The following is a 54315-nucleotide window of genomic DNA, read 5'->3' on the forward strand; positions in this document are numbered from 1 at the left end:
CCGGCTGAAAGATTTCGTGGCCTTCCACATCGCCTTCCACCTCGAACGCCCGCAGGCGGTGTTCATCTCCTACATGGAATTGCGCAACCTCACGCCCGAGAATTTCGCGGTGATCGAGGAATTGCGGCGCGGCTACGAACACCGGCTCGAAACGATCCTGTCCGAGGGCCGCGCCAGCGGCGTGTTCGACGTGCCCGACACCAAGATCGCCACCCTCGCGGTTATCGCCATGCTGACAGGCGTCACCACGTGGTACCGCCCAAAGGGCCGACTGAGCGTCGCCGAACTGCAAGAGGTCTACTGGCAGATGGTGCGCAAATCGGTCTCGGCCTGACCCGCGCATACACCACGTACACAAGATGCAGGCAGAACACATCCTGTGTACGTTTCTAAGATTCGCATACCGCTGGCATGCAACATGTCGACAAAGGTCAGCGCGTGGCCTGAATCGACCCGAGATATTCGAGGATTGCCACCAGCCTGCGCGGGGTCGGCGTCTGCTTGCCGTCGCCGCTGTCGAAGGGAATCAGGTCGCCTTCGAGCAGCGCGCCGAATTCCGGCATGCCCGGCCCGGTCATGTCCGAGCGCGCATAGCCGTCGATCAGCGACATCACTCGCGCGCGGGGGAATTCGCCCCGGTTGCGCACCTGTATCAGGGTCAAGTCCTTGGGGGGTTTGGCCATTTCCCGCGCCATCGGCCCGTTGCCCTTGGCGTTTTCGCCATGGCAGACGGCGCAATTCTCCATGAACAGCGCCTTGCCGTCCTGCGGCCCCGGCATGTCGGTGGTTGCCATGCAGGCCGTCAACAGGCCCAAGCCCGTCAGCCCGATCCAAATCGCGCGCATCGCGCCTCTCCTTCTATTGCCCGTTCGCGGTCAGACTTGCAGGCTCTCGACGTAAACCACAAGGTCCAGCAAGGCCTTGGGCGTCAGCGTCGTCTCGCCCGAGGGCGTCGTCCATTCGACCACCGGCCCGTCCAGCATTGGCCCGAATTCCGGCATCAAACCGCGATGATACTTGCCCGGATAACCAAAAATCTGGGTCATCGCGCGCTCGGCCGGGAACACGCCGCCGTTTCCTAGGCTGAGCGCCGCGAGATCCGCCGGAACAACCGGAAGCTCGGCGGCCAGCGGTCCATCGCCCCGACCCTCGGAGCCGTGACAGACGGCGCAATAGCTTTGATAGATCACCGCCCCTGCTGCTGCATCGCCCGCGCCCAGATCGCTGGGCGTCGCCTGCCTTGGCGCTTTGCCCGGTCCAACAAACAGACCGCAGCCCGCAAGGCCGACCAGCGCCGCGCCCAGAATGATCGAATTCGCCCGCATCGTCCCGCTCCTTTTGCCGTCATCCTCTCTCGTCCCGTCGGGCGCCGCCTTGACCTGCGTCATCTGGACAGTCGCCCGCCACCCCGCCATTGTGGCGACGCAAAACGGAGAGGTTTCATGCTTGATCCTGCCACCGCGCAACGCCTGCTGGAAGAGAATTTCGCCCCATGGGTGCTGGATTTGCGCCCGACTGTGACATCCATCGACGCCGCAGGCGCGGTGCTGGAAATTCCCGTCACCCCGCATATCGCCCGGGTCGGCGGCATCGTTTGCGGGCAGGCCCTTGCGACCTTGTCGGATACCACGATGGTCTTTGCCTGCGCAGGTTTCCTGAAGGAATTCAAGCCGGTGGCCACGACCAACCTCGAAACCCGCTTCCTGTCGGCGGCGCGCGGCGAGACCATCCGCTGCACCGCGCGCATCATCAAAGGCGGGCGGGCCCTGCTGTTCGCCGAGGCCACGCTGGTGTCGCTGCCGGAGGCAAAGCCGGTTGCCAGCGCCTCGGCCACCTTCTTTCAACCTTAAGGCGCGCCCATGTCCCATCATACCGTGATCATGCTGCTGGCCGGGATCGGCATCCCGATCCTTGCGGCGCTCAATGCCGCGCTGGGTCAACGGCTTGGCTCGCCCACGGCAGCGGCGGTCATCCTGTTCGCGGTGGCCATGCTGGCCAGCCTCGCCTTTTGGGCGATCCGCGGCAGCGGCGGTTTCACGAATGTCCCCGACGCGCCAAAGCACCTCTTTGCCGGGGGGCTCTTCGTGGCATTCTACGTGCTCTCCGTGACCTTCATCGCACCCAAGATCGGCGTCGGCAATGCGGTGTTCTTCGTGCTGATCGGGCAATTGATCAGCTCGGCCGCGATCGACCATTTCGGCCTGTTCGGCGCGCGTATTTCCCCGTTGGAGACAAAACGCGCCCTCGGCATCGCGGTCATGGCGCTGGGGGTCTGGATCACCCAGCGGGCGTAGCCAGCCCCTGCACCATGTCCCACAGCGCTTGCGGCACCTCGACCTCGGTCCGGATCACCTTGCCCTGCCCCGGCATACGGCAGCCTTCGTCCTGCGAGACCGCCTCGGCCAGAAGGCGGAGCCGGTCGTAGAACCCGGTCTCGGACGGGTGGATCAGGACAAAGGAACAGGCCAGGTCATGCGGCGCGCCTTCGGGCGTTTTCAGGGGCTTGACGTCCTTGGACAGCGTCCCGCCGCACAGGCAGGCGGCGAGGATTTCCGCCATCAGACCAAAGCCCCAGCCCTTGTAGCCGCCCGCGCTGGTCATCGACCCTTGCAGCGCCGCCTCCGGGTCGGTCGTGGGTTGGCCGTCTGCGTCCAGCGCCCAGCCTTCGGGGATCGGCTCGCCCGCGGCCTTGGCCATGGTGATCCGACCCAGCGCCACGGTGGTCGAGGACTGGTCGAACAGCATAGCAATGCCGCCCTGACCGTCGGGCACGGCAAAGCTGATCGGGTTGGTGCCGATCACCCGCGTCTTGCCACCCGGCGCAGCGACGATGGGCGTGGCATTGGTCAGCCCCAGCCCCAGCGCACCGCCCTGCGCAATCTGTTCGGTGAACCAGCCCAGCGCGGTGCAGGTATGCGCGTTGTAGACACCGAGACGCGCGATGCCATGGGTGCGCGCCGCCTCCAGCGCGCGGTCGAGCGCGGCGGTGAAGGCCGGTTGCGCAAAGCCATGGCCCGCATCGACGGTGATCTCTGCCGAGCGCGGGGTCTGGACATCGGGCGTCACGGTGCCGTCGACGCGGCCCGTGCGCAGCTGCAGGCAATAGCTTTCGAGATAGTAAAGCCCGCAAATCCGGTTGTCGCGCGCCTCGGCCCAAGCGATGGCGCGGGCCATGACGCTCGCCACGCCATCGCTGGCGCCATGCGCCAGAAGCGCCTGTTTGGACATGTGCTGGATGTCGAGAACGGGGATCATGGGCATCGGCAGGCTCCGGTAAGGTGGACCGACCCTAGGGTCAGGGTGCCCCACCGCGCAAGCCATTCGTCCGATATGGTGAAAGGACCCGGTCGCGCTGCGGCGCCGGGTCCCGGTTCACGTGGCAAGCGGGCCGGTCAGGTCGGGGACGCGCTGTTGTCGAGGAACACGATCGCGTCGTCCGCCAGCACTTCGGTCAGGCCGTCCAGCGTGATCTGGTCGCCGGTCGACAGGGTGATGGACAGGCCCGTCGCGGTGACGTTCTGCAAGGTGACCGAGGGCTCCGGGCCGCCATCGTATGGCACGACGAGCAGGTCCTCGGTCGGGTTGAAATCCGTTACCGTCATGGAACCCAGCGTATAGAAGGTATCCGCGCCTGTCCCGCCGGTCCCGGTGTCGTTGTCGTCGAGGAAGATGGCATCGTCGCCATCGCCACCGTCGAGGCTGTCAGGGGCCGTGCCGGGCGCTTCCGGGGCGGACCCGTACAGCGTGTCATTGCCCGCGCCACCGGTCACGGTGTCGGCCCCGTCACCACCCAGAAGCGTGTCATTGCCCGCACCGCCATCGATCAGGTCGTCGCCCAGACCGCCGGACAGGGCGTCATCGCCCAAGCCACCATCCAGCGTGTCATTGCCGCTGCCGCCGATCAGCGTATCCGCGTCATCGCCGCCATCGAGCGAGTCGTTGCCAAGCCCGCCATCGATCACGTCCAGCCCGGCCAATCCGAGCAAGATGTCATTGGCGTCGGTCCCGGTCAGGCTGTCATCCCCATCCGTCCCGCTGGTGGTATCGGTGCCTTCACCGCCGGTGGTGGTGTCAGTGCCTTCGCCACCCGTGGTGGTGTCGGTGCCCTCGCCGCCGGTCGTGGTGTCGGTGCCCTCGCCGCCGGTCGTGGTGTCAGTGCCCTCGCCGCCGGTCGTGGTGTCGGTGCCCTCGCCACCTGTGGTGGTATCGGTGCCCTCACCGCCGGTCGTGGTGTCGGTGCCTTCGCCCCCTGTGGTGGTGTCAGTGCCCTCGCCGCCCGTGGTGGTGTCAGTGCCCTCGCCGCCCGTGGTGGTGTCGGTGCCCTCACCGCCCGTGGTGGTGTCGGTGCCCTCGACGCCGGTGATCGTGTCGGCCTCGTCATCCGGGGCACCCGACCCGTTTGAGCCGCCCAGATCGGCGAAAAAGTCGTCGAGGTCACTTCCCTGCGTCGTGTCCTCGCCCGGGGTATCGTCGAGGTCCTCGTCGCTCTCACCGCCGCTCATGCCGGCCGCCGCCATCGGCACCAATGCAAAAGCCAAAATCCACAATTCCAACATGCCACACCTCGAAAGTCTGCTTTCGTAACGAATACACGCCAAAATTGTCGAGAATCGGGCGTGGACGTGGCCCGGAACGGGCAATCAAGGTTAATGCGGCCTTAAATGCCCTGCATCGAGGCGGAACCTGCGATCCATGCGCGAGGCCAGTTCGAGGTTGTGCGTCGCGATCAGCGCCGCCAGCCCGGTTTCGCGGACCAGCTTCATCAGCGCGTCGAACACCAGATCCGAGGTTTCCGGGTCGAGATTGCCGGTGGGTTCATCGGCCAGTAGCAGCTTGGGCGCGTTGGCCATGGCCCGGCAAAAGGCGACGCGCTGCTGTTCGCCGCCCGACAGGGCCGCCGGGCGGTGGCTGGCGCGGGGCGCGATGCCCACGCTGTCGAGCAGCATCTGCGCGCGGGCCTCGGCCTCGGCCCGCGGGGTGCCGTTGGCCAGCTGCGGCAGGACGATGTTTTCCAGCGCCGAGAATTCCGGCAGCAGGTGGTGGAACTGGTAGACGAAGCCCAGACTGTCGCGCCGCACCGCCGTGCGCCGCCTGTCGGAGCGGCCATGCATGGTCTCGCCGCCGATCCAGACCTCGCCCGCATCCGGCGTGTCGAGCAGCCCGGCAATGTGCAACAGCGTCGACTTGCCCGCGCCCGAGGGCGCGACCAGCGCCACCACCTCGCCGCGCTTCAGGGTCAGGTCGACACCGCGCAGCACGTGGACCTCGCCGGGCTTGCCCCGGTTATAGGCCTTTTCGATGCCGGTCAGTTGCAGGACTTCATCATACATCACGGGCGCTCCACGACCGGGGATCACTCATATCTCAGGGCTTCGACCGGGTTCATCCGCGCCGCGCGCCGCGCCGGGAAGATCGTCACGACAAAGGCCAGCCCCAGCGACAGCGACACAGCCGAGATCACGTCGCCCAATTGCAGTTTCGCCGGCAGCGCGTAGATGTTGCGGATTTCCGGGTCCCAGACACCGCCCCCCGCGAACCAGTTCACCACCTGAAAGATCGTGTCGATATAGATCGCACCAAGACAGCCAAGCGTGACGCCCACGATCGTGCCGATCACCCCGGTGATCGATCCGCAAATGAAGAAAACGCGCATCACCGAGCCCTCGGTCAGGCCCATGGTGCGCAGGATGCCAATATCGCGGCCCTTGTTCTTGACCAGCATGATCAGGCCAGAGACGATGTTCATCGTCGCGATCAGCACCAGCACCGACAGGATGACGAACATCACGTTGTCTTCCATCTGGAGCGCCCGCAGAAAGCCGCCCGCGCTGTCCTGCCATGTCCAGACCAGCGCCCCCGGCCCCGCCGCCTGCGCGATCGGCATGGTAAAGCGTTCGACCTCTTCGGGATCGCTGACCAGCACTTCGAGCTCGTCTGCCACGCCTTCGCGGTTGAAATACAGCTGCGCCTCGGCGAAGGGCATGTAGATGCGGGTCTTGTCGATGTCATAGCGCCCGGCGGAAAAGATCCACGTGACCTCGTAGCTTTTCACCCGTGGCGAGACGCCGAAGGCGGTCTTGACCCCGTTGGGCGAGATCAGCTTGACCTTGTCTCCAAGGCCCACGCCCAAAGTCTGCGCGACACCGGTTCCGATGGCGATGCCCTCGTCGAAACGGTCCAGATCGCCGCGCCCGGTCTCTGCATCGACGATGCGCGGCAGGCCCGACAGGTCCTCGCGCGTGATGCCGAACACCTCGACCCCGGAATTGTAGTTCCCGGCGGTGGCCATGACCTGCCCTTTGACCAGCGGCGCGACGCGGGTCACGCCCTCGATCTCGCGGACGCGCTCTGCCATGGACTGGTATTCCGGCAGGGTCCGCACCATCTGCCCGGCCTCGTTTTCATGCGCGACATGGTAGACGGTGACATGCGCGTTGGCGCCAAGGATCGTATCCACGAATTCCACCCGGAAGCCGGTGCGCACCGCCAGCGTCAGGATCAGCGCGGCCACGGCCAGCGTGATGCCGATCAGGCTGATCCATGTCATGACGGACACGCCGCCCTCGGCCCGCTTGGCGCGCAAATAGCGCCATGCGATCATCCACTCGAACGGGGCAAAAGGAGGGGTCGACTTGGCCATTGCTGCTCTGGTCCGGGTTATTGTCGCGCGAAACTGGCCTTTTGGGGGGGCGGGGTCAAGCGCTGGCCCCCGTGACAGCGGCAATAATGAGCCAAACGTGACGAGACGTGTTTGCGCGCGCCTGCGTCAGTGCCATGATGGGGCATGGCAAATTGGACCCGACTCACAGAGGCACAGATCCGCAAGGCCGAGCGCGAAGGCCAGTTGCGCAACCTTGCCGGTGAAGGCAAGCCGCTGCCGGATCGCCCCGGCGATGCGCTGGTCGATCCCGGTGACGCGGTCGGGTTCCGCATGATGGCCGAGGCAGGGGCGCTGCCGCAGGAAATCGCGCTCAAGGCGCAGCTGGACGAGGCGCGCGCCGCGTGGCAGGCGGCGACCAGGGAGGACGACCGCAAACGCCTGATGGCACGACTGGCGGACCTGCAAATGCGCTATGAAATCGCCCGCGACGCACGGCGAAAATTCCTGCGCTGACCCTTGCGTCGCGGCGCGGTCTGGCCATAGTGCGAGCCATGACCGGACCACGTTACCCCTCGCTGATCGCCTCGCTGCCCGAAACCGTGCCCTTCGTCGGGCCCGAATTGCAGGAACGCGCCATGGGCCGCCCCTTCGAGGCGCGGCTGGGGGCGAACGAGAATGTCTTTGGCCCGTCGCCCTATGCCGTGGCGGCGATGCAGGACGAGGCCGCCGAGATCTGGAAATACGGCGATCCCTCGCATCGCGATCTCAAGAACGCGGTCGCCGCACAAATGGGCGTGACGCCCGACAACGTGCTGATCGGCGAGGGCATCGACGGGCTCTTGGGCTACGCGGTGCGGCTGATGGTCGAACAGGGTGACGCGGTCGTGACCTCGGACGGGGCCTATCCGACCTTCAACTATCATGTGACGGGTTTTGGTGGCGCCCTGCACAAGGTCCCCTATCGGGAAGATGCAGAGGACCTGCCCGCGCTGATCGCCAAGGCGGCAGAGGTCGACGCCAAGATCGTCTACTTTGCCAATCCCGACAATCCGATGGGCAGCTGGACCTCCGGCGCCGATATCGCAAAGGCGCTCGACACCCTGCCCGAGGGCTGCGTGCTGTTGCTGGACGAGGCCTATATCGAGTTCGCCCCACAGGGCACCGCCCCAGAGATCGACCCCGAGGACCCGCGCGTCCTGCGGTTTCGCACCTTTTCCAAGGCTTATGGCATGGCGGGGGCGCGGGTTGGCTACGTCACCGGCTGCAAGGCGACGATCAAGGCCTTTGACAAGATCCGCAACCATTTCGGTATGAACCGCATCGGCATGGCTGGCGCGCTGGCGGCGCTGACCGATACCGGGTGGCTCGAAGAGGTGATCCGGCTGGTCGACGCCTCGCGCCGCGAGATTGGCCGCATCGCCGAGGCGAACGGGCTGAAGGCCCTGCCCTCGGCCACCAATTTCGTCGCGGTCGATTGTGGGCGGGATGGCGATTTCGCGCGCAAGGTGCTGGCCGCGCTGATCGAAGAGGGTGTCTTTGTCCGGATGCCCTTTGTCGCGCCGCAGGATCGCTGCATCCGCATCAGCGCCGGTCGGCCCGAGGACATGGCCGTGCTGGCCCGCGCCCTGCCCCGGGCACTGGCGAAGGCGCGCGGATAAACAGGCGAAATTAACCTCGAATTCAGCGATTTGCCTCACGCTCTCGTGACGCAAGCCGTTGTGGTGCTATGGTTAACATACCCACAGACGGACGGAGTTGCTGATGAAGTCGCATCCGAAAGCGGTCAAGAATTACGTGACGGCCAATCTGGTGATGGCCCTCGCCAACCTGTCTTGGATTTTCGTCGCCCTGTGGATGGCATGGGGCATCGGGGCCGTGCTTGTGCTGGCCGCCGCGCTGAACCATGCGATCAACCGTCTGGCCGTGATCCGAAGGCAGCGCGCGATCGCCTCGACCGCGCGCGGCAAACCACCTAGCCGGCCATCACCTCGGCAGCACGGGTGACACCACCGGGCTTGTGCGCGATGTTCAGCGCCTTGAGGCCCGCCTCGACGCTGCCCAGAAGGCCCAGCATCATGTGACCGTTCACATGGCCCATATGGCCAAAGCGGAACCGCCCCGACGCGGTCGGGTCCTCGGGCGTCTCGGCCCCCAGACCGATGCCCAGCGTCACACCGGCAGCGTCCTGCAACCACGCGCGCAGGCGGTCGCCATCGGGCGGGTTGAGCCCCGCCGCCGTGACCGCGTGGCTGCGATGCGCGGGGTCGGCCACGTTCAGGCGGAACGCGCCGTGTTCGCCCCAATGCTCGACCGCGCCCCACAACATCTGGGCAAGCCGGGCGTGACGCGCCCAGATCGCCTCGATGCCTTCCTTGCGGATCATGTCGAGGGCTGCGCGCAAGCCATACAGGTGATGCGTCGGCGCGGTGCCGCCGAAATACTGGTAGAACATGCCCGGCTCGGCGCGCGGCGTCCAATCCCAGTAGAAGGACACTTGCGAAACCTCGGCCCGCCGCGCCTTGGCCCGGTCGTTGAAAAAGACGAAGGCCATGCCCGGCGGCACCATCAGCCCCTTTTGGCTGGCGGCGATCATCACGTCCGCGCCCCATGCATCCATCTCGAACCGGTCAACGCCAAGCGAGGCGATGCAGTCGACCATCAACAGCGCTGGGTGCCCTTCTTCGTCGATGACCCGACGCAGGGCCGCGATGTCCGAGCGCACCGAGGACGAGGTATCGACATGCACCGCCAGCACCGCCTTGATCCGCCCGCCCGTGTCGGCCCGGAGCGCCGCGCGCACCCGGTCCGGATCGATCGGCGTCTGGCGGCCATGCTCGACGATCTCGGTCTCCAGCCCGATCGAGCGGGCGGTTTCCGCCCAGCCATGGCCAAAGCGCCCGGTGGTCGGCACCAACACAGTGTCGCCGATATCGGTGACGTTCTGCAAGGACGCCTCCCACACCGCATGACCATTGGCGATATACATCGCCACATAGCCCTCGGTCTGCGCCACGTATTTCAGGTCGGGCACGAGCGTCGCGACCATGCCGTGCAACTCGCCATCATAGATGTCGGGCGCGGGGCGGTGCATCGCCTGCAACACGCGGTCCGGCATGATCGACGGGCCAGGGATGGCGATGTGCTGGCGACCGGTGGCAAGGGTCATGCTGGGCTCCTACATATGTGACGGCGCGACATTAGCCCCTTTGACCGCATGGTCAATTCCCCCTGCGCTGGACAGCGCACGCCGGGGCGCGTAAACCCCGCCCCTGACGCTTTTGGATACGGATATGCTGGCGAAACTCTGGGCAAAGATCGACAATGCGGAGCGCCGCCTGCGCCATTCCTTTGGCAAGGACATCACCGACCCGCGCGCGCGCCGTTGGGCGCGGCTGCACTACCATCTGTTCGACCATGCCTTTTTGCGCGTGTTCTGGACCAATTTCTGGCCCGTGGCGCCCGGCGTCTGGCGGTCGAACCAACCGACCCATGCGCGGTTTGTCAAATACAAGGCGATGGGCATCAAGACCGTCGTCAACCTGCGCGGCGAGGACAAGCACGCCCACTACCTCTTTGAAAAGGAAAGCTGCGCCGCGCTGGGGATGACCCTGATCGACGCCAAGATCCATGCCCGCGAGGCCGCCGGACGCGGCCGGATCGTCAAGGTGATCGACGCGCTGCGCGAGGCCGAGCGCCCGATGATGTTCCATTGTAAATCCGGTGCCGACCGCGCGGGCTTTACCGCCGCGATGTACCTGATGATCTTCGACGACGCCCCGGTCGAGGTCGCGATGCGGCAATTGGGCCTGAAATACATCCATCTCGATTTCACGGCGACCGGCGTGCAGGATTACATCCTGCGGGTCTACAAGGCCCGGCTGGCCTTGGGCGAAATCGGTTTCGAGGACTGGATTCGCGGCGAATACCATGCCGCCACCCTGCAAGAGGGCTGGGATAATCGCCGCCCCGAGGCCGAGACCGCGCAGATGCTGATCGACAAGGCCCCGAAATGAGCGACGCCGCCGACCGTCGCGCCCGGGCCGACAAGCCGGGCAAGCCCCCGGCGGTGCCGAAATCGCGCGCCGAATTGCGGCTGCTCTTCGGCTGGCTCTGGCGCAACTACCTGTCCCGCTACAAGGGGCTGATGGCCATCGCGATGCTGTTCATGGCGATCGAAGGCTCGATGTTCGGGCTGCTCGCCTACATGATGAAACCGATGTTCGATCAGGTGTTGATCGGCGGCGATGGCAGCGCGCTGGTCTGGGTCGGGCTGGTGGTCATGGCGTCCTTTGTCGTGCGTGCGGTGGCCGGGCTTGTGCAGAAGACCCTGCTGACCCGCGTCAGCCAGATGACCGTGGGCGACCTGCGTCTGGCGCTGCTGGAACACATCATGCGGCTCGACCCCGGCTTTCACCAGAAACATGGGCCCGGCTACCTGATCCAGCGCGTCGAAGGCGATGTCGGCGCCATCACCAAGGTCTGGACCACGCTGATCACCGGCGCGGGTCGCGATTTCGTGTCGTTGATCTCGCTCTTCGGCGTGGCGCTGGCGCTGGATTGGAAATGGACGTTGATCGCGCTGGTCGGCGCGCCGCTGCTGGTGCTGCCCTCGATCGTCGTACAGCGCTTCATCCGCGGGCAGGCGCGCGAGGTGCGCGATATCGCGGCCTCCCTCTCGACCCGGCTGAACGAAGCCTTTCACGGCATCAGCGCGGTCAAGCTGAACCGGCTCGAACGCTATCAGGCGAAACGCTACAAAGCGCTGACCAAGCGCCGGATCAAGGCCGAGACGCGCTCTGCCTTCGGACAGGCCATGCTTCCGGGCATGATCGACCTGATGTCGGGCTTGGGCTTTGTCGGGGTGCTGTGGTTCGGCGGTCAGGAGATCCTGAACGGCAACAAGCAGGTCGGGGACTTCATGGCCTTCTTCACCGCCATCGGGCTGGCTTTCGAGCCGTTGCGGCGGCTGGGGGCGATCTCGGGCGTGTGGCAGGTGGCCGCCGCCTCGATCGAACGGCTCAAGGAGATGCTGGACACGGTGCCCGCGCTTCGCGACCCCGAAGACCCGCTGCCCGCCCCGAACGGCGTGCCCGCCATCCGGCTGCACGACGTGCAGCTCGCCTATGGCGAGACGCAGGTCCTGCACGGGCTGACGCTGGAGGCGGAGGCGGGCAAGACCACGGCGCTGGTCGGCGCGTCGGGCGCGGGCAAGACGACTGTGTTCAACCTGCTGACCCGGCTTGTCGACCCGACCTCGGGCACGGTCGAGATCGACGGGATTCCGGTGTCGATGATGCGCCTGTCCGACCTGCGCGGGTTGATTTCCATCGTCAGTCAGGACGCGCTGCTGTTCGACGAATCCCTGCGCGACAATATCGTGCTCGATGGTGAGGTCAGCGACGTGGCGCTGACACAGGCGCTGGATGCGGCACATGTGTCGGATTTCCTGCCGCAACTGGATCAAGGCCTCGATACGCCGGTGGGCGTGCGCGGCTCTGCCCTGTCGGGCGGCCAGCGCCAGCGCGTGGCGATTGCGCGGGCCTTGCTGCGCGATACGCCGGTGCTGCTGCTGGACGAGGCCACCTCGGCGCTGGATGCCCAGAGCGAGGCGGTGGTCCAAGAGGCGCTGGAACGGCTATCGGTGGGGCGCACGACGCTGGTGATCGCGCACCGTCTGTCGACCGTGCGCAATGCCGACCGGATCGTGGTGATGGATCGCGGGCGGGTCGTCGACCAGGGCACGCATGATGAGTTGATCGCGCGGGCTGGCCCATATCGCGATCTATATGCGTTGCAATTCGACACCTGACGGCTTTGGGGGCTCTGCCCCCGCCCGTTCCGGGCTCCCCCGCGGTATTTCGGGCCAGAAGAAGCAGGGCGTCGAGCCAGCCGCGAACGGTCGTCAGACCCGGTTGGCCTTTCGGTCCATGACGATCACCGTTGCCTCGAGCGGTTTCAGGCGCGGCCCGAGCGCGCGGGCCAGCCCGTGGGTTTCATCTGCCGACATGTCGGGATAGCCGCCCGCCGCGTCATAGACCCGGCGATGGATCAGCAAGGCGTGATCGCCGCGCGACGGGCGCCCGCGGCGGGCGCGCCAGTTGGCCAGACCGCCTGCGATGCGCGCCGCAAGGCCCGGCCTGTCATAGGCGAGCCGGAAATGATAGGCGCCCGGTGTGACGAGGGCGCCAAGTGCCGCCGCCGTCCAGCCCGCGTCCAGCCGCGTGTCCGGGCGCAGGAACAACAGCCATTCACCTTCGGCCCGCGCAGCGGCGCGGCGCAGGCGTTCGGCACGCGAGACCGGACCGTCCACCACGATAGCGCCGGCGCTTTCGGCGATGCGCAGCGTCGCGTCGGTCGAGCCGCCATCCGCAAGGATCAACTCGCGCAAGAGGCCTTCGGACAGGCCCTCCCCCAAGGCGCCAAGGCAGGCGGGCAGGGTTGCCTCGGCGTTCAGGGTGGGAATGATCACGGAGATCGGAGCGCGCATGGCCTGTCCTTTGGCGGTTGCCACTCCTATATGGCACCACAGAGCGAAAGGGGAAGCGAATGAGCGAACAGGCACGCAAGGTCCTTCGGGTAAGCGGCGCGGATGCGGCGCATTTCCTGCAAGGGCTGGTCACCAACGATGTTTCGAAACTGGCTCAGGGGGCCGTCTATGCCGCGATCCTGACCCCACAGGGCAAGCTGCGGGCGGATTTCTTTCTGGTGCCCGATGGCGATGACATCCTGATGGATATCGACGCCGGGCTGGCGGCGCAGATGCTGCCGGTGCTGACCATGTACAAGCTGCGCTCGGATGTGACGCTGGCCGAGACCGACCTGACCGTGACGCGCGGCAGTGGCGATGCGCCCGAGGGCGCTTTCGCCGACCCGCGTCCCGGCATGGGCTGGCGCGGCTATGCCGGGCAGCTGGGCGATGCCACCGATTGGGACGCGGTGCGCGTGGCGCATTGCGTGCCCGAATGGGGGGTGGAGCTGAGCGGCGACACCTTCATCCTTGAGGCCGGTTTCGAGCGGCTGAACGGGGTGGATTTCAAGAAGGGCTGCTATGTCGGGCAGGAAGTCACCGCGCGGATGAAGCACAAGACCGAGTTGCGCAAGGGCTTCGTCACTGTCGCCGTCGATGGCGAGGCCCCCGTCGGCACCGAGATCATGGCAGGCGAAAAGGTAGCGGGCACGCTGTTCACGCAGAGCGGCGGGCGTGCCATCGCCTATCTGCGGTTTGACCGCGCCGGGGCCGACATGACGGCGGGCGCGGCCAAGGTGCATTACACCGCCTGACGTTCGAACAGGTCGACCGTGACCTCGGCCCCGTGCCTGCGCATCAGCGCCGCCGAGGCATGGTTGAACGTGTGGACTTGGCTGCGCCACCCGGTCAGCCCCTCGGCCTTTAGATCGGTCTCGAACCGGGCGATCAGCCGAGAGGCCAGCCCGCGCCGCCGCCAGACCGGCTCGACATGGATATGGTCCAGCACCGCCTGACCGCGCGCATGTTCCAGCGCGGTGGGGTCCGCGCGGGCGTCCTTCCACATCAGGTAGCCCCGTGGCACGCCCTCGGTGACGTAAAGCAGGATGCGGGCCCCCTGCCCCATCTGATCGCGCAGGAAGGCGCACAGGGCGTCCTGTGGCCCGTGGTCGTGGAACCTGTCTGGGCGGTGATGGGCGTGCAGCGCGTTCAGGTCATGCAGCATCCGGGCAATCGCGGGAATGTCGGCATCGCAAGCTTGGGTGATCATGAAAAAGGCCTCCTTGGCGTTGCGCCGGAGGCCTTTCATCTGATGTATCGCACCCCCGGCAGGTTCCGGGGGATATGTGCGCGCGAGCCCCTGGGATCAGGCGCGCTCCGAATACTCCATGGTCTCGGTGTTCACGACGATCTTCTCGCCCTGACCCACGAAGGGCGGCACCGAGACGCGCACGCCGTTGTCCAGCACGGCGGGCTTGAAGCTGTTGGCGGCGGTCTGGCCTTTGACGACCGGCTCGGTCTCGGCGATCTCGCAGATCACCTTTTGCGGCAGGGTCGCGTTCAGCGCCTCGGCCTCGTGGAATTCCACGACGATGGTCATGCCGTCCTGCAGGAAGGGGCGGCGCTCGCCAAGGATCTCGGCATCGAGCTGGACCTGATCATAGGTTTCGGTATCCATGAAGATCAGCTGGCCCGCATCCTCGTACAGGAACTGCATGTCCTTCTGTTCGAGGCGGACGCGCTCGACCTTGTCGGCGGACCGGAAACGTTCGTTCAGTTTGGAGCCGTTGCGCAGGTTCTTCATCTCGACCTGTGCAAAGGCACCGCCCTTGCCGGGCTTCACATGGTCGACCTTCACGGCCACCCAAAGGTGCCCGTCGTGCTCCAGTACGTTGCCAGGGCGGATTTCGTTTCCGTTGATCTTGGGCATGTGGCGATTCCGTGGCGAAAGGTTGATGAACGTTTGAAGGCCCCTATATATGGGCGATTGCTCCCATGCAAGCTTACCAAATATCGTTTGCATTTGCAGAAAGATATGCAGGTTGTGCAAGGGTGCTATGCGTTTGTGGGGTATCCGAATCGAACTGATTAGGTCATAACCCCCCTCACGCCGAAAAAGACAAGAGCAATAATCGAAGGTCTCGATATGAAGGATTTCGTTGACAGCACCGCTTTCAACGCCGAACAAGGCAACCGTGCGCGCAAGCTGTTTGCCGCGGTGGTGCTGGCTGCCCTGGACGACGCAATCGCGGACGACAAGAAGTATGGTAATGGACCGGAGCAGATCGCCCGTTGGGCGCGTTCTCGCGATGGCCGTGAAGTGCTGTCCTGCGCCGGGATCGATCCCAACGAACGGGTTGTGTCCGGTCTGATGGAATTCGTGTCCAAGGGTGTGCGGACCTCCGTCGCCCTGTCGCGCGAGGAAAGCGAGCGGCGCAATGCCGCACAACAGGCCGAAGCGGCCTGACCTAGTTGGTGCATCCAGAGAAAAACGCGCCCCTCGGGGCGCGTTTTTCTTTTGCAGGGTCACGTTTTCGGGAACGGGGTTCGGGACGTGCGCACCTTGATGGTGCAGCGCGGCAAGGGGGCCGCGCGGCCTAGTCGAATTCCTGGCTCATGATGACACGATGGATTTCGCGGCGGACCAGCTTGCGCACGTTGCGGGTGATCCGCTCTCCCAGAACGCCCTGAAGCTCCTGCCGGATCATGCGCGTCACCATGTCTCGCAGAGCGTCCTCATCCACGCTCAACCCTGTCGCGACCGGGCGTGCGCCCAGATCCTCGCCCAGCGGGAAGTGATCCACCATCTCGTCGCGCGGCTCCGGGTCGTGATCTTCCCAAGTCAGCGATTGCGGCGGGCGGTGAACGAAGGTCGGGGCCGCGTCGAACATCTCTTCGGGTTCGGGGTCGGCTTCGAAGCCGGTATCCCCTGCCTCGGCCTGATCGCGACGGCCCACCAGCGCCTCAAGCGCGGCGATCTTGTCGGCCAGCGAGGTGTCGGCCCGTGCGGCCTCCTCTGCCTGCGCGGGCTCCTCAACCTGCTCCGGGGCGTCGGGCACCGGCGTGGCTGCCTCCTCGGGCGCGTCTCCGTGGCCGGTGTCCATCACGTCCTCGACCACCGAGTCGACCAGCGCCTCGACAAAGCGGTCCTCGTCTTCGGGCGCGCCGTCGTCTTCGGGCTCGGCCTCGGGTTCCGGCGCGCGCGCGCGTGCCAATTCGTCCTTCACTAGGCGGGTCAGCATGCCCTGCGCAAAGCTGTCGCGGGCCTGTGTGGTCGCGACGGGTTCCTCGTTCGGTTCGGCATCCACCGCATCGGGAACATCGGCCGAGGCCAATTCCTCGGACATTTCTTCGGCCAGTGTGTCGAGATCGGGCGCGGCGTCCTTGGCCTCTGCCATCTCTTCCAGCAGTTGCTCCAGCGGGGCCGGGTCGGCGTCCTCTTCGGGGGGCTGGGTGTCGGCCGCAGGCGCCGGGTTGGTCAAGAGCATCGGCTCAGGCGCCGGGGCGGGCGCGGCAGCAGGCCTGTCGGGCGCGTCGTCCTGAACGCGCAATGCCGGGGTCAGAACCAGCCGGTCGGCGCGCGCCTTCGTCACGGGTTTCGCAGACCGCGTGTCCTCGGACACGAGTCGACGAATCGAGGACAACACATCCTCTATTTCCACATTGGTCACAGGATCCGACATTCTTATACCACTCTGCCTCGATCGGAATAATAACCCGCAACCGGGATTCTCACAACAGACGTGGAAAAAGTTAATCTTTCCCGAGGGCCTTCAGAACACGGTCCAGTTCGCGACCCTGACGGCTGACCGAGGACGGCGCGCTCTTGACCATGTTGTAATAGGCTTCCGGGTCAAAGCTGGGCACGTCCAGTTGCAGCGACTCGGCGGTCAGCAGCCCCATGGAGGCCAGCACGGCATAGGCGGCAATCGCCTCGTCGACCTGCGACGAAATCAGGCTGGCGCGCGCATCGAGCAATTCCTGCTCGGCATCGAGCACGTCCAGCGTCGTGCGAGCCCCCAGCTTGGCCTCTTCGCGGACCCCGCGAAAGGCGACCGTGGCGGCGCGCACCTGCGCTTCGAACGACGTCCTGCTGGCGCGGGCGAAGCGAAGTTGCACATAGGCGTTGCCCACCGATTGCACGACGCCGTCCCTGACCACGTGCAGGCTGCTGCGCGTTGCATCGCGCTGCGCCTTGGCTTTGCGCACGGCGGCGTTGAGCGCGCCGCCACTGTAGATCGGGCCGCCGGCATTCAGGCTCAGCGTGGTCCCGCGCGAGAAATCGCGCGCCCCGATATCGCCATTGTAATTGGCCGTGCCCCGCAGGCTGACGGTCGGCAGCTTGGCCCCTTCGGCGATCTGCACGTTCAGTTCGGCAGCGGTGACCTGATGCTGGACCCTGTGCATTTCCGGATGGCGCCGCACCGCCTCGGCCTTGGCCGCATCGACGCTGCCCGGCAGGTTCGGCAAAGCGCGCGGCGAGACGAGCGCACCGGGCGCGTGGCCGATGGCGACCGCGTATTCCTCTTGCGCCAGAACGAGGTTGCCCTGCGCTGCCGCCAGCGAGGACGTCGCCGCCGCCAGCCGGGCCTCGGCCAGCGCCACATCCGTCCGGGTCACCTCGCCCACGTCAAAGCGATCCCGGGCGGCGCGGACCTCTTGGCGGATGACGCGCACGTTGTTTTCCCGCAGGGCGACATTCTCATAGGCCCGCCGCATTTCCATGAAAGCGCTGACCGCACGGAACAGAACCTCTTGTTCGATGGCCACGAGGCCGGCGCGGGTGGCAAGGACCGATTCCTTGGCGACCTCGATGCCCAGCTTGTTGCGGTTGCCCGCATAGATGACCTGTTCGAGGATCAGGCTGATCGACGCGTTGCGGTCGACGCCGCGCTGCACCAAAAGCACATCGCGGTTGGTACCGGTGCGGATCGGTGTCCCGCCGAAATTGGTCGTGATCGGCACATCCGTGACCGACCCGTTGATGCCGTAGCTGCGCGTGATTCCCGCCTGCCACGACAGGACCGGCCGCAGCGCCGCCATGGCGGAGGCCACATCCTCGTCCGCGGCCCGAAGCGTCGCGCGGTTCTGATCCAGCAGACCACTGTTGAGATAGGCGGAGGTCAGCGCCTCGGCGAGCGTCTCGGAACTGGCAGGCAGCGCGGCACCGATCATCAGGGCGGCGATCGCCACCCGCCTTGCCACGCCCGTCCGTATGGTTTTCAGCACGTTTGCCCCCTGCCCGTTCCGCCCTCAGAGTGCGAAGGCCGCTTTTTTCTCGAATCCCGGAATGACCGGCGCGGTCCCGTTGAAGGCAAAGCGCCACGTGACCTTGCCATCCACCTTATGACCCACGCGCACCGTGCCAAGGGCCTTTTCCATGAAGATCACGACAATGCGACCGCCATCCTTCAACTGGTCGGTCAAGGCGGTCGGCAGCGTCTCGACCCCGCCTTCGACGATGATGGCGTCATAGGGCCCGTGTTCGGGCGCACCGGCCTCAAGGCCGCCCTGATGCAGGATGACATTGTCCGCATGGTGATCGGCCATCAGCGCCTGCGCCTCGGCCACCCGGTCCACGTTGCTTTCGACGGCCACGACCGCCTCGGCGATCCGTGCGATCACGGCGGAGGAATATCCCAGCCCCGCGCCCACATCCAGAACGAGGTCGGAATTGGTCAGGTTCAGCGCATCGAGCATCTTTGCAAAGACCCGCGGGTCCAGCAGGACACGGCCATGGCCGAGGTCGATGTCGTTGCTGGCATAGGCCGCCTCGATCTGTTCGCCGGGCACGAAGGCCTCGCGCGGGACGGTGAGCATCGCGTCGATGATCGGGAATTCGGTCACGTCGGACGGGCGCACCTGAGTGTCGACCATCATGCGGCGGCGGGTTGCGAAATCGGTCATGTACTAAACTCTTCCGTTCAGTTACGTCTTTGGTGTTGTGCCACAGATGCACGGTCGCGGCAATGTCTGGCAAGCGTCAAATGCACCGGATGCGGCGAGATGCGCAGGGATTTGGCCGGGTGAAATATTCGGTTGACCTTGCCCGGGCTTGGGCCTAATCACGGCGCACCACGCACGCCCCGGGTTCCGCCCGGTGCTCTGGATCGGCGAGTTGGCGGAGTGGTGACGCAGCGGATTGCAAATCCGTGTACACCGGTTCGATTCCGGTACTCGCCTCCACCATCATCCCTAGCTTTGCCCTAGATGTTCGCAACATCATTGGCTGGTGTGAATTCCGCGCCCCTTCTTCTTGTATCAGACCGTCTGCACATGCATTGACTGCCTTGCTGCTCCGACGTCGGTTGTTTGTCCATTAGGGCACCGAAAATGTCAGTTTTGGGTTTCCACGACTTCTCCGATCCACTCAGCCATCCTGCGATCTATGCGCCTGACCAAAACATCTTCAACCGCTGGTGGGCGCCAGTCGGCAAGCCACTTTCGCATCTGCGATACCGTGATCCCAACGCGATCTGCGCCACGGTGCCGTGCGAGACTTGCATCGTTGTCGCTTCGCCCATAGACCGTTGCCCGCGGGGCCTTCGGCTTGGGGCGACACTCGGTCTGCTCGCCTGCGCGCCCCGTCACAGGGCCGCTTCGCACGACGCGCGCCTTGCCGCCTCCCCCCCCCGGGGTACCAGAAAAGGACATGGTTCATGCGGTTGCTGCTACATATCGGACAGGGCAAGGCCGGATCGACCGCGATCCAGAACTTCCTGCGGGCGAACGCAGACCGGCTGCTGGAACGTGGCGTCCTGATCCCCGAGACCGGGCAGCACACCAATCATCAGGATATCTTCACCTTCCTGACCGATGATGTGAAACACCACGATCCGCAAATCTCGGGCCCCCGCGCCGATGCCCGCAAGAAGGCCTTGGGACGGCAATTCTGGCAAGCGGCGCTGGCGCAGCTGGACCAGTCACAGGCAGACTTGGTGATCTTGTCCTGCGAAAACCAGTTCCGGCCGTTTTCCCCGGACGCCCTCGAACGGTTGTGCGGGCACTTCCGACCGCATTTCGACGCGATCGAGGTCTGCGCCTACCTGCGCGACCCGGCCTCGCATTTCCTGTCCTACGCCCAGCAGGACCTGAAAAAACGCCCCGCCTTCACCATCCCCTCTCGCACCGGCTTTCGCGACACGCTGGAGCCGTGGCTGCAGCACGGGCCAGGGCCGGTGACCTGCCTGCGCTTTGCCCGCGACACGCTTGCCAACGGGGACGCGGTCGCCGATTTCTGCCAACGATTCGCGGGGATCGAAACCGAAGGACTGGCCGCGCCGGGCGCAGAGGTGAACACGACCTTCAGCGCCGAAGGCATGGAGATCATGCAGCGGTTCATGCGCGGCGCATTGCCCGCCCCGACCCGCTACCACGGCCAGCGGGCGCAACGGATGAAGGCGCTTGTCGAAGAGGCCGACCGCCGCTGCCCCGGATATGCCCGCCCGCGCCTGCACGCCACCGTCAAAGCGGCGATCGACGCGCGCCTGCAGGATCTCGACTGGCTCAAGCAGACCTTCGGCGTGGTCTTTCCCGACATCGGCGCGCCCACGCTCCCGCCTGAAGAGGCGGATGATCTCGTGCGCGGGCTCGACCGGGTGTCGGATATCTGCGCCGTCGACCCCGACCGGCTGAACGCCGTTCAGGCCGAGATGAACCGGCTTGCAGAGCCCCGGCGCGGATTTCTCGACCGGCTGACACGCCGCGCAAGACAGTGACGGATCGGGGCGCCGTGCCCCGACGGATCAGCCGCCGTGATCCTGCGCGGCACGGTCCGGAAGGAATGGCAGTGGGCTGTCCTGCAACACCGCAGCCATGATCGCGACGCCGCCGTCGGTGCTCCAGTGTCCGTAATCCGTCAGCAGCGGTCGGCCATCCTCGAAGAACAGGCGGCACTGCTCGGCGCAGACCGCGTTCAGGCTGGATACGTAGCCCAGCCCGGCCGCCTCGGCGCGCGCGGCCAGCGTTGCATCGAGCCTGCGATAGGCCGAGATATCCCATGACCCATAGCGTTCCACGGCCCGGTCAAGCGACCGGGTCTGCAGCAGCACCAGTTCCGGCTCTGGGTGAAACTCGGCGCGCGGGCCGAACAACACCACCGGCACCGCGCCGGCCGCAACGCGGTCGAGTCCCGAGAAGAGGCCGTCGATCGCCCGCGCGTTCGGCGGCAGGTCAGACCGCGTGGCGGCGGGATCACCCGTGATCAGACCTGCGGCGCGCTCGGTATAGACGATGCCACGCAGTTGATCGGCATGCGTTCCGATCCAATCGCGGGCCCAGTCATACATGTCGTCGCAATAGGCGCGCGTGCCGACCGGCTGGCTCAGGCTGCACCCGGCGCCGGTGATCTGGATCAAGGTCTGGTCGGGATAGAGCCGGTGCAGCGCCGCCCAGACATCCGCCGCGTGGCTGTCGCCCATGACGATCACGGCGCCGTCGACGGACGGGGGCAGACAGGAGGTGATCAACTGGGCTGCCGTCTTGTCGGACTTGGCCGTCACGTGGCAGGTGTCGCGGCGGATGGCGTGGAACCGGTCGGTGCGGGCGTCCTCGAACCGGCCAATCATCGCCGTCACCTCGGGCGACAGGCGGCCCGGCAGCCCTTTCGTCAGCATGATCGCCCCGCAGCCAAGGATCAGCACACCCGCCGTCCACGCGGTCCGCGTGCGCAGCCCGGCATTCGGCACGTCAAAGCCGCCGCCCGGCGCGGTTCGCCGGAACGGGGTCTCGACGAAATGATACATAAGCGCGGCCAGCGCGATGCCGAACGCTGTCAGCCCCGCCACTTCGAGCAGGTCATCGGGCATGCCGAAGCGATAGGCGTAGTAGACGATGATCGGCCAATGCACGAGATAGAGCGAATAGCTGATGCGCCCGATATAGACCACCGGGGCCAGCGACAGGATGCGCCGGTTGAAAAAGGCCTGCGGTCCGGCGACGATCAGCAGACCCGCACCAAGCGCCGGCACAAGCGCGGCGAGGCCCGGAAAGCGCATCGTTTCCGTGAACAGGACCGATGCCCCGAGAATCAGCACCACGCCCGCCGCAGAGACCGCGTTGGCGACGCCCCCCTGTCCAGCGTCCTGCCCCAGACGGCGAGCGCCCCGCCGATCGCGAATTCGTGCAGGCGCGCGACCGGCAGGAAGAACGCCGCCGCCGCGTCGATGTTCAGCATGACCTCCGAGATCACGAGCCCGATCACCCCGAGCGCGATGACCGCTTGCAGGCGCTGTCGCGGCGCCAGCTTGAACAGCCCCAGAAGAACGACCGGCCAGACGAGATAGAACTGCTCTTCGACGGCCAGCGACCACGTATGCAAGAGCGGCTTGTAGCGCGCGTCGAGGTCGAAATAGCCGGTGGTGTTCCAGAAATGGATGTTCGACACGGAAAACAGCGTCGCCGCCGTCTGGTCCGCGAGGCTGAGCAGGTGCTGCGCCGACAAAAGCCACACCCCCATGGCCAGCGTCGCCAGCAGCGTCACCCCCAAGGCCGGGCCGAGGCGCCGCAAGCGCCGCATGTAGAACCGCCCGAAGCCGAAGCGCCCGGTCGAAATGTCCCGCAGCGTGATCGCCGTGATCAGGTAGCCCGAAATGACAAAGAACACGTCCACCCCGACGAACCCGCCCCCGAGTTCGTGCAGCCCGAAATGGAAAAGCACGATCACCGAAACGGCGATGGCGCGAAGCCCGTCTATGTCCTGCCTGTACTGCATGTCCCTCTCCAACGCACCCGTCCTGCCACCTTGTCATTGCGAAATGGGAGGTGCGCCCGCAACGGCCCCGATCGGCAGACTTTCCGCTTTCGTACCGAAAGCCCGTTGGCTAAGAACACCGGATCAAGCAACCGAGGCCACGTGCTTATGCCCATTTTGCGCATCAATGACAAATGCGTCTTTTTTGCCCATGTGCCGAAATGCGGCGGCACCTCGATGACGCGCTACCTCGAGGCGCGTTTTGGCGAAATGGGCCTGCTCGACCGGGGGTTTCGCAAGGCCCCGGCGCAAGGCTGGACGCGCTCCTCGCCGCAGCATGTCCCCTTTCGCGTGCTGGAAACGCTGCTGGGGCCGGGCTTCTTCGCGCTCAGCTTCACGGTGGTGCGGCATCCGGCGACGAGGTTTCTGAGCGCCTACGAACATCAGGCGACGATCGGCGGCATCCCGCAGCGGATGCGCCCCGAAAAGCTGCTCGCGGCGCTGCCGGGTTGGTCGGACAAGCAGCACTTTGCCACGGACAACCACTTCCGACCGGCGGTCGAGATCGCCCCGGCACAGGCCGTCTTCTTTCGGCTCGAAGAGGGCTTTGACGCCATGTCCGCGTGGCTCGACGGACTTGAGGGCCAAAGCCACCCCGACCTCGCGGTCCAGCACGAGAACAGCCGCAAGAAGGTCCAGAAGAAGCAGCCCACGCTCAACCGTCTGCTGCATGGCAAGGTCACGCGCCCGAAGCTGACGCCGGAATTGGCTGAGCGCATCCACGCGGTCTACGCGCCGGATTACGCGCGCTTCGGCTATGACGTGATGCCCCCTCATGGCTAGCACCGGGCAGATCACCCTCACCGGCGAGACGCCGACCGCCCAAGCCGCGCTACGCCCCGCATTGGAGGGGATGGATACCCCCCTCGATCCGGTCTGCGTGACGGTTGCCGACGCCCTTCTGATCCCGCCGGCCTTTTCCTATCCGCCATCAAGGACCCGCCCCGGCAAGGCCGCGACCGGCGTCTATGACGCGGACGGCGCCTATGTCCGGGCGTCGGGCTCGTTTCGCGGGCCGGACCTTGGCGATGCCCCGTTCGGAGGCCGCCCCTTGGGTGACATCGTCGAACCGGTGCCGCGCCCGTCGGCGCAGTACGACGTCGCGGTCTACGGCGGATATCTTCGGGGGCATTACGGGCACCTGCTGCTGGAGGGGCTGGCGCGGTTCTGGCACCTGCCGGATGTCGCGCCGGACCTGCCCATCCTCGTGCACACGGACGCGCCCGACAGTCCCGGCTTCTTGGCCTTGCAGCGGTTGCTTGCGCGGCTTGCCCCGCTCGATTTCGATTTCGGTCGCCTGATCCCCTGCCACGCGCCGATGCGGGTGCGCGAGCTGATCGTACCGGAACCGGCGCTGCATATCCGGCACGGTGTGTCGCCGCGCCATCTGGAGGCCTGCGCGCGCCTTGGCCGCAGCCTGCCTTGGCCCGCGCCCAGCGACCAGCCGCTTTACCTGTCCCGCGCCGGCTTGACCGACGATGCCCGCGCCATCGTGGGAGAAGCCCAGATCGAGGCGGCGCTGGCGCGGGCCGGGGTGCGGGTGCTGCGGCCCGAAACCCTGCCGTTCGAAGAGACGATCCGCGCCCTCAGGACACATACGCGCGTTCTGGGGCCGGTCGGCTCTGCGGTCCACGGAACGATCTTTGCCCCCGGTCGCCGCCTCGCCTACATCGCCAATGGCATCGATCCCCGCAAGCTGCGCACCTACGTGACCCTCGACCGCAGGAACGCAGTGTCGGCGGATTTCCTGCGCCTGACCGACGATTTCGAGGAAAACCGCAGCAAGACGTGGCTCCGCAAGCTGTGTGAAGACCGCGACCATCCGGTCATGATCGACCCCGACGCACTGTTTCGGATCTGGGCCGAGGGCGGGATGATCGACAGCGTCCCCCGTCTTGACCCGCACGAACGGGCGCAGCTGACCAGCCAACGCGAGGACGCGGTGCGCCGCGCGATCGCCCGGCGCGGGACGGAGATCGGGGGTCTCAGCAGGCTTCGGTTGCGGATCGAGGCGCGGCGCGTCCTTCGAACCGGCTGAACCCGGTCCCGTCGGCATCCGCCGCCTCAGGCACTGTGGAAGACATAGGACCGCATCGAGACCGAGCCGAGATCGATGCTGTCCGTCATGAAGGTCAGATCGTCACGGGCATCGGACGCGCCCGCGATGGTCAGCGCGGGCATGTAATGGTCGACGGACGGGTGCGCGGCCTCGAACAAGGCCCCCAGACCGGCCCGATCCGCCAGCGCGGCGAAATCCCGATCGACAAGCCGGTCGGCAAAGAGCGCGTCGAATTCCAGCGCAAAGTCATGCGGTTGGCTGTTCGCGCCCCAGCGGATCTGGCCGAGATTATGAACCACGTTCCCCGATCCGAGGATCAGCACGCCGCGATCTCGAAGCTCGGACAGGGTCTTGCCGATCTCCAGCTGGTAGTCCAGACCCCGCCCCATGTCGATGGACACCTGAAAAACTGGCACATCAGCGCCGGGATACAGGAACTTCAACACCGTCCACGCGCCGTGATCCAGCCCCCAGCTGTCGTCCTCTTGGGCGTGATGACTGGCCAGCAGCGAGACCACCTCGCGCGCCAGTGCCGGATCGCCGGGCGCTGGATATTGCTGGTGGTAGAGCGCCTGCGGAAAGCCATAGAAATCGTGGATCGTTCCGGGCATGGCGGAGACGTCGACCAAAGTGGTGCCCCGCGTCATCCAATGCGCCGAGACGACAAGGATCGCCGTCGGGCGCGGCAGGGACCGGCCCAGATCGGTCCATGCGCGGCTGTAATCGGTGTCCTCGATGGCGTTCATCGGGCTGCCATGACCAAGAAAGACAAGGGGCATGCGGTCGGACGGCGCAAGGCTGGCCTTGAGGTCATCCAGCGTGCGGGTGGCGGTCATCTCGTATCCTCCTGTTCGGGGGCAAAGCGCGTTGTCTGGACATAGAATAGACCTTGCCTTTCATCCACGAAATGGCGACATCGTAGAATGACCTTCAATAATACGTTCCGAATGAGCAGATGGACCTGATCGACGAACTCAAGGCTTTCGTGGCAACGGCCAAGACCGGGTCCTTTACGGCGGCGGCGGACCAGTTGGGCGTGTCGAACCGCCTGACCTCGAAATACGTGGCGGAATTGGAAACGCGGCTCGGGGTGCGCCTGTTGCAGCGCACCACGCGCAAGGTCGGCGTCACCCCCGCCGGAGAGGACCTGCTGGCCCGCGCCCCCGCCCTGCTGGAGGATCTGGACGCCCTGCTCGCCGATATATCCGAGGATTCGCGCGGCCTGACCGGCGTCATCCGCATTTCCGCCCCTGTCACCTTTGGCGAGGCCTATCTGGGTGGCATGCTGGCGCGCTTTGCCGCCGCGCATCCCGGCCTCAGCTTCGATGTGCGGCTTCAGGACAGCTTTGTCGATCTGGCCAGCGACGGGATCGACGTGGCTTTTCGCATCGGGCGTTCGGAGATGCTGTCGCTCAAGACCCGCAAGCTGGGCGAGGTCCGCACGGTCGCGGTCGCCAGCCCCGCCTATCTTGCGCAGCACGGCACGCCGCAACACCCCGAGGACCTCACGCGGCACGCCTGTATCCTCGACACCAACCGCCGCGCGCCGCGCCGCTGGGTCTTCGTCCGCGACCGGACCGAGCATGTCGTCGAGGTGCAGGGCCGCTTTCAGGTCAATTCGGCCCGCGCCGCCGCCGATCTGGCGCTGGCCGGGCTTGGCATCGCCTTCGCCCCGCGCTTTGCCCTGCGCGAGGGATTGGCCGACGGGCGGCTGGTGCAGGTTCTGGACGGGGCCGAGGGCGCCCCCATTCCAGCCAGCGCGGTCTATCTCGAGGGGCGGTCACTGCCGCGCAAGGTCCGCGCGCTGATCGACTTCGCCGCCGAGGACATCCGCCGCGCCGGGGTGCTGTGAGCCGCCTTGCAAAAACCCACAGCACCTGTTCCGGAATACAGGCTGCAAAACGCCGCGCGCTGCCCCATATCTGCGCCAGTCACCCAAGGAGAGCGCCATGACCTTTCGTCCCGTTGCCGCCACCAGCCATGCCCAACCCACGATGGAGGGCGCAGGCGTCCACCTGCACCGCGTCTTCGGCTTTGGCGATCCGACACTGACCGACCCGTTCCTGATGATGGACGATTTCCGCAACGATGACCCACGGCTTTATTCCAAGGGCTTCCCGTGGCATCCCCATCGCGGCATCGAGACAATCACCTACGTGCTCGAAGGACAGGTCGAACATGCGGATTCGCTGGGCAATACTGGCCTTCTGGGGCCGGGCAGCGTGCAATGGATGACCGCCGGATCGGGCATCCTGCATCAGGAAATGCCCTCGGGCGACACGCAGGGCCGCATGCATGGGTTTCAGCTGTGGGCCAACCTGCCCTCGTCGCTGAAGATGACCTCCCCGCGCTATCAGGACATCACCGGCAGCGACATTCCCGTCGAGGGCGACGATGACGGCACGGTGGTCAAGGTGATCATCGGGTCGTTCTGGGGCAAGACCGGGCCGGTCGATGGCATCGCCGCGAACCCGATGCTGCTGGATGTCTCCGTGCCCGCCGGGCGGCGCAAGGTGCTGCCCGTCGACACGCGGTCGAACGCGCTGGCCTATGTCTTTGCCGGGTCGGGGACCTTCCGCGATGCCAGTGACCCCGTGGGCATCAAGGTGGAAAAGGAATATCGCGGGTCCGAGTTGAACATCCGCGACATGACCGGCAACCGCACGCTCGTGCGCTTTGGCGCGGGGGACGAGATCACCGTTCAGGCGGGCGACGAGGGCATCCGCTTTCTGCTGATGACGGGCCGGCCCATTCAGGAACCCGTGGCGTGGCACGGGCCCATCGTGATGAATACGCAGGCCGAGTTGCGGCAGGCGATGATGGACCTGAACAACGGCAGTTTCATCAAGGCGCATTGAGGCCGCGCGGGCGGGAAATGTTTCCGCCCCGTCACGGCCTCTTGAGAAAGGGTCAGCACCTTTTCACTGCGATCCGGCTGCTTTTCCTGTAAGCCTGTCAAAGGCCTGCCCGACCGGGTGGGCCTCTGACATGGATGGGCGACGCCCTGCGTGGCGCGGCTTGATCAAGGCCGTGCGACCGGGGCATACCCGTCCGGTCAGCGAGCCACGGGACCGCACGGGAGACCTGAATGATCGATGCTGCCCTCTTGCCGCTGCAACGCCGGGTCCTGCTTCCCCCTGCGCGATGGCTGGCGCGGGCCGGGATCAGCGCGGACCACCTGACGCTTGCAGGCTTTGCCATCGGCCTGCTGGCCGTGCCCGCGCTGGCGTTCGGGCAATTCGGGCTGGCGCTGCTGGTCATCGCGCTGAACCGCGTGCTCGATGGTCTGGACGGGGCCGTGGCGCGGCTGACCACACCGACCGATCGCGGGGCGTTTTTGGACATCGCGCTCGACTTCGTCTTTTACGCGTTGATCCCGCTGGGCTTTGCGCTGGCCGATCCGGAAAGAAACGCCCTGCCCGCCGCGGTGCTGATCGCCGCCTTTGTCGGCACGGGGTCATCCTTTCTTGCCTTTGCCACCATCGCCGCCAAGCGCCGGTTGACCGCAGACGCCTATGCCTCCAAGGGGCTGTATTACCTTGGCGGCTTGACCGAAGGGTTCGAGACCATCGCGCTGTTCGTCGCCATGTGCGCCCTGCCTGCCCTGTTCCCGGTGCTGGCCTATGGCTTTGCCACGGCTTGCGCGCTGACCACCCTGACCCGCTGGTATCACGGCTGGGTCGCGCTTGCGCCGGAAAACCGGCAAACTGACACAACACACCGCCCGAAGGCCTGACCAGAGGCCCACCCAAGGAGAAGACATGCGCCTGAAACCGATACTTGCCGTGCTGGCGGCCCTGACCGCCTCGCCCGCCCTCGCCGACTGGGCAGAGACCGTCGAGGTCGCCCGTGGCCAGACCGTCTACTGGAATGCGTGGGGCGGGGATGAGCGCACCAATGCCTTCATCGCATGGGTTGGCGAGCAGACGCAGGCGCAATACGGCGTCTCGGTCGAGCATGTCCGCCTGACCGACACCGCCGAGGCCGTGACCCGCGTCGTCTCCGAACGTGCCGCCGGGCAGGATGATAATGGCTCCGTCGACCTGATCTGGATCAACGGGCCGAATTTCCTCGCGATGAAGGAACAGGATCTGCTGTTCGGCCCCTTCGTGCAGGACCTGCCGAACATCCGCCATGTCGATATGAGCGAGAACACCCCCGCGACGCTGGATTTCACCGTGCCGGTCGAGGGCATGGAAAGCCCGTGGCGGCTGGCAAGGTTCGTCTTCATCCATGACAGCGCGCGGGTCGAGACGCCCCCGGCGGACATGGCGGCCTTCGTCGATTGGGCCGCGTCCCATCCCGGTCGCTTCACCCATCCCGATCCGTCGAACTTCATGGGGGCGACCTTTCTGAAGCAGGCGCTGATCGAATTGGCGCCCGATCCCTACGCCCTGCTGAAGCCGGTCTCGGATATGACCTTCGAGGCGCAGACCGCGCCGCTTTGGGCATGGTATGACGCGCTGCGCCCCAACATGTGGCGCGCCGGTCAGACCTTTCCCGAGAATGAAAGCATCCAGCAGCAATTGCTGAACGATGGCGAGATCGATATCGCCATGTCCTTCGATCCGGCCTCGGCCGCCGCGAACATCGCCAAGGGGTTGCTGCCGGAGAGCGCGCGCGTCTTCGTGCCTGTGGGCGGGACCATCGGCAATATCAGCTTCGTCGCCATCCCCTACAACGCCGCCAATGCCGAGGGCGCACAGGTGGTCGCGAACTTCCTGCTCGACCCTGCCGTACAGGCGCGGATGCAGAATATCGAGGTGATGGGCTCGTTCTCGGTGCTCGATCCCGACCTGCTGGACGCCGAGGCGCGCGCCGCGTTCGATGCGCTGCCGAGCGCGCCGGCGCTGCCGACGCTGGCCGAGCTGGGGTCCACCCTGCCCGAGCCGCATCCCAGCTGGATGACGCGCCTGACCGAGGAATGGGCCAAGCGTTACACCCGGTGAGGGCGACCCTGACAGACGGATGGGCGCTGCGCGCCGCCGTGCTGGTCACGGTGGCGCTGGGGCTTGTACTGCCGATCGCGGCGGGGTTTTGGCAGACCGCGCGCGCGGCGGCCGGGGTGATGCCCGCCATCGGGTTCGACGCGCTGTCGCTGGACCCGCTGCGCGCGCTGGTGACAGCGCCGGGCTTCGGGACCGCGCTGCGCCTGACGGTGGTGACCGGCCTCGGCGCAACGCTGCTGTCGGTCGCCGTCGCCGTCGGGGCCTGCGCGGTCCTGCATAACCGCATGGGCGCGCGCGCCGGGGGGCGGCTTCTGACCCCGTTCCTTGCGGCGCCGCATGCGGCGATGGCCATCGGGCTGGCCTTCCTGCTGGCGCCGTCCGGCTGGATCGCCCGGGCGCTGGCACCCTTGGTGGGGTTCGACCGGCCGCCGCTCTGGATTACGGTGAACGACCCTTTCGGGTTGGCGCTGATCGCCGGGCTGATGGTCAAGGAAATCCCCTTCCTGCTGCTGGTGATCCTGTCGGCGCTCAGCCAGTTGCCGGTGCGCCAGCATCTGGCGGCAGGGCGCTCGCTGGGCTACGGGCGCGGCATCGTCTGGATCAAGATCATCCTGCCACAGGTCTGGCCGCTGATCCGCCTGCCGGTGATGGTCGTGCTGGCGTTTTCGCTGTCGGTCGTTGACATGGCGCTGATCCTCGGCCCGTCGAACCCGCCGACCCTGTCTGTCCTGCTGCTGCGCCTGTTCACGGCGCCCGATATCGGCCAGATGCTTCCGGCTTCGGCGGGGGCGCTGTTGCAGGCGGTGCTGGTCGGGCTGTCCTTTCTGCTGTTGCTGGGGGGCGAGCGCCTGTGCCGCCGCATCGGGCGCTGGTGGGTGCGGCGCGGGGGGCGCGGTCACAGCGCCGAGCCGGGCCTGTGGGCCCTGACCGTGCTGGCGGCGCTGCTGTTCGGACTGGGCGCTCTGGCGATGCTGTCGCTCGTGGTCTGGTCCTTTGCGTGGCGCTGGACATGGCCGGACCTGCTGCCCGGCAGCTGGTCGCTGCGCGCATGGATGAGCCCCGGCAATGGCTGGGCCAAGGCCCTTTGGAACACGGTGCTGCTGGCCGCAGCCACCACCGCGCTGTCGCTCGCGCTGGCCATCGCTTGGCTCGAAGGCGAAGACCGCGCCCGGCGCGGACGCGCGGGCTGGGCCGAGGCGCTGATCTACCTGCCGCTGCTGGTGCCACAGATCGGGTTCCTGTTCGGATTGAACGTGCTGTTCCTGACGATCGGCCTGACCGGCGGCACCTTGGCGGTGATCTGGGCGCAGGCGCTGTTCGTCTTTCCCTATGTGATGATCGCCCTGTCGGACCCGTGGCGCGCGCTCGACCCGCGCCTGTCGCGAGCGGCGGCCTCGCTGGGTGCGGGGCCGTGGCGGCGGCTGGTCGCGGTCAAGCTGCCCGCCCTGCTGACTCCGATCCTGACCGCCGCCGCCATCGGCGTCGCGGTCTCGGTGGCGCAATACCTGCCGACCCTGTTCATGGGGGCGGGCCGCGTCGCGACCCTGACCACCGAAGCGGTCACGCTGTCCTCGTCGTCGGACCGGCGGGTGACCGGCGTCTACGCCACCTTGCAAGCGGCGCTGCCCTTTGCCGCCTATGCGCTCGCGCTCTTGGTGCCGGCCGTGCTGCATCGCAACCGCCGCGCCCTGCTGGCCGGAGACCCGTCATGAGCCTCGACCTGTCTACGCTGTCCGTCGCCCCCAAAGCGGGCGAGCCGCTGTTTCCCCCGCTGACCCTGTCGGTCGCGCCCGGGCAGGTCGCCACGGTGATGGGCCCCTCCGGTATCGGCAAATCGACGCTGCTGGATGCCATAGGCGGGCACCTCGCGCATGGCTTTGCCTGCACCGGGTCCGTGCAACTCAACGGGCGGGACCTTGGCCCGCTGCCCGCTGAGGCACGCCGCGTGGGATTGCTGTTTCAGGACGCGCTGCTGTTTCCGCATTTGTCGGTGGGCGACAACCTTGCCTTTGGCCTGTCGCGCCGGGTGCGTGGCCGTGCCGCGCGGCGCGCCGCCGTCGAGACGGCGCTGGACCGGGCCGGGCTGTCGGGCCTGCACGACCGCGACCCGGCCACCCTGTCAGGTGGTCAACGCGCGCGCGCCGCGCTGATGCGCACGCTTCTGGCTGAGCCACAGGCCCTGCTATTGGACGAGCCGTTTTCCAAGCTGGACGTGGCGCTGCGGGCCGATATCCGGGCCTTCACGCTGGACCATATCCAAAGCCGCGCGATCCCGGCGCTGATGGTGACCCATGACGCCGAGGATGCCCGCGCGATGCAAGGCCCGGTGATCGACCTGACCGCCCTCAGCCCGCGTTGAAGAAGCCAAAGCCGCTGGCGGCCAGCGAAATCTCGTCGCCGGTGGTCTCGACCCCCTCGCCCAGCAGCCTGTCGCCATGCGGCAGGCTGACCGAGACCGGCGCCGCCGACAGGTTGAACACGCACAGCACCGCGTCGCCACGCGTGAACGCGAGCAGCGGGTGGGGAACGTCGTGGAAGACGATGTCGCCGTCGCGCAGCGCGGGCTGCGCACGTCGGAAGGCCAGCATCTCGCGGTAGAACGCCAGCACCGATCCCGCGCCCTGCGCCGACACCGCGCGCTGCCATTGCGGCGCTTTGACCGGCAGCCAGGGCGTGGCATCGGTGAACCCGCCATGCGGCGCCTGCGCATCCCAGACCATCGGTGTGCGGCAGCCATCGCGGCCCTTGTCCGCTGGCCAGAACATGAGGCCCTGCGGGTCGGTCAGTTCGTCATAGCTCAGCTCGGTTTCCAGCTGGCCCAGCTCCTCGCCCTGATACAGGCAGACCGAGCCCCGGAACGACAACAGCATCGCCGCCGCCTGCTTGGCGACGCTGTCGGCATCCTTGCCCTGATCCTTCCAGCGCGAGACATGGCGGATCACGTCATGATTGGAGAACGCCCAGCACGGCCAGCCTTCGGGCGCGCCATCGAAGAACCGCTCCATCTGGCCACGGAAATGCGCGGGGGTGAATTTCGGCCCCAGCATGTCGAAGGAATAAGCCATATGCAGCCGGTTGCCCGAGGTGTACTGCCCCATGATCTCGATGCCGTGATAGTTCTCTCCGACCTCGCCCACCAGCGTCCGGTCGTCGAATTCGTCCAGCAGCGCGCGCATCCTTTGCAGGAAGGGCAGGTTCTCGGGCTGGTTCTTCGAGAACAGGTGGTAGAGCATGTTGTAGGGGTTCCACGCCTCGGCCGCATCGGGGCGGAAATTCGCCGCGTCGTTGCGCAGCTTGCGGTCGTGGAAGTAGAAATTCACCGTATCGAGACGGAAGCCATCGACCCCGCGCTCCAACCAGAAGCGCATGGTGCCCAGCAGCCAGTCCTGCACCTCGGGGTTGTGAAAATTGAAATCCGGCTGCTCTTTGAGAAAGTTGTGGAAATAGTACTGTCGGCGGCGCGGCTCCCATTCCCAAGCGATGCCGCCAAAGATCGCCTGCCAGTTGTTGGGCGGGCTACCATCGGGATTCGGATCGGCCCAGACGTACCAATCAGCCTTGGGATTGTCGCGCGAACTGCGCGATTCCTCGAAGAACGGGTGCTGGTTCGAACTGTGCGAAAGCACCTGATCGATGATTACCTTCAGTCCCAGTTCATGGGCGCGGGCCACCATCGCGTCGAAATCGTCCAAGGTGCCAAAGGTCGGGTCGATATCGGTATAATCCGACACGTCATAGCCCATATCCTTCATCGGCGAGGTGAAGATCGGCGACAGCCAGATCGCATCCACCCCGAGGCTGGCGATATGCGGCAGGCGCTCGGTGATGCCCTTGAGGTCGCCGATCCCGTCGCCATTGCTGTCTTGGAACGAGCGGGGGTAAATCTGGTAGGTGACGGACCCGCGCCACCAATCCTTGTTCGCCATGATGACCTCTTTCAGCCGGGATGAATCAGGGACCGTACCGATCCGGTTAGCGCAAACGCCTGCCGAAAACGCGCCCGGTTGGCAAGCCGCATCTGCGGATGGCGCTGGAAACCGCACGAAAGCTGCAGACATCGCGGGCTGACATGCTCAAAACTCTCGCAACCTGAGGTGGTTTCGCGGTAGGATGGGCCATTCATTTACGCATCAGTCATTGTGAGGGCCCATGTCCGTTCATGTCGTCTTTGTCCACGGTGTCGCCAATCGCGAAGGTGACGCCTATTCCCAAACCGTCGCCCGGCGCAGCGAGCGTTTCCGCAAGCTGGTCTTTGGCGAGGCCGCGACCATCGAGAACCCGTATTGGGGGGCGTTCGGCGCCAATCCTGCGGGCGGGCGCTATCGCTGCCTGCCCGATTACGACGATCCGACCGGCGACGGGGTCGAGGTGCTGGCCGTGGCGCCGCCGCCTGCGACCGGCGCCGCGCCGCGTCTGGTCGAGCTGGCACGCGAGGACTTTCCCGAAACCGTCGACCTGCTCTTTGCCGGGGTGCTGGAGCGGGCGCAGGCGGACGGGCCGGACCTGCCGGACGAGGCCGTGGCGCAGGCGCAAATGGCCGCGATCTATGCCAGCGAGGTGCCCAACCCGCCTTGGCTGCAGGCCGATCTGACCGATGAGCAATTCCTCAAGGAATTGACCAACCGCGCCAAGGCCTATGCCACAGCGCAGGCCGGTGCCGTCCCGGAAAACGACGTCGAGGTGCTGGGTCTTGGGTCATGGCTGCGTGACAGCGCCGAGGCGGTCGTCGACCGCGTGCGCAATGCCGGTGGGCGCGTGGCGCTGGCCGTGGGCCGCGAGGCACTGCACGGGCATGTGGCGACCTTCATCGGCGATGTCTTTTCCTATCTCAAGGACGGCTCCGGGCGCGCGCCGATCCGCGCCCTGATCAAGGACGAACTGACCAAGGCCGTCGACAGCGGCAAGCCCATCGTGCTGATCGGCCATTCCATGGGCGGAGTGATCCTTGCCGATTGTCTGGGTGACCAAGCCTTTTGTGACAGCGTCGGGCTAAAGGACGGGCGCAGGATCGCGGCGCTGGTCACGGTCGGCTCGCAGCCCGGCTTCTTTCAGGAGCTGAACCTGTTGGGGCTCGATCCGCAGCCACGGCTGGAGGTGGTGGAGCATTGGATCAACGTCTTTGACGAACTCGACGTGCTGTCCTTCCGCGCAGCCCCCTTGTTCGACGGCGGCGTCAAGGACATGATGTTTTCCAGCCGCACCGGCATCTTCGACGCGCATGGTGCCTATTTCGAGCGCGTGCAGTTCTATGAACGGCTGCGCAAGCGGCTCAAGGCGCTGGATGTCCCGGTGAAAGGCACGGCATGACCCTGATCTACGACCGCGCGTCGGATGCGCCGCAGAGCCACGCCATCGTCATCGGCGTGGGCTGCTTTCCGCATCTCGACGGGTCCAAGCCGGACCTGATGAAGGAACTGCGCAGCGTCGACGGCGTGACCAGCCCGCCCAACAATGCCCGCGCCATCGCCGCATGGCTGATCGACGCGGCGGACCGGCTGGTGCCGCCGCTGGGCTCGGTCGAGTTGTTGATCAGCGAAAAGGATGGCAGCGCCGCCACGTTCGACGGCAAGGCCATCGCCCCTGCGACCGGCGACGACGTCTCGGACGCGCTGGGCGATTGGCTGGCCCGCTGCGGGTCGGACCCCGGCAACCTCGCCCTGTTCTATGGCAGCAGCCACGGCATGCAGGCGCAAGAACACATCCTGTTGCTCGAAGACGCGGGCGAAGACCCGTTCGACCCGTGGCGCAACATGCTCTCGCTGAACCATCTGCACCGCAACCTGTACAAGAAGAACCACAAGCGCAGCGTGCTGTTTGCCGATTGCTGCCGCAACCTGCTCGAAGGCGGGATCACCTCGCTCGATCAATTCACTGGGCGGCGGATCGGAAATATCTCGCAGCTGGAATACGCGCAGGCCCGCAACGCGCCCGACCGTTTCGTCTACCTGCTGAGGGCCGCGCCGCCGGGCGTGGTGGCCAAGGCCACGCGCAACGGGCTGGGCTACATGACGGAGTCGCTGCTGAAATGCTTCGACGGCGGCGCGGGCGAGAAAAGAGCGCATTACGGCTGGTGCATCACGCCCGGTCGGCTGCGCGGCTGGGTCGAGGCCGCCGGGCGATATGGGCTGGGGATCGACGATCCGGACATGCGCCCCATCGACGATGACAGCGCGTGGGACACCACGCCGATCCTGACCCTGCCGGGGATGCCGCGCTACCCGGTCCGTGTGCGCGAGGCCGATGCGCTGGACTTGGGCCGCGCGACCCTGTCGCTGGCGCAGGCCAGCACCGCCTTTCTCGAGCAACGACCGCCCACGCCCGGCGCGGTGGCCCCCCTCAGTGTCTGGGTGCCGCCCAGCATGGACGATTACGAGGCTGCGGGCGAGATCCTTGAGCCCGGCGGCGCCCCGATCCTGCTGCAAACCGTTCCGGTCCCCGTCATCAGCGACGGCACGGACGTGGCGCTTCGGAGGACGTGATGCAGGACGATGACGCCGCCCAGACCGCGACGTTGACCGTCGACAAAGCCCCGAGCCTGCCGTTTCAGGACGTGACCGTCATGGATGACGGCTTTGCCATCCAAGCGCAGCAGACCCTGAACGAGACCGCCGATAGCCTAACGCTGGCGCTGCGCCCCGGTCGCTACATGGTCAGCGGCCTGTCCCCCAGCGGCGCGCGCCTGCGGGTTGCCGTCGAGTTGGGCGATGGCGATGACCGCCGGATCACCGTGGCCAGCGAACAAGACAGCCCGCATGAATGGCTGGCCGATCTCAACGCGCGCAACCAAGTGCCGCGCTCGGCCGCCAATGTCAGCCGCAAGGTCATCGAGGCGCTCGGGACGCGGTCGCTCAGCGCCCTGCTGGAGGTCAGCCCGGTCTCGTCCTTGTCCTTGCCGGTGGGCGTCGTGTCCTATGCGGCCCAAGGCATGGTCGAGGATGCCACACAGGCGCTCGACCGGCGTCTTGGTCTGGGCAGCCGCCCGAAACGGTCCACGCGCCGCCCGCAGGATGTCAGCCTGCGCAGCTATGTCTGGGCCTCCGATCTCGGTCGCTGGGTCCGGTCCGACCTGATCGACCGGGTGCAGGGCGAGTACGCGATGGATTACACCCGCCTCTACCTGCCGCCGCGCCCCTATGTGGACGACGCGCTGAGGGACAGGATTCACCTCGTCGGCAGTTTTCGCAAGGATCAGCCCGCGCGATTCATCGCCCTGCCCCTGTTCGGCGAGGGCGCGCAACTGGTGCTGTCGCATAGCGGCGGCGCCGACAGCGCGGCGCGGCGGTTTTCATGGTATCTGTCAGCGGTCGACGACCGGATCGACGGGCTGTTGCAGTCGATCAAGGGGCGCGGGTTCGAGGACAGCGACGCCGTCTCGGAAGAGGCTTTCAAGGTCGCCGACCGTGCCTTGCATGACAAGGTCCACGATCCCGAGGCGGCCGTCGTCGCCACGCTGTTCCTGTTGCGTCACAGGCGGCTGGGCAAACGGCCCGGCTGGGTCGAGAACCTTGCGAACTGGTTCCCGTGGTCGCCAGATGCACTGGCCGTAGGGGCTTGGGCGAACCTGCTGTTCGAGACCGGCGATCAGGCCGAGGTCCTGTCGAAACTGGCCAAGATACATCACGCCGGCCCGCCGCAATTCCTTGCCGCACGCCGCCTGCTGCGCGATCTGCTGTCGATCACCCGCAGCGGCGACGACTGGTCGTCCCTGCCCGCCGACACGCGGCAGATGCTGGACCGGCTCTGGGCGCGGCTGGGCAAGGAAATGCAGCGAGAGGTGAGCGCCGGGCCATTCTACGCCTTCACCGAAAGCTTCGGCACGGGCGGCCCCTCGTCCTGAGGTGAAAATAACGGCGATTGGATGTGCCGCCATCGGCAACCGGGCGGGCCGCGCTTGCCGGGCGTGGGCCGGGCTGGCTATGGTCCGGGCAAGTACGCTTGCCAATGCTGACGGGACCGATGCCGCATTACCGAACGACCTTGGGCGGGGAACAGCACCGCTTTGACACGCTGGCCGAGGTCATGGCCAAGGCCACGCCCGCGCGGTCCGGCGATGCGCTCGCGGGCGTGATCGCCGAAACGGATGTGGACCGCGTTGCTGCGCAGATGGTGCTGGCCGACCTCCCGCTTGATCTGTTCCTGACCGAGGCGCTGGTCCCCTACGAGACCGACGATGTCACCCGGCTGATCCTCGACAGCCATGACGCGGCGGCCTTTGCGCCGGTCGCGCATATGACCGTCGGGCAGTTCCGCGACTGGCTGCTGTCCGATGCCGCGACGCCCTCCGTGCTGCGCGCGCTGGCACCGGGGCTGACGCCGGAAATGATCGCGGCCGTGTCCAAGCTGATGCGCAACCGCGACCTGATTTCGGTCGCGCGCAAGGTCGAGGTCGTCACGGCGTTTCGATCAACACTGGGCCTGCCGGGGCGGATGGGCTCGCGCCTGCAACCCAACCACCCGGCGGACGACCTGCGCGGTATCGCCGCCTCGGTGCTGGACGGGCTGTCCTTTGCGGTGGGCGATGCTGTGATCGGCATCAACCCGGCCACCGACAACATCCCCACCGCCATGTCCCTGCTGCACATGCTCGACGAATTGATCGGCACCTACGCGATCCCCACGCAAAGCTGCGTGCTGACCCATGTCACCAATTCCATAGAGATCATCGAGCGCGGCGCGCCCTTGGATCTGGTCTTTCAATCCGTGGCCGGGACGCAGGCCGCAAACGAGGGGTTCGGCGTCACCCTGCCCCTTTTGGCCGAGGCGCGCGATGCCGCCCTGTCGCTCAACCGGGGCACGGTGGGCCGCAACGTCATGTATTTCGAGACCGGTCAGGGCAGCGCCCTGTCGGCGGATGCCCATCATGGCATCGACCAGCAGACGCTGGAGGCGCGCGCCTATGCCGTCTGCCGCGCCTTCGACCCGTTGCTGGTCAACACCGTGGTCGGCTTCATCGGCCCGGAATACCTGTTTGACGGCAAGGAGATCATCCGCGCCGGGCTGGAGGACCATTTCTGCGGCAAGCTTCTGGGCCTGCCGATGGGCGTGGATGTCTGCTATACCAACCACGCCGAGGCCGATCAGAACGACATGGACGTGCTGATGACCCTGCTGGCGGCGGCGCGGGCGCATTTCCTGATCGCCGTGCCGGGGGCGGATGACATCATGCTGAATTACCAAAGCCTGTCCTTCCATGACATCGCCTATCTGCGCAACGCGCTGGGCCTGAAGGCCGCGCCGGAATTCGAGGAATGGCTGGTGGCCATGGGGCTGGTGGACAGCAGCGGTTTGCTGGTCGAGAGCGGCGCCGGGGCGCAGCGCCTGCTGGAGCGTGCACCATGAGCGATATCGCCAAGGACCCATGGGCGCGTCTGCGCGCCGCGACACCCGCTCGCATCGCGCTGGGGCGGTCGGGCGCGGGCCTGCCGACGCAGGCCAATCTGGCCTTTCAATTTGCCCATGCCCGCGCGCGGGACGCAGTGCATTCGGCGCTGGATGTCGATCGGTTGGTGGCCGATCTGGGCGATCTGCCGGTGATCCGCACCCGCTCGGCGGTGCCGGACCGGGCCAGCTACCTGCGGCGACCGGATCTTGGACGGACACTCGCCGAAGGCGAGGCCGCGCACCTGCCCTGCAGCCCCTGCGATGTGCTCTTCGTGATTGCCGACGGGCTGTCTGCGGCGGCGGTGCAGGCCCATGCCGCGCCGGTCATCCACGCCACCCTGCTCCGGCTCAAGGGCCTGACCTGCGGGCCGATCGTCATCGCCGAACAGGCCCGCGTTGCCATCGGCGACCAGATCGGGACAGCCATCGGCGCGCGGCTGACCGTGCTGCTGGTGGGCGAACGTCCGGGCCTGACCGTGGCCGACAGCCTTGGCGCCTACCTGACCTTCGGCCCCAAACCCGGCACCCGCGACAGTGCCCGCAACTGCCTGTCCAACATCCACGGCCAAGGCGGCATGAGCCATGACCGCGCCGCCGACAAGATCGCGTGGCTGGCGCGCGCGGCGCTCAAGCTGGGTCTGACCGGGACCGGTCTGAAGGAAGATGCCGATGTCAGCCCGTTGCTTCCGGACTGACGGCCTGTGGTCACCCGACTGCCCAGCCTACTCGGCGACGACGATGCGCGTATTCCACGCCGCGCACGCGGCGGCGAGGTCGGCGGGCATCGGGCGATCGGTAAAGAACGTGTCGATCTCGGCCAGCGAGGCGATCCGCGCGGGCGCGCTGCGCGACAGCTTGGTCTGATCCGCCACGAGGAAGGTCTTGCGCGACTGCCGCAGGATCGCTTGGCTGACGCTGACCTCCTGAATGTCGAAATCGAGCAGATCGCCATCGCGGTCCAGCGCCGAACAGCCGATCACCGCTAGGTCGAACTTGAACTGGCGGATCGTTCCGGCGGCGAGGTTGCCGACAAGGCCGCCATCGGCGCGCCGCAACTGGCCACCGGTCACGATGATCTCGCAATTGCTGTTCCCGGCGAGGATGTTGGCGACGTTCATGTTGTTCGTCACGACCATCAGGTTCTCGTGGCGCATCAGTTCTTCGGCGACGGCCTCGGTCGAGGTGCCGATATTGAGAAACAGCGAAATGCTGTCGGGGATCTCGGCGGCGCAAGCCCGGGCAATGGCGCGCTTGGCTTCGGGATTCAGGCTGCGGCGTTCCTCGTAGCCGATATTCGTCGTGCCCGAGGGCAGGACGGCGCCACCATGGACCCGCTCCAGCCGTCCCGCATCCGCAAGGTCGGTCAGGTCGCGGCGGATGGTCTGCAAGGTCACGCCGAAATGCTGGGCCAGCCCGTCGACCGTGACCTTGCCCTCGCGACGCGCGATTTCGAGGATTTCCGGGTGGCGGAACGTTTGCGACATGGAAGACCTTTCGACGATCCCGAATGGGCGGGCGGATGAACGCGTTCCCGCGCAAATCTGGTCAAAAGCGAACATCAAGGCAAATATTTTTTCCGTTTTTTCCGAGCGAGGCGCGATTCGCTGCCATCGTCACGGGATTATCGCGCTGATTTCTCACGATTTTCCAAATACCGAACAAAAACGAAAACAAACGCTTGCCAGGTGAAGCCGGTTTTGTCACAAACATGATGCAAACGCGCTTGGAGGAGAATCGCGTGGGACATTCCAGAACGGACACGCCTCTTGACCTGTTCATCATTGGTGGCGGCATCAATGGATGCGGCATCGCCCGTGATGCGGCCGGGCGTGGGCTGTCAGTCGGCTTGGCCGAAATGAACGATCTGGCTTCGGCCACGTCCTCGGCCTCGACCAAGCTGTTTCACGGTGGCCTGCGCTATCTCGAATATTTCGAATTCCGGCTGGTGCGCGAGGCATTGATCGAGCGGGAAACCCTGCTGCGCGCAATGCCCCATATCAGCTGGCCGATGCGTTTTGTCTTGCCTTATCATAAAGATATGCGCTTCGAGGCGGACACTCCCACCTCTCGTCTGCTGAGCTTTGCCATGCCGTGGATGAAGGGGCGCCGCCCCGCTTGGCTGATCCGCCTCGGGTTGTTCCTGTACGACCACCTCGGCGGGCGCGAGATCCTGCCCGGCACGAAAACCCGCGACCTGACCGGCACGGTCGAAGGCGCGCCGCTGAAGGACCACTTTGCCAAGGCCTACGAGTATTCCGACTGCTGGGTCGAGGATTCCCGGCTGGTCGTCCTGAATGCCCGCGATGCCGAGGCCCGCGGTGCCCGCATCATGACGCGCACACAAGTGATCAGTGCGGCTTGCGAAAATGGCCTATGGCGCGTTGAAACACGCAATACCGAAAACAATCAGGTGCAGACCCACTATGCCCGCATGCTGGTCAATGCCGGAGGCCCATGGGTCGGCGACATCATCCAGAGCAAGGTGCGCCTGAACTCGCGCGAGGGCGTGCGGCTGGTGCGCGGCAGCCATATCGTGACCCGCAAGCTCTATGACCACGACAAGTGCTATTTCTTTCAGGGAACCGACGGGCGCATCATCTTTGCCATTCCCTACGAGACGGACTTTACCCTGATCGGCACGACGGATGCCGAACATGCCGATCCCGCGCAACGCCCCGAATGCACCCCCGAAGAGCAGGACTACCTGCTGAACTTCGCCAACCAGTATTTCAAGCAGGCCTTGAGCCGCGATGACGTGGTCTGGACCTATTCCGGGGTACGTCCGCTCTATGATGACGGGGCCAGCAGCGCGACCGCCGCAACGCGGGATTACACGCTGAAGGTCGATACCAGCGCGGGCGCCCCGGTGCTCAACATCTTTGGCGGCAAGATCACCACCTATCGCCGCCTCGCGGAAAGCGCGCTGAACAAGATCGGCGAGCACCTGACCGTGTCCAAGGGAACATGGACCGCCAAAGCCCCCCTGCCCGGCGGGGATTTCCCGGTCGACGGCGTGGATGACCTGATCACTGGCTTGCGCGATCGCTATCCCTTTCTCACCGCGTTCTGGGCGAAGCGTTTGGTGCGGGCCTACGGTACCCAAGCCACCGATATTCTGGGCGACGCCAGCCAAGCCGCTGATCTTGGGCGCGATTTCGGTGCGACCCTGACCGGGACGGAAGTCACCTGGTTGATGAAAAACGAATACGCGCGCACGGCAGAAGATATCATCTGGCGTCGCAACAAGCTAGGGTTGCGCATGACGCCCGGGCAGATCGACGCGCTGAACGACTGGATGGCGCACCATCGCCAGGCGTCCCCCGCCGCGGCGGAATGAGGAGGAGTATTCGATGACGCTGGAATTGAAAGGCGTTTCAAAGACCGTCGAGGGGCAGGCTCATATCTACCCAACCGACCTGACGCTGGAAAAGGGCACGATGAACGTGCTGCTGGGGCCGACCCTGTCGGGCAAGACCTCACTGATGCGGCTGATGGCCGGGCTGGACGTGCCTGCGACGGGCAAGGTGATCTGGAACGGCACGAATGTGACCGGCCAGCGCGTGCAGGACCGCAAGGTCGCTATGGTTTACCAGCAGTTCATCAACTACCCGTCGATGACCGTCTATGACAACATTGCCTCGCCGATGAAGCTGATGGGCGTGGACAAGGCCGAGATCGACCGCCGCGTGCGCGAGACCGCCGAGATGATGAAGCTGACCCCGATGCTGGAGCGCAAGCCGCTGGAGCTTTCGGGCGGGCAGCAACAGCGCTGCGCCTTGGCCCGCGCGCTGGTCAAGAATGCCGGGCTGGTGCTGCTGGACGAGCCTCTGGCGAACCTCGACTACAAGCTGCGCGAGGAATTGCGCGTCGAGATTCCGAAAATATTCGAAGCCTCCGGCTCGATTTTCGTCTACGCCACGACCGAACCCGAAGAGGCGCTGCTGCTGGGCGGCAATGTCGCGACCCTGTCAGAAGGGCGCATCACCCAGTTCGGCCCCACGCCCTCGGTCTATCGTCAGCCGGTGGATGCCACGACGGCGCGCGTGTTCTCCGATCCGCCGATGAACTTCCTGCAAATCTCCAAGACCGGCAACCGCATCATGTTCGGCGACGGACAAAGCGCGCCGGCCACGGGCAAGATCGCCGAACTGGCGGACGGGCGCTATCAGGCGGGCTTCCGCCCCAACCACCTTGAAATCGGGCAACACGCGGCTGACGCGATGGAATTCCGCACCCGCCTGAACGTCACCGAACTGACCGGATCCGAGACCTTCGTGCATCTCGACCACCATGGCGAGCGCTGGGTCGGCCTGATCCACGGCGTACACGACCTGACCTTGGGCGCGGAGCTGAGCGTCTGGCTGGACCCGCGCCATGTCTACATTTTCGGCGAAGACGGCAAGCTGGTGGCCCCCGCCGCCTACGCGCTTGCGGCCTGAGGGAGGGGACCATGGCCAAGATCACACTGGATAACCTTGCGCATTCCTACCTGCCGAACCCGGCCAGCGAGGATGACTTTGCGCTGAAGGAATTGAACCACGACTGGGACGACGGTGCGGCCTACGCGCTGCTGGGGTCGTCGGGCTGCGGCAAGTCCACGCTGCTCAACATCATCTCGGGGCTGCTGCACCCGTCTCAGGGCCGCATCCTGTTCGACGGCAAGGACGTGACCCACGCGCCCACCGCCGCGCGCAATATCGCGCAGGTGTTCCAGTTCCCGGTCGTCTACGACACGATGACCGTGCACGACAACCTCGCCTTCCCGCTGCGCAACCGGGGCCGGGACGAGGCCTATGTGGCTGAACGCGTTCAGGAAATCGCCCGGATGATCGGCATGGAGGACATGCTGAAGAAAAAGGCGCGCGGGCTGACGGCGGATGCCAAGCAAAAGATCAGCCTCGGCCGGGGCATGGTCCGCAAGGACGTGAACGCGCTCTTGTTTGATGAGCCGCTGACGGTGATCGACCCCCACATGAAATGGGAGCTGCGCACCCAGTTGAAAAAGCTGCATCACGATTTCGGCCACACGATGATCTACGTGACCCACGACCAGACAGAGGCGCTGACCTTCGCCGACAAGGTGGTGGTCATGTATGATGGCCGCGTCGTTCAGATCGGCACGCCCGAGGAACTGTTCGAGCGGCCCGAACATACCTTTGTCGGCTATTTCATCGGCTCGCCCGGCATGAACGTGATCCCGGCGCGGATCGACGGGAACAAGGCCTATGTCAACGGCTCCTATGTGCAGCTTGCGCAGGGCTACAAGCCGCTGGATGGCAAGGTCGAGATCGGCGTGCGTCCGGAATTCGCGCGCCTCAGCCAGTCCGAGGGCCTGCCCGTCAAGGTACGCCGCATCGAGGATGTGGGCCGCCACAAGATCGTCCGGGCCGAGTTCTTTGGCACCGACATCAACATCATCGCCGGCGAGGACGATCACGTGAGCGCGGACATGAACCGCGTCACCTTCGATGCGGCGCATGTGAACGTCTACGCCAATGACTGGCGTGTCCCGGGGGAGGCCGCGTGATGGAGGGCCGTCCGATCCTGACACCGCAACAGATCATGGAACGCCAGATCCGGTTGATTGACCGTTTTCTCGATCAGGCCTCCGAGCAAACCGTGCGCCCTGTGGCGCCATCGTCCGGGGAGGGGGCGAGCTGATGGAAAAGACAGTCAACCAAAAGGCATGGTTCCTTGTCCTGCCGGTGCTGCTGCTGGTGGCCTTTTCGGCGGTGATCCCGCTGATGACCGTGGTCAACTACTCGGTTCAGGACACGTTCGGGAACAACCAGTTCTTCTGGGCGGGCCTCGAATGGTTCAAGGAAATGCTCGAATCCGACCGCATGTGGGACGCGCTCGGGCGGCAGCTGATGTTCTCGGGGATCATCCTCGCCATCGAAATTCCGCTGGGCATCTTCGTGGCGCTGAACATGCCGAAATCGGGATTCTGGTCCTCGTTCTGCCTTGTGCTGATGTCGCTGCCGCTGCTGATCCCGTGGAACGTGGTCGGCACGATCTGGCAGATCTTTGGCCGCGTCGATATCGGCCTTCTGGGCTACACGCTGGACGCGCTGGGGATCAACTACAACTACACGCAGGATATTCTGGCCGCGTGGATCACCATCATCGTGATGGATGTCTGGCACTGGACCTCGCTTGTGGCGCTCTTGGCCTTTGCTGGTCTCAAGTCGATCCCCGACGCCTATTACCAAGCGGCCAAGATCGATCAGGCGAGCCGCTGGAAGGTGTTCCGTTTCATCGAACTGCCCAAGATGATGGGCGTGTTGATGATCGCCATCCTGCTGCGCTTCATGGACAGTTTCATGATCTATACCGAGCCCTTCGTCGTCACCGGCGGTGGCCCCGGCAACGCCACGACCCTTCTGTCCATCGACCTCGTGAAGATGGCTTTGGGACAGTTCGACCTTGGCCCGGCGGCCGCCTTCAGCCTGATGTATTTCCTCGTGATCCTGCTGGTGAGCTGGGTGTTCTACACCGTGATGACGAACCTCGACAAGAAGGGGATGTAAGATGACCGACGCTGCAACCATTCCCGGCAACATGACCGCCGACGGCTCGAACGCCCGCAAGCGGTTCAAGGTGAACACCTCGGCCATCGTCATGGGACTGTATCTGCTGTTCCTGCTGCTGCCGATCTACTGGCTCTTGAACATGAGCCTGAAGACCAACACCGAAATCCTCAACGATTTCACCCTGTGGCCGCGCGACCTGACCTTTGCCAACTACGCGACGATCCTGACGGATGCCTCGTGGTATATGGGCTACGTGAACTCGCTGATCTACGTGACGATGAACACGGTGATCAGCCTCGCGGTGGCGCTGCCTGCGGCCTATGCGTTTTCGCGCTACCACTTTCTGGGCGACAAGCACCTGTTCTTCTGGCTGCTGACCAACCGGATGGCACCGCCCGCCGTGTTCGCGCTGCCCTTCTTTCAGCTCTATTCCAGCGTGGGGCTGTTCGACACGCATATCGCCGTGGCCTTGGCGCATTGCCTGTTCAACGTGCCGCTGGCGGTGTGGATTTTGGAAGGCTTCATGCGCGGCGTACCGAAAGAGATCGACGAGACCGCCTATATCGACGGCTATTCCTTCGGGACGTTCTTCGTGAAGATCTTCACCCCGCTGATCGCCAGCGGCATCGGGGTCGCGGCGTTCTTCTGCTTCATGTTCTCATGGGTGGAACTGCTGCTGAGCCGCACGCTGACCACCGTCGACGCGAAACCCATCGCCGCGATCATGACCCGCACCCAAGGCGCCTCCGGCATCGACTGGGGCGTGCTGGCGGCGGCGGGCATCCTGACCATCGTGCCCGGTGCGCTCGTGATCTACTTCGTCCGCAACTACATCGCCAAGGGCTTTGCCCTGGGTCGCGTGTAAGTCTGAAGAAAGGGAGGACTTTCAATGGACTGGATGGCATGGACCGGCCCGACCGCGATTTTCTTCGCCGTCATCGCCACGCTGCTGATCATCTTCACGGTGCTGGCGATCAAGTTCCCGGAAACGCCCCGCACGGGCATCCTGCGGATCGAGACGACGCGCGGCGACCGGCTTTTCATCACCCTTCTCGGCTCGGCCTTCATCAATCTGGCCTGGCTCGGGATCATCGGCACGGCACAGCCCTGGGCGCTGGCCGTCTGCCTGATCTACGCCGCAGCGGTCTTCCGCTGGGTGTGAGTACCCGTCCCGGCCCCGCGCCGGGACAAGAATAAGGTTCACTAAGGGAGGAAACCAATGAACCACAAACTCAAATCAACCACGGCAGCGCTGCTGATCCTTGCGGGTCCGGCCTTTGCCGATATGGACGCCGCCCGTGCGTTCCTTGACGCAGAGATCGGCGATATGTCGTCCCTGTCCCGCGCCGAGCAGGAAGCAGAGATGCAGTTCTTCGTCGACGCGGCCCAGCCCTATCAGGGCATGGAGATCAAGGTCGTCTCGGAAACCATCACCACGCACGAATACGAAAGCCAGGTGCTGGCGCCCGCGTTCGAGGCCATCACCGGCATCAAGGTCACCCATGACCTGATCGGCGAAGGCGATGTGGTCGAGAAACTGCAAACCCAGATGCAGTCCGGCGAGAACATCTATGACGCCTATATCAACGACTCCGACCTGATCGGCACCCACTGGCGTTATCAGCAGGTGCGCAACCTGACCGACTGGATCGACGGCGAAGGCGCCGCTGTCACCTTGCCGACGCTGGATCTGGAGGACTTCATCGGCCTCAGCTTCACCACCGGCCCGGATGGCAAGGTCTACCAGCTGCCGACCCAGCAATTCGCGAACCTGTACTGGTTCCGCTATGACTGGTTCAACGACGAGAAGAACAAGGCCGACTTCAAGGAACAGTTCGGCTATGATCTTGGCGTTCCGGTCAACTGGTCGGCCTATGAGGACATCGCCGAATTCTTTACCGGTCGTGACCTGAGCCATATGGGTGTCGAGGGCGAAATCTTCGGCAACATGGACTACGGCAAGAAGGACCCCTCGCTTGGCTGGCGTTACACCGATGCGTGGATGTCGATGGCTGGCATGGGCGACGTGGGTGAACCCAACGGCCTGCCGGTCGACGAATGGGGCATCCGTGTGAACGAGAACTCGCAGCCCGTGGGCTCTTGTGTGGCGCGCGGTGGTGCGACCAACGCACCGGCTGCGGTCTACGCGGTGGAAAAGGCCATCGAATGGCTTGAGAAGTATACGCCCCCCGCAGCGGCTGGCATGACCTTCTCCGAGGCAGGCCCGATCCCGGCGCAGGGCAACATCGCCCAGCAGATGTTCTGGTACACCGCCTTCACCGCCGACACGGTCAAGCCCGGCCTGCCGGTGATGAACGAGGACGGCACGCCCAAGTGGCGCATGGCGCCCTCGCCGCACGGCGTCTACTGGAAAGAGGGCCAGAAGGTCGGCTATCAGGATGCCGGTTCCTGGACCCTGATGCAGTCCACCCCTGTGGATCGCGCTCAGGCGGCGTGGCTTTATGCCCAGTTCGTGACTTCGAAGACCGTCGATGTGAAGAAGTCCCATGTGGGTCTGACCTTCATCCGCGAGTCGACCGTGCAGCACGAAAGCTTCACCGAGCGTGCCGACAAGCTGGGTGGTCTGGTCGAGTTCTACCGCTCGCCCGCCCGCGTCCAGTGGTCGCCGACCGGCACCAACGTGCCTGACTACCCCAAGCTGGCTCAGCTGTGGTGGCAGAACATCGGTGACGCCATGTCCGGCGCCAAGACCGCTCAGGAAGCTCTGGACAGCCTCTGCGCCGACCAGGAACGCGTTCTTGAGCGTCTGGAGCGTGCCGGTATCCAGGGCGACATCGGTCCCAAGCTGAACGAAGAGCGTGACGCTCAGTACTGGTTCGAGCAGCCCGGCGCGCCCTACCCCAAGCTGGAAAACGAGGACGAAGAGCCCAAGACCGTCTCCTATGACGAGCTGATCGCCTCCTGGAAGTAATTCCTCCCCGACCGGGGCCCGTTCGGGCCTCGGTCACCTCCCTTTTTCCCACAATCCGACCCAAACCAAATCGCTTTGCAGGAGAGGCGGTCATGACTCATATTCTGGCCATTGATCAGGGCACCACATCGACGCGGGCCATCATCTTTGACGGATCGATGACGGCCATCGCTTCGGCGCAAGAAGAATTCCCACAGCATTTTCCCCAAAGCGGCTGGGTGGAGCATGACCCGGCGGACCTTTGGGCGACCACGGCGGCGACCTGCCGCGCGGCCATCGAGAAATCCGGCGGCGCGCAGATCGCCGCCATCGGCATCACCAACCAGCGCGAAACGACGCTGGTCTGGGACCGCAAGACCGGCAAGCCGATTCACAACGCCATCGTCTGGCAGGACAGGCGCACCTCTGGCATGTGCCAGACGCTCAAAGCCGACGGCTTCGAAGAGGTCGTGACCGACCGCACCGGGCTGTTGCTCGACCCGTATTTCAGCGGCACGAAACTGGCATGGCTGCTCGACCATGTCGACGGCGCCCGCACCCGCGCCGAGGCCGGAGAGCTGGCCTTCGGCACCGTCGACAGCTGGCTGGTCTGGAACCTCACCGGCGGTGCGGTGCAAGTGACCGACGCCACCAATGCCGCCCGCACCATGCTGTACGACATTCACAAGGGGCGCTGGTCCCAAACCATCTGCGATCGCCTTGGCATTCCCATGGCAATGCTGCCCGAGGTGCGCGACTGCGCCAGTGACTTCGGCGAGACCCGCCCCGATCTGTTTGGCCGCCCGATCCCGATCCTCGGCATCGCGGGCGACCAGCAGGCGGCGACCGTGGGTCAGGCCTGCTTTGAACCGGGCATGCTGAAATCGACCTATGGCACGGGCTGTTTCGCGCTGCTCAACACCGGTGACACGCCGGTCCGGTCGCAAAATCGCCTGCTGACCACGATTGCCTACCAACTCGACGGCAAGCCCACCTATGCCCTCGAAGGGTCGATCTTCATCGCGGGCGCCGTGGTGCAATGGCTGCGCGACGGGCTGAAGATCATCCGCGAGGCCCGCGAAACCCAGCCGCTGGCCGAAGCCGCCGACCCCGCCCAAAACGTGGTGCTCGTGCCCGCCTTTACCGGGCTGGGCGCGCCCTATTGGAATGCCGAATGCCGCGGTGCGGTATTCGGGCTGACCCGCAATTCCGGCCCTGCAGAGTTCGCCCGCGCCGCACTGGAAAGCGTCGGCTACCAGACCCGCGACCTGTTGACGGCGATGCAGGCGGATATGGGCCACAGCTCAGAAGCGACCTTGCGTGTCGACGGTGGCATGAGCGCGTCCGGCTTCGCGATGCAGTTTCTCTCCGACATCATCGGGGCGCGAGTGGACCGCCCCAAGGTGTTGGAGACAACGGCGCTCGGGGCCGCTTGGCTCGCCGGCCAGCGCGCGGGGCTTTACCCGGCACAAGCGGAATTCGCTGCGGGCTGGGCGCTGGACCGGAGCTTTGTCCCCGGCATGGACGACAAGACGCGGTCAACAAGATACGCCGCGTGGCAACGGGCCGTCGAGGCGACCATGGCCTTCTGATTAGGCATGGCTGGAAAAGGCTGGTGATTGCGGAAGGGCTGATTTTCCAGTCATGTTAAAGCAAAATATCAGTCACTTAATGATCCGCAATCCAAGAGAATGTCACCTGTTTTCCGGGTTGACAATAGACGGCGGCACCAGAGGCTAATTCGACCAGCCTCTGGTTGTTTCGACGTCGAGATACAGATCAGTCCGAGCCCGGCCTCATGGACGTGTTCGATCTTCATCTTTATCGCCCCATTCGGGACCAACGAATGCCAGTGTGTCACGTTCACGCGGCAAAGACAGCGCCAACATGTTAAACATAATAAACTTATAATGATGGCGTGGCGATCCCGGCAGGACACAAAGACAGCCAATAAAATCAACGCGGTAAGTCGTCCAACATTGCAGCATTCCCCCATTGAGAACGTTGGGGAAAATCTGCGTTTGTCCAACCTGAAAACCGCAGATGCGGCAAAGAAAAACCCCGACGCGCTGGCGGGCGGCGTCGAGGTTCAAACTGCAAAGGAAGCGGGACAGCTTCGCCGGAACTATACCCCGAAAGGTGGCCGCGTGGCAATCGTCAAAGCGGCGCGAGCGCTGGCCAAGTGCCTCGTCTCCGGCATCACCGGGGACAAAGCGGCGGGGCTGGTGGCGATCTTCTCCGCGCGTCTGACCGAGGACCAGAAGGCGGGCATCGCCTATGCCGCGCTTCGCAGCATGGCCAACGAAAACGCCGCCTATGAGGTCGCATCACTGGCCCTTTTCGGCACCTATCGCGGGGAGGCTGTGGCATGACTATGCAGCGCAGACGCTCCGCATTCGAGCCTGAGATTGGTTCGCGCCGGATCACCCGTGACGGCAAGCGGCAAGAGTATCGCGGCGCTTTTGAGGGCTGGGTTGCCCAACGCGGCGAGGACGACATTCCCGAAGCGCAATGGCTGGCATCCGGGGCCGGTAGCCCCAAGCGCCGTGGCGACGAACTCGAACGCCTGTTGCATTACATGCCGACGATTGCCCGCGCGGCAACTGATACGTGGGCCAAGGGCTTCGCGGCGTCCATTTCCCGCCAAGCCCAGAAACGCGGCTGGAAGCCGACCCCCAAGCAATTGTCGATGATGCGCCGCTTGGTGTCCGACCTGTTCGCTCATGGCTATGAGGGGGAGGGCTTCGCTGTTGTTGACACCGACTGACCACCTCCCGAAGACGCTGCCGGATCGCACCTGCATCCGCCGAGAAGAAGAGATTGAGCGGCGCAAGTCGCTCTTTCGTCAGGCCAAGGCCACTTCAACCGGCCTGCGCACGGCATTGGACCAGCAATACAAACGCGGCTCCCTGACACGGGCTGACCACCTGATCCTTACCTTGATGATCCGTCAGAACTTGCGCGCGTGTGTGCGCAAGGAACTGTTCTATCGACCGACCCGCAAGGGACTGGCGCGGGCGTCCGGGTATAGCCAACGCACCGTTAGCACGTCTCTGGCGCGCTTGAAGGCCGCTGGCCTTGTTGTGGCCGTGCGCTATGCCAAGGGCGGCAGACTGGGCGACAAGGGGCATGGGCTGGCCACGGAATGGCGCTCTGGTTGCCTGCAACTGTTGCCCGATCAACTGGCCGCTCTGGGCTATCGCCTGTCAAAATCGTTCATCGCTGACCTGCGCGACTTGGCGGCGTGGGCGGCTCATCAGGTGGGCCAGCACACCGAGACCAAGGCCGATATTATTTTGCCCGCACCGCCTACCGGGAAGAAACTGCCCGGCACTTTAGTGGGGATAGTTAAGAGACCTTTGCGTCAACCGCATGTTGCGCCTGTGGAGGCGTCGGTGGGGCGTGTCGCACTGCTCGGGGATGATCCACCGGCGTTGCCCTTTGTGGGTGTCATCCGCAATGGCGATGAAAGGGCCGGTTCTCTGCGGCATGCCGATGGTCTTCAACGTCCAGCGCTTGGAAGGCTGGCAAAGTTGGCCACGGGTATGGCCAGACATTCCCGCAAGACCTGCGGTCCGGGTGCATCGGCACTGAAAGGCGGTGGTCAATGATTGCGGCGCTGTATCTCTTGGGCGTTCCCGCGCTTTGGGCGCTGATCCTTGGCGCGGTGGCCGACCTGCTAATCCTCTGGTTGGTCCCAATTCCGCAAAAGCGCAAACGGGTAGGAACCGTGGGTGGTAGTCTTTCTTTCTCTCTCCCGAAAAAATCCGGGGGGAAATCGGATGGCTAGGGCATCGAAAGAGGCAATGGCCGCTCTGCGCTTCCTTCCCAAGCTGGTCATTCCCGAGGGCCGGACGGCGGGCAAGCGGTTGAAGCTGGCCACGTATCAAAAGGACTTTGTGCGCGGGGCCTTTGCCAAGGACATAGCGGCGGGCGTCCTGTCGATCGGTCGCGGCGGGGCCAAAACCGCGCTGTCTGCGGGCATCGCACTGGGGCATCTCGTGGGCGAGATTGCCCCCCAGCCAAAGCGGGAAATCATCTTCGCCGCGCGCAACCGTGACCAAGCCAAGATCGCGTTTGGGTTCTTGGTCGGGTTCATCGAGGGCCTGCCCGAGGACGAGCAGGAGCAATTCACGATCCGGCGCGGCTCCAAGCTGGAGGTCGAGACTGCCGAGAACGGCGGCGGGCTGGCGCGCGTCATTGCTGCGGATGGCAAGTCTATCTTGGGCGGCGCTCCGACGCTGGCCATATTGGACGAGCGCGCGGCATGGGAACGCGAGAAAGGCGACAATCTCGAAAACGCGATCCTGTCCGGTCTGGGCAAGCGCGACGGGCGGGCGCTGATTATCTCGACGTCTGCGCCTGACGACGCGAACACCTTTTCGCGGTGGTTGGATGAACCGCCCCCCGGCACCTATGTGCAGGAACATCGCCCTGAACCGGGATTGCCCCCGGATGATCTGGCAAGCCTTCTCATTGCCAATCCCGGCGCGGTCGAGGGCATCGGCTCAACGCCGGAATGGTTGGTTGCACAAGCGCGGCGGGCCATTGCGCGCGGTGGCTCTGCCCTGTCCAGCTTTCGGAATCTCAACCGGAATGAACGTGTCGCGTCTGACGACCGTTCCGTCCTTGTGACCGTTGACGAATGGCTTGGGGCCGAGGTCGCGCCTGACGATCTGCCCGAACGCGCGGGGCCGGTGATCTTGGGCGTTGATCTGGGCGGCTCCCGTTCCATGTCGGCGGCTTCGCTGTATTGGCCGGAAACCGGGCGCTTGGAATCGGTCGGGGCATTTCCCTGCAAGCCGGGGCTGGCGGATCGCGGCGCGGCGGATGGCGTCTCGGGACGCTATGTCGAGATGCACGACCGGGGCGAACTGGTGACGATGGGCGAAACCACGGTTCCCGTTGGTCGGTTCATGGCCGATGTGGTGGCGCTGCTGGACGGGCAAACCCCGGCGGCAATCGTGGGTGACAGGTTCCGACATGCCGAGTTTCTGGAAGCCTTGAACGACGCTGGCCTAGAGCGCGTCCCGTTCATCTGGCGCGGGTTCGGATGGAAGGACGGCTCCGAAGATGTGGAGCGGTTCCGGCGCGCGCTATTCGAGGGCAAGATTTGTTGCGCCCCGTCCCTGCTGCTGCGGTCTGCCTTCGCTGACGCGATCACGCTTGTTGACCCGGCGGGCAACCACAAGCTGGCGAAGGCAAGATCAACAGGCCGGATTGATGCGGCGGCGGCAACGGTGCTGGCCGTGGCGCAAGGCATCCGCATGACGAGCGCACCCAAGGGCAAACGGGGGCGGGTCGCATGGGGATGAATGACTTCAAACGACATTCTGCGCGCGTCACGCGCGGGCCACGGTGGAAGGCGCTGCGGATGCAGGCGCTAGACCGCGACGACTGGCAATGCGTCGAGTGTGGCGAGCGGCGGCGGCTGGAAATCGACCATATCGAACCCGTCAGGACGCGCCCCGATTTGGCCTATTCGCTGGCCAATCTCCAAACACTCTGCGGGCGCTGTCATGCCCGCAAAACCCGAATTGAGGTCGGCATGGGCCGACCCAATCCCAAGCGTGATGCTTGGAAAACCTTGAACCGCCCCGGGTTTACCGGAGAGTAAAACTCTCAAAGGATGAACCCTATGGACCAGAAGAAGCACACCCCGAA

General features: G+C 65.3%; 57 protein-coding genes and 1 tRNA gene (1 of these 58 running past the window's edge). 40 read left to right on the plus strand and 18 right to left on the minus strand.

Annotated elements, in window-relative coordinates; translation table 11 throughout:
• On the plus strand, positions 1 to 334 hold the 3' portion of the coding sequence (locus D8Z78_RS14285) for a TetR/AcrR family transcriptional regulator (protein WP_121630942.1). The gene continues 254 nt to the left of window position 1, outside the view; the window shows 334 of its 588 coding nt (coding positions 255–588); its start codon lies beyond the left edge, outside the window; it ends in the stop codon at positions 332 to 334.
• Between the two features lie 97 nt (positions 335 to 431).
• Here D8Z78_RS14285 and D8Z78_RS14290 read toward each other — a convergent pair whose 3' ends face one another.
• Positions 432 to 845 (minus strand): c-type cytochrome, encoded by a 414-nt coding sequence (locus D8Z78_RS14290; protein ID WP_121630943.1) that lies wholly within the window; start codon positions 843 to 845, stop codon positions 432 to 434.
• Between the two features lie 30 nt (positions 846 to 875).
• Complete coding sequence (locus D8Z78_RS14295) at positions 876 to 1325, minus strand: c-type cytochrome (RefSeq protein ID WP_121630944.1); 450 nt, start codon at positions 1323 to 1325, stop codon at positions 876 to 878.
• A gap of 117 nt (positions 1326 to 1442) precedes the next feature.
• Here D8Z78_RS14295 and D8Z78_RS14300 point away from each other — a divergent pair, with 117 nt between their 5' ends.
• Positions 1443 to 1850, plus strand: coding sequence for a PaaI family thioesterase (locus D8Z78_RS14300; RefSeq protein WP_121630945.1), 408 nt, complete (start codon positions 1443 to 1445; stop codon positions 1848 to 1850).
• A gap of 9 nt (positions 1851 to 1859) precedes the next feature.
• Entirely contained in the window at positions 1860 to 2294 is a 435-nt protein-coding gene (locus D8Z78_RS14305; protein ID WP_121630946.1) for a DMT family transporter, read from the plus strand.
• Here D8Z78_RS14305 and D8Z78_RS14310 read toward each other — a convergent pair.
• The 4 genes from D8Z78_RS14310 to D8Z78_RS14330 all read right to left on the minus strand — a co-directional run bounded on the left by D8Z78_RS14310 (position 2278) and on the right by D8Z78_RS14330 (position 6640).
• The gene (locus D8Z78_RS14310; protein WP_121630947.1) at positions 2278 to 3261 is read right to left on the minus strand and encodes an Ldh family oxidoreductase; all 984 of its coding nucleotides are present in this window, start codon (positions 3259 to 3261) and stop codon (positions 2278 to 2280) included. The genes D8Z78_RS14305 and D8Z78_RS14310 overlap by 17 nt on opposite strands.
• Positions 3262 to 3392: 131 nt before the next feature.
• Positions 3393 to 4502, minus strand: coding sequence for a calcium-binding protein (locus D8Z78_RS24635; RefSeq protein ID WP_164932971.1), 1110 nt, complete (start codon positions 4500 to 4502; stop codon positions 3393 to 3395).
• Between the two features lie 144 nt (positions 4503 to 4646).
• The gene (locus D8Z78_RS14325) at positions 4647 to 5330 is read right to left on the minus strand and encodes an ABC transporter ATP-binding protein (protein ID WP_121630948.1); all 684 of its coding nucleotides are present in this window, start codon (positions 5328 to 5330) and stop codon (positions 4647 to 4649) included.
• Between the two features lie 23 nt (positions 5331 to 5353).
• Positions 5354 to 6640: a lipoprotein-releasing ABC transporter permease subunit gene (locus tag D8Z78_RS14330; protein WP_121630949.1), complete on the minus strand. Its 1287-nt coding sequence runs from the start codon at positions 6638 to 6640 to the stop codon at positions 5354 to 5356.
• A 144-nt stretch (positions 6641 to 6784) separates the two neighbouring features.
• Between D8Z78_RS14330 and D8Z78_RS14335 the strand changes: the two genes are divergently transcribed.
• From D8Z78_RS14335 to D8Z78_RS14345, 3 genes are all read left to right on the plus strand, one after another.
• Positions 6785 to 7114: a DnaJ family domain-containing protein gene (locus D8Z78_RS14335; RefSeq protein ID WP_121630950.1), complete on the plus strand. Its 330-nt coding sequence runs from the start codon at positions 6785 to 6787 to the stop codon at positions 7112 to 7114.
• A 38-nt stretch (positions 7115 to 7152) separates the two neighbouring features.
• Positions 7153 to 8259, plus strand: a complete 1107-nt coding sequence (locus D8Z78_RS14340; RefSeq protein WP_121630951.1) for a pyridoxal phosphate-dependent aminotransferase — start codon at positions 7153 to 7155, stop codon at positions 8257 to 8259.
• A gap of 103 nt (positions 8260 to 8362) precedes the next feature.
• Positions 8363 to 8605: a histidinol phosphate aminotransferase gene (locus D8Z78_RS14345; RefSeq protein ID WP_206169687.1), complete on the plus strand. Its 243-nt coding sequence runs from the start codon at positions 8363 to 8365 to the stop codon at positions 8603 to 8605.
• Here D8Z78_RS14345 and D8Z78_RS14350 read toward each other — a convergent pair.
• Entirely contained in the window at positions 8574 to 9767 is a 1194-nt protein-coding gene (locus tag D8Z78_RS14350; RefSeq protein WP_121630952.1) for a pyridoxal-phosphate-dependent aminotransferase family protein, read from the minus strand. The genes D8Z78_RS14345 and D8Z78_RS14350 overlap by 32 nt on opposite strands.
• A 124-nt stretch (positions 9768 to 9891) precedes the next feature.
• On the opposite strand from D8Z78_RS14350, the gene D8Z78_RS14355 reads away from it, so the two are divergent.
• A complete protein-coding gene (locus tag D8Z78_RS14355) occupies positions 9892 to 10614 on the plus strand; it encodes a fused DSP-PTPase phosphatase/NAD kinase-like protein (RefSeq protein ID WP_121630953.1) in 723 nt (240 codons plus the stop codon).
• Positions 10611 to 12410: an ABC transporter ATP-binding protein gene (locus tag D8Z78_RS14360; RefSeq protein WP_121630954.1), complete on the plus strand. Its 1800-nt coding sequence runs from the start codon at positions 10611 to 10613 to the stop codon at positions 12408 to 12410. Before D8Z78_RS14355 ends, D8Z78_RS14360 begins: the two co-directional genes overlap by 4 nt.
• A 93-nt stretch (positions 12411 to 12503) precedes the next feature.
• Here the strand turns inward: D8Z78_RS14360 and D8Z78_RS14365 are convergent, their stop codons facing one another.
• The gene (locus D8Z78_RS14365) at positions 12504 to 13088 is read right to left on the minus strand and encodes a glycosyltransferase (RefSeq protein WP_121630955.1); all 585 of its coding nucleotides are present in this window, start codon (positions 13086 to 13088) and stop codon (positions 12504 to 12506) included.
• 59 nt (positions 13089 to 13147) lie between these two features.
• Here D8Z78_RS14365 and ygfZ point away from each other — a divergent pair, with 59 nt between their 5' ends.
• Positions 13148 to 13882, plus strand: coding sequence for a CAF17-like 4Fe-4S cluster assembly/insertion protein YgfZ (ygfZ, locus tag D8Z78_RS14370; protein ID WP_121630956.1), 735 nt, complete (start codon positions 13148 to 13150; stop codon positions 13880 to 13882).
• Here ygfZ and D8Z78_RS14375 read toward each other — a convergent pair.
• Positions 13870 to 14337 (minus strand): GNAT family N-acetyltransferase, encoded by a 468-nt coding sequence (locus D8Z78_RS14375; protein ID WP_121631001.1) that lies wholly within the window; start codon positions 14335 to 14337, stop codon positions 13870 to 13872. The genes ygfZ and D8Z78_RS14375 overlap by 13 nt on opposite strands.
• A 96-nt stretch (positions 14338 to 14433) precedes the next feature.
• Positions 14434 to 14997 (minus strand): elongation factor P, encoded by a 564-nt coding sequence (gene efp / locus D8Z78_RS14380; RefSeq protein WP_121630957.1) that lies wholly within the window; start codon positions 14995 to 14997, stop codon positions 14434 to 14436.
• A 216-nt stretch (positions 14998 to 15213) separates the two neighbouring features.
• Between efp and D8Z78_RS14385 the strand changes: the two genes are divergently transcribed.
• Positions 15214 to 15534, plus strand: coding sequence for a DUF6280 family protein (locus D8Z78_RS14385; RefSeq protein WP_121630958.1), 321 nt, complete (start codon positions 15214 to 15216; stop codon positions 15532 to 15534).
• 130 nt (positions 15535 to 15664) lie between these two features.
• On the opposite strand, the gene D8Z78_RS14390 is transcribed toward D8Z78_RS14385, so the two are convergent.
• The 3 genes from D8Z78_RS14390 to D8Z78_RS14400 all read right to left on the minus strand — a co-directional run bounded on the left by D8Z78_RS14390 (position 15665) and on the right by D8Z78_RS14400 (position 18974).
• A complete protein-coding gene (locus tag D8Z78_RS14390) occupies positions 15665 to 16750 on the minus strand; it encodes a hypothetical protein (RefSeq protein WP_121630959.1) in 1086 nt (361 codons plus the stop codon).
• Positions 16751 to 16820: 70 nt separating this feature from the next.
• On the minus strand, positions 16821 to 18296 hold the full coding sequence (locus D8Z78_RS14395) for a TolC family outer membrane protein (RefSeq protein WP_338064687.1): 1476 nt from the start codon (positions 18294 to 18296) through the stop codon (positions 16821 to 16823).
• Between the two features lie 24 nt (positions 18297 to 18320).
• A complete protein-coding gene (locus D8Z78_RS14400; RefSeq protein WP_121630960.1) occupies positions 18321 to 18974 on the minus strand; it encodes a protein-L-isoaspartate O-methyltransferase family protein in 654 nt (217 codons plus the stop codon).
• Positions 18975 to 19179: 205 nt separating this feature from the next.
• Here D8Z78_RS14400 and D8Z78_RS14405 point away from each other — a divergent pair.
• Positions 19180 to 19253 (plus strand) — tRNA-Cys (locus D8Z78_RS14405).
• A gap of 473 nt (positions 19254 to 19726) precedes the next feature.
• The gene (locus D8Z78_RS14410; protein WP_121630961.1) at positions 19727 to 20785 is read left to right on the plus strand and encodes a hypothetical protein; all 1059 of its coding nucleotides are present in this window, start codon (positions 19727 to 19729) and stop codon (positions 20783 to 20785) included.
• Between the two features lie 27 nt (positions 20786 to 20812).
• Here D8Z78_RS14410 and D8Z78_RS25240 read toward each other — a convergent pair whose 3' ends face one another.
• The gene (locus D8Z78_RS25240; RefSeq protein WP_164932972.1) at positions 20813 to 22102 is read right to left on the minus strand and encodes an acyltransferase family protein; all 1290 of its coding nucleotides are present in this window, start codon (positions 22100 to 22102) and stop codon (positions 20813 to 20815) included.
• Positions 22096 to 22779: an acyltransferase family protein gene (locus D8Z78_RS14420; RefSeq protein ID WP_121630963.1), complete on the minus strand. Its 684-nt coding sequence runs from the start codon at positions 22777 to 22779 to the stop codon at positions 22096 to 22098. The genes D8Z78_RS25240 and D8Z78_RS14420 overlap by 7 nt, the downstream gene beginning before the upstream one ends.
• Positions 22780 to 22926: 147 nt before the next feature.
• Here D8Z78_RS14420 and D8Z78_RS14425 point away from each other — a divergent pair, with 147 nt between their 5' ends.
• Positions 22927 to 23601, plus strand: a complete 675-nt coding sequence (locus D8Z78_RS14425) for a sulfotransferase family 2 domain-containing protein (RefSeq protein ID WP_240672133.1) — start codon at positions 22927 to 22929, stop codon at positions 23599 to 23601.
• A complete protein-coding gene (locus D8Z78_RS14430; protein WP_121630965.1) occupies positions 23594 to 24856 on the plus strand; it encodes a glycosyltransferase family 61 protein in 1263 nt (420 codons plus the stop codon). The genes D8Z78_RS14425 and D8Z78_RS14430 overlap by 8 nt, the downstream gene beginning before the upstream one ends.
• 26 nt (positions 24857 to 24882) lie before the next feature.
• Here D8Z78_RS14430 and ygiD read toward each other — a convergent pair whose 3' ends face one another.
• A complete protein-coding gene (gene ygiD, locus D8Z78_RS14435) occupies positions 24883 to 25713 on the minus strand; it encodes a 4,5-DOPA-extradiol-dioxygenase (RefSeq protein ID WP_121630966.1) in 831 nt (276 codons plus the stop codon).
• A 119-nt stretch (positions 25714 to 25832) separates the two neighbouring features.
• Here ygiD and D8Z78_RS14440 point away from each other — a divergent pair, with 119 nt between their 5' ends.
• The 6 genes from D8Z78_RS14440 (at position 25833) to D8Z78_RS14465 (ending at position 32185) form a co-directional block, all read left to right on the plus strand.
• Positions 25833 to 26729 carry a LysR family transcriptional regulator gene (locus D8Z78_RS14440; protein ID WP_121630967.1) on the plus strand — a complete coding sequence of 299 codons (897 nt, stop codon included), beginning with the start codon at positions 25833 to 25835 and terminating at the stop codon, positions 26727 to 26729.
• Positions 26730 to 26826: 97 nt separating this feature from the next.
• The gene (locus D8Z78_RS14445) at positions 26827 to 27735 is read left to right on the plus strand and encodes a pirin family protein (RefSeq protein ID WP_121630968.1); all 909 of its coding nucleotides are present in this window, start codon (positions 26827 to 26829) and stop codon (positions 27733 to 27735) included.
• A 230-nt stretch (positions 27736 to 27965) separates the two neighbouring features.
• On the plus strand, positions 27966 to 28613 hold the full coding sequence (locus D8Z78_RS14450; protein ID WP_121630969.1) for a CDP-alcohol phosphatidyltransferase family protein: 648 nt from the start codon (positions 27966 to 27968) through the stop codon (positions 28611 to 28613).
• 25 nt (positions 28614 to 28638) lie between these two features.
• Positions 28639 to 29826 (plus strand): ABC transporter substrate-binding protein, encoded by a 1188-nt coding sequence (locus tag D8Z78_RS14455; protein ID WP_121630970.1) that lies wholly within the window; start codon positions 28639 to 28641, stop codon positions 29824 to 29826.
• Positions 29823 to 31538, plus strand: a complete 1716-nt coding sequence (locus D8Z78_RS14460; RefSeq protein WP_240672128.1) for an ABC transporter permease — start codon at positions 29823 to 29825, stop codon at positions 31536 to 31538. Before D8Z78_RS14455 ends, D8Z78_RS14460 begins: the two co-directional genes overlap by 4 nt.
• Positions 31535 to 32185 (plus strand): ATP-binding cassette domain-containing protein, encoded by a 651-nt coding sequence (locus tag D8Z78_RS14465; RefSeq protein ID WP_121630972.1) that lies wholly within the window; start codon positions 31535 to 31537, stop codon positions 32183 to 32185. The genes D8Z78_RS14460 and D8Z78_RS14465 overlap by 4 nt, the downstream gene beginning before the upstream one ends.
• Here the strand turns inward: D8Z78_RS14465 and D8Z78_RS14470 are convergent.
• A complete protein-coding gene (locus D8Z78_RS14470) occupies positions 32172 to 33752 on the minus strand; it encodes an alpha-glucosidase (RefSeq protein ID WP_121630973.1) in 1581 nt (526 codons plus the stop codon). The genes D8Z78_RS14465 and D8Z78_RS14470 overlap by 14 nt on opposite strands.
• A 223-nt stretch (positions 33753 to 33975) precedes the next feature.
• Between D8Z78_RS14470 and D8Z78_RS14475 the strand changes: the two genes are divergently transcribed.
• From D8Z78_RS14475 to eutC, 5 genes are all read left to right on the plus strand, one after another.
• Positions 33976 to 35133 (plus strand): alpha/beta fold hydrolase domain-containing protein, encoded by a 1158-nt coding sequence (locus D8Z78_RS14475; protein WP_121630974.1) that lies wholly within the window; start codon positions 33976 to 33978, stop codon positions 35131 to 35133.
• Positions 35130 to 36305: a caspase family protein gene (locus tag D8Z78_RS14480; RefSeq protein WP_121630975.1), complete on the plus strand. Its 1176-nt coding sequence runs from the start codon at positions 35130 to 35132 to the stop codon at positions 36303 to 36305. The genes D8Z78_RS14475 and D8Z78_RS14480 overlap by 4 nt, the downstream gene beginning before the upstream one ends.
• On the plus strand, positions 36305 to 37663 hold the full coding sequence (locus D8Z78_RS14485; RefSeq protein ID WP_121630976.1) for a hypothetical protein: 1359 nt from the start codon (positions 36305 to 36307) through the stop codon (positions 37661 to 37663). The genes D8Z78_RS14480 and D8Z78_RS14485 overlap by 1 nt, the downstream gene beginning before the upstream one ends.
• A 119-nt stretch (positions 37664 to 37782) precedes the next feature.
• Positions 37783 to 39165: an ethanolamine ammonia-lyase subunit EutB gene (locus D8Z78_RS14490; protein ID WP_121631003.1), complete on the plus strand. Its 1383-nt coding sequence runs from the start codon at positions 37783 to 37785 to the stop codon at positions 39163 to 39165.
• Entirely contained in the window at positions 39162 to 39902 is a 741-nt protein-coding gene (gene eutC, locus D8Z78_RS14495) for an ethanolamine ammonia-lyase subunit EutC (protein WP_121630977.1), read from the plus strand. Before D8Z78_RS14490 ends, eutC begins: the two co-directional genes overlap by 4 nt.
• Positions 39903 to 39929: 27 nt before the next feature.
• On the opposite strand, the gene D8Z78_RS14500 is transcribed toward eutC, so the two are convergent.
• The gene (locus tag D8Z78_RS14500; protein ID WP_121630978.1) at positions 39930 to 40691 is read right to left on the minus strand and encodes a DeoR/GlpR family DNA-binding transcription regulator; all 762 of its coding nucleotides are present in this window, start codon (positions 40689 to 40691) and stop codon (positions 39930 to 39932) included.
• Between D8Z78_RS14500 and D8Z78_RS14505 the strand changes: the two genes are divergently transcribed.
• The 15 genes from D8Z78_RS14505 to D8Z78_RS14570 all read left to right on the plus strand — a co-directional run bounded on the left by D8Z78_RS14505 (position 40690) and on the right by D8Z78_RS14570 (position 54268).
• Positions 40690 to 40896 (plus strand): hypothetical protein, encoded by a 207-nt coding sequence (locus tag D8Z78_RS14505; protein WP_128910790.1) that lies wholly within the window; start codon positions 40690 to 40692, stop codon positions 40894 to 40896. The two genes, D8Z78_RS14500 and D8Z78_RS14505, sit on opposite strands and share 2 nt — an antisense overlap.
• A gap of 22 nt (positions 40897 to 40918) precedes the next feature.
• On the plus strand, positions 40919 to 42544 hold the full coding sequence (glpD, locus tag D8Z78_RS14510; protein ID WP_121631004.1) for a glycerol-3-phosphate dehydrogenase: 1626 nt from the start codon (positions 40919 to 40921) through the stop codon (positions 42542 to 42544).
• Between the two features lie 13 nt (positions 42545 to 42557).
• Positions 42558 to 43646 carry an ABC transporter ATP-binding protein gene (locus D8Z78_RS14515; protein ID WP_121630979.1) on the plus strand — a complete coding sequence of 363 codons (1089 nt, stop codon included), beginning with the start codon at positions 42558 to 42560 and terminating at the stop codon, positions 43644 to 43646.
• 11 nt (positions 43647 to 43657) lie between these two features.
• Positions 43658 to 44734, plus strand: coding sequence for an ABC transporter ATP-binding protein (locus D8Z78_RS14520; RefSeq protein WP_121630980.1), 1077 nt, complete (start codon positions 43658 to 43660; stop codon positions 44732 to 44734).
• Positions 44734 to 44868: a hypothetical protein gene (locus tag D8Z78_RS25245; protein WP_255446353.1), complete on the plus strand. Its 135-nt coding sequence runs from the start codon at positions 44734 to 44736 to the stop codon at positions 44866 to 44868. Before D8Z78_RS14520 ends, D8Z78_RS25245 begins: the two co-directional genes overlap by 1 nt.
• Positions 44868 to 45737 carry a carbohydrate ABC transporter permease gene (locus tag D8Z78_RS14525; protein ID WP_121630981.1) on the plus strand — a complete coding sequence of 290 codons (870 nt, stop codon included), beginning with the start codon at positions 44868 to 44870 and terminating at the stop codon, positions 45735 to 45737. Before D8Z78_RS25245 ends, D8Z78_RS14525 begins: the two co-directional genes overlap by 1 nt.
• Before the next feature lie 31 nt (positions 45738 to 45768).
• The gene (locus D8Z78_RS14530) at positions 45769 to 46605 is read left to right on the plus strand and encodes a carbohydrate ABC transporter permease (protein WP_121631005.1); all 837 of its coding nucleotides are present in this window, start codon (positions 45769 to 45771) and stop codon (positions 46603 to 46605) included.
• Between the two features lie 24 nt (positions 46606 to 46629).
• Positions 46630 to 46902, plus strand: a complete 273-nt coding sequence (locus tag D8Z78_RS14535) for a DUF2160 domain-containing protein (protein ID WP_121630982.1) — start codon at positions 46630 to 46632, stop codon at positions 46900 to 46902.
• 57 nt (positions 46903 to 46959) lie between these two features.
• Positions 46960 to 48672 carry an ABC transporter substrate-binding protein gene (locus tag D8Z78_RS14540; RefSeq protein ID WP_121630983.1) on the plus strand — a complete coding sequence of 571 codons (1713 nt, stop codon included), beginning with the start codon at positions 46960 to 46962 and terminating at the stop codon, positions 48670 to 48672.
• 92 nt (positions 48673 to 48764) lie between these two features.
• Positions 48765 to 50243 (plus strand): glycerol kinase GlpK, encoded by a 1479-nt coding sequence (gene glpK / locus D8Z78_RS14545; RefSeq protein ID WP_121630984.1) that lies wholly within the window; start codon positions 48765 to 48767, stop codon positions 50241 to 50243.
• 321 nt (positions 50244 to 50564) lie between these two features.
• A complete protein-coding gene (locus tag D8Z78_RS14550) occupies positions 50565 to 51023 on the plus strand; it encodes a hypothetical protein (protein ID WP_128910791.1) in 459 nt (152 codons plus the stop codon).
• Positions 51020 to 51418: a hypothetical protein gene (locus D8Z78_RS14555; protein WP_128910792.1), complete on the plus strand. Its 399-nt coding sequence runs from the start codon at positions 51020 to 51022 to the stop codon at positions 51416 to 51418. Before D8Z78_RS14550 ends, D8Z78_RS14555 begins: the two co-directional genes overlap by 4 nt.
• Entirely contained in the window at positions 51405 to 52262 is an 858-nt protein-coding gene (locus D8Z78_RS14560; RefSeq protein WP_128910793.1) for a hypothetical protein, read from the plus strand. Before D8Z78_RS14555 ends, D8Z78_RS14560 begins: the two co-directional genes overlap by 14 nt.
• A gap of 171 nt (positions 52263 to 52433) precedes the next feature.
• Positions 52434 to 53966 (plus strand): terminase large subunit domain-containing protein, encoded by a 1533-nt coding sequence (locus D8Z78_RS14565; RefSeq protein ID WP_206169688.1) that lies wholly within the window; start codon positions 52434 to 52436, stop codon positions 53964 to 53966.
• A gap of 59 nt (positions 53967 to 54025) precedes the next feature.
• Positions 54026 to 54268, plus strand: a complete 243-nt coding sequence (locus D8Z78_RS14570; RefSeq protein ID WP_240672129.1) for an HNH endonuclease — start codon at positions 54026 to 54028, stop codon at positions 54266 to 54268.
• Positions 54269 to 54315: the final 47 nt, after the last annotated feature.

The sequence above is a fragment of the Tropicibacter alexandrii genome, assembly GCF_003667315.2.
GTDB lineage: Bacteria > Pseudomonadota > Alphaproteobacteria > Rhodobacterales > Rhodobacteraceae > Tropicibacter > Tropicibacter alexandrii.

Coding starts and splice junctions, on each gene's coding strand:
- D8Z78_RS14290 (WP_121630943.1), bottom strand. CDS start 845: ATGCGCGCGATTTGGATCGGGCTGACGGGCTTGGGCCTGTTGACGGCC.
- D8Z78_RS14295 (WP_121630944.1), bottom strand. CDS start 1,325: ATGCGGGCGAATTCGATCATTCTGGGCGCGGCGCTGGTCGGCCTTGCG.
- D8Z78_RS14300 (WP_121630945.1), top strand. CDS start 1,443: ATGCTTGATCCTGCCACCGCGCAACGCCTGCTGGAAGAGAATTTCGCC.
- D8Z78_RS14305 (WP_121630946.1), top strand. CDS start 1,860: ATGTCCCATCATACCGTGATCATGCTGCTGGCCGGGATCGGCATCCCG.
- D8Z78_RS14310 (WP_121630947.1), bottom strand. CDS start 3,261: ATGCCCATGATCCCCGTTCTCGACATCCAGCACATGTCCAAACAGGCG.
- D8Z78_RS24635 (WP_164932971.1), bottom strand. CDS start 4,502: ATGAGCGGCGGTGAGAGCGACGAGGACCTCGACGATACCCCGGGCGAG.
- D8Z78_RS14325 (WP_121630948.1), bottom strand. CDS start 5,330: ATGTATGATGAAGTCCTGCAACTGACCGGCATCGAAAAGGCCTATAAC.
- D8Z78_RS14330 (WP_121630949.1), bottom strand. CDS start 6,640: ATGGCCAAGTCGACCCCTCCTTTTGCCCCGTTCGAGTGGATGATCGCA.
- D8Z78_RS14335 (WP_121630950.1), top strand. CDS start 6,785: ATGGCAAATTGGACCCGACTCACAGAGGCACAGATCCGCAAGGCCGAG.
- D8Z78_RS14340 (WP_121630951.1), top strand. CDS start 7,153: ATGACCGGACCACGTTACCCCTCGCTGATCGCCTCGCTGCCCGAAACC.
- D8Z78_RS14345 (WP_206169687.1), top strand. CDS start 8,363: ATGAAGTCGCATCCGAAAGCGGTCAAGAATTACGTGACGGCCAATCTG.
- D8Z78_RS14350 (WP_121630952.1), bottom strand. CDS start 9,767: ATGACCCTTGCCACCGGTCGCCAGCACATCGCCATCCCTGGCCCGTCG.
- D8Z78_RS14355 (WP_121630953.1), top strand. CDS start 9,892: ATGCTGGCGAAACTCTGGGCAAAGATCGACAATGCGGAGCGCCGCCTG.
- D8Z78_RS14360 (WP_121630954.1), top strand. CDS start 10,611: ATGAGCGACGCCGCCGACCGTCGCGCCCGGGCCGACAAGCCGGGCAAG.
- D8Z78_RS14365 (WP_121630955.1), bottom strand. CDS start 13,088: ATGCGCGCTCCGATCTCCGTGATCATTCCCACCCTGAACGCCGAGGCA.
- ygfZ (WP_121630956.1), top strand. CDS start 13,148: ATGAGCGAACAGGCACGCAAGGTCCTTCGGGTAAGCGGCGCGGATGCG.
- D8Z78_RS14375 (WP_121631001.1), bottom strand. CDS start 14,337: ATGATCACCCAAGCTTGCGATGCCGACATTCCCGCGATTGCCCGGATG.
- efp (WP_121630957.1), bottom strand. CDS start 14,997: ATGCCCAAGATCAACGGAAACGAAATCCGCCCTGGCAACGTACTGGAG.
- D8Z78_RS14385 (WP_121630958.1), top strand. CDS start 15,214: ATGAAGGATTTCGTTGACAGCACCGCTTTCAACGCCGAACAAGGCAAC.
- D8Z78_RS14390 (WP_121630959.1), bottom strand. CDS start 16,750: ATGTCGGATCCTGTGACCAATGTGGAAATAGAGGATGTGTTGTCCTCG.
- D8Z78_RS14400 (WP_121630960.1), bottom strand. CDS start 18,974: ATGACCGATTTCGCAACCCGCCGCCGCATGATGGTCGACACTCAGGTG.
- D8Z78_RS14410 (WP_121630961.1), top strand. CDS start 19,727: ATGCGGTTGCTGCTACATATCGGACAGGGCAAGGCCGGATCGACCGCG.
- D8Z78_RS14420 (WP_121630963.1), bottom strand. CDS start 22,779: ATGCAGTACAGGCAGGACATAGACGGGCTTCGCGCCATCGCCGTTTCG.
- D8Z78_RS14425 (WP_240672133.1), top strand. CDS start 22,927: ATGCCCATTTTGCGCATCAATGACAAATGCGTCTTTTTTGCCCATGTG.
- D8Z78_RS14430 (WP_121630965.1), top strand. CDS start 23,594: ATGGCTAGCACCGGGCAGATCACCCTCACCGGCGAGACGCCGACCGCC.
- ygiD (WP_121630966.1), bottom strand. CDS start 25,713: ATGACCGCCACCCGCACGCTGGATGACCTCAAGGCCAGCCTTGCGCCG.
- D8Z78_RS14440 (WP_121630967.1), top strand. CDS start 25,833: ATGGACCTGATCGACGAACTCAAGGCTTTCGTGGCAACGGCCAAGACC.
- D8Z78_RS14445 (WP_121630968.1), top strand. CDS start 26,827: ATGACCTTTCGTCCCGTTGCCGCCACCAGCCATGCCCAACCCACGATG.
- D8Z78_RS14450 (WP_121630969.1), top strand. CDS start 27,966: ATGATCGATGCTGCCCTCTTGCCGCTGCAACGCCGGGTCCTGCTTCCC.
- D8Z78_RS14455 (WP_121630970.1), top strand. CDS start 28,639: ATGCGCCTGAAACCGATACTTGCCGTGCTGGCGGCCCTGACCGCCTCG.
- D8Z78_RS14465 (WP_121630972.1), top strand. CDS start 31,535: ATGAGCCTCGACCTGTCTACGCTGTCCGTCGCCCCCAAAGCGGGCGAG.
- D8Z78_RS14470 (WP_121630973.1), bottom strand. CDS start 33,752: ATGGCGAACAAGGATTGGTGGCGCGGGTCCGTCACCTACCAGATTTAC.
- D8Z78_RS14475 (WP_121630974.1), top strand. CDS start 33,976: ATGTCCGTTCATGTCGTCTTTGTCCACGGTGTCGCCAATCGCGAAGGT.
- D8Z78_RS14480 (WP_121630975.1), top strand. CDS start 35,130: ATGACCCTGATCTACGACCGCGCGTCGGATGCGCCGCAGAGCCACGCC.
- D8Z78_RS14485 (WP_121630976.1), top strand. CDS start 36,305: ATGCAGGACGATGACGCCGCCCAGACCGCGACGTTGACCGTCGACAAA.
- D8Z78_RS14490 (WP_121631003.1), top strand. CDS start 37,783: ATGCCGCATTACCGAACGACCTTGGGCGGGGAACAGCACCGCTTTGAC.
- eutC (WP_121630977.1), top strand. CDS start 39,162: ATGAGCGATATCGCCAAGGACCCATGGGCGCGTCTGCGCGCCGCGACA.
- D8Z78_RS14505 (WP_128910790.1), top strand. CDS start 40,690: ATGGAAGACCTTTCGACGATCCCGAATGGGCGGGCGGATGAACGCGTT.
- D8Z78_RS14500 (WP_121630978.1), bottom strand. CDS start 40,691: ATGTCGCAAACGTTCCGCCACCCGGAAATCCTCGAAATCGCGCGTCGC.
- glpD (WP_121631004.1), top strand. CDS start 40,919: ATGCAAACGCGCTTGGAGGAGAATCGCGTGGGACATTCCAGAACGGAC.
- D8Z78_RS14515 (WP_121630979.1), top strand. CDS start 42,558: ATGACGCTGGAATTGAAAGGCGTTTCAAAGACCGTCGAGGGGCAGGCT.
- D8Z78_RS14520 (WP_121630980.1), top strand. CDS start 43,658: ATGGCCAAGATCACACTGGATAACCTTGCGCATTCCTACCTGCCGAAC.
- D8Z78_RS25245 (WP_255446353.1), top strand. CDS start 44,734: ATGGAGGGCCGTCCGATCCTGACACCGCAACAGATCATGGAACGCCAG.
- D8Z78_RS14525 (WP_121630981.1), top strand. CDS start 44,868: ATGGAAAAGACAGTCAACCAAAAGGCATGGTTCCTTGTCCTGCCGGTG.
- D8Z78_RS14530 (WP_121631005.1), top strand. CDS start 45,769: ATGACCGCCGACGGCTCGAACGCCCGCAAGCGGTTCAAGGTGAACACC.
- D8Z78_RS14535 (WP_121630982.1), top strand. CDS start 46,630: ATGGACTGGATGGCATGGACCGGCCCGACCGCGATTTTCTTCGCCGTC.
- D8Z78_RS14540 (WP_121630983.1), top strand. CDS start 46,960: ATGAACCACAAACTCAAATCAACCACGGCAGCGCTGCTGATCCTTGCG.
- glpK (WP_121630984.1), top strand. CDS start 48,765: ATGACTCATATTCTGGCCATTGATCAGGGCACCACATCGACGCGGGCC.
- D8Z78_RS14550 (WP_128910791.1), top strand. CDS start 50,565: ATGGCGTGGCGATCCCGGCAGGACACAAAGACAGCCAATAAAATCAAC.
- D8Z78_RS14555 (WP_128910792.1), top strand. CDS start 51,020: ATGACTATGCAGCGCAGACGCTCCGCATTCGAGCCTGAGATTGGTTCG.
- D8Z78_RS14565 (WP_206169688.1), top strand. CDS start 52,434: ATGGCTAGGGCATCGAAAGAGGCAATGGCCGCTCTGCGCTTCCTTCCC.
- D8Z78_RS14570 (WP_240672129.1), top strand. CDS start 54,026: ATGCAGGCGCTAGACCGCGACGACTGGCAATGCGTCGAGTGTGGCGAG.